The 57,671-nt window shown below is 37.9% G+C and carries 62 protein-coding genes (1 of these 62 running past the window's edge); 29 read left to right on the forward strand and 33 right to left on the reverse strand.

The window, feature by feature from the left end; all coding sequences use genetic code 11:
- Window positions 1-46: 46 nt before the first annotated feature.
- The 7 genes from pyrF to U5B17_RS06280 form a co-directional block, all read right to left on the reverse strand.
- A complete protein-coding gene (pyrF, locus tag U5B17_RS06250) occupies window positions 47-727 on the reverse strand; it encodes an orotidine-5'-phosphate decarboxylase (protein ID WP_430804495.1) in 681 nt (226 codons plus the stop codon).
- A complete protein-coding gene (gene nusB, locus U5B17_RS06255; protein ID WP_430804496.1) occupies window positions 727-1,119 on the reverse strand; it encodes a transcription antitermination factor NusB in 393 nt (130 codons plus the stop codon). The genes pyrF and nusB overlap by 1 nt, the downstream gene beginning before the upstream one ends.
- Before the next feature lies 1 nt (window position 1,120).
- On the reverse strand, window positions 1,121-1,591 hold the full coding sequence (ribH, locus tag U5B17_RS06260) for a 6,7-dimethyl-8-ribityllumazine synthase (protein ID WP_430804497.1): 471 nt from the start codon (window positions 1,589-1,591) through the stop codon (window positions 1,121-1,123).
- A 10-nt stretch (window positions 1,592-1,601) separates the two neighbouring features.
- A complete protein-coding gene (locus U5B17_RS06265; RefSeq protein ID WP_430804498.1) occupies window positions 1,602-2,120 on the reverse strand; it encodes a hypothetical protein in 519 nt (172 codons plus the stop codon).
- Window positions 2,117-2,923 carry a 3-deoxy-8-phosphooctulonate synthase gene (gene kdsA / locus U5B17_RS06270; protein ID WP_430804499.1) on the reverse strand — a complete coding sequence of 269 codons (807 nt, stop codon included), beginning with the start codon at window positions 2,921-2,923 and terminating at the stop codon, window positions 2,117-2,119. Before kdsA ends, U5B17_RS06265 begins: the two co-directional genes overlap by 4 nt.
- A complete protein-coding gene (locus tag U5B17_RS06275; RefSeq protein ID WP_430804500.1) occupies window positions 2,923-3,816 on the reverse strand; it encodes a DMT family transporter in 894 nt (297 codons plus the stop codon). The genes kdsA and U5B17_RS06275 overlap by 1 nt, the downstream gene beginning before the upstream one ends.
- A gap of 88 nt (window positions 3,817-3,904) precedes the next feature.
- Window positions 3,905-4,330, reverse strand: coding sequence for a desulfoferrodoxin family protein (locus tag U5B17_RS06280; protein WP_430804501.1), 426 nt, complete (start codon window positions 4,328-4,330; stop codon window positions 3,905-3,907).
- Window positions 4,331-4,475: 145 nt separating this feature from the next.
- On the opposite strand from U5B17_RS06280, the gene der reads away from it, so the two are divergent.
- Genes der through U5B17_RS06305 form a run of 5 tightly spaced genes read left to right on the forward strand, consistent with a single transcriptional unit; the run spans window position 4,476 to window position 10,978 of the window.
- Window positions 4,476-5,873 carry a ribosome biogenesis GTPase Der gene (der, locus tag U5B17_RS06285; protein WP_430804502.1) on the forward strand — a complete coding sequence of 466 codons (1,398 nt, stop codon included), beginning with the start codon at window positions 4,476-4,478 and terminating at the stop codon, window positions 5,871-5,873.
- Window positions 5,863-6,390: a shikimate kinase gene (locus U5B17_RS06290; protein WP_230057020.1), complete on the forward strand. Its 528-nt coding sequence runs from the start codon at window positions 5,863-5,865 to the stop codon at window positions 6,388-6,390. Before der ends, U5B17_RS06290 begins: the two co-directional genes overlap by 11 nt.
- Window positions 6,387-7,349, forward strand: coding sequence for a tryptophan--tRNA ligase (gene trpS / locus U5B17_RS06295; RefSeq protein WP_430804503.1), 963 nt, complete (start codon window positions 6,387-6,389; stop codon window positions 7,347-7,349). Before U5B17_RS06290 ends, trpS begins: the two co-directional genes overlap by 4 nt.
- 12 nt (window positions 7,350-7,361) lie before the next feature.
- Complete coding sequence (gene serS / locus U5B17_RS06300; protein ID WP_430804504.1) at window positions 7,362-8,606, forward strand: serine--tRNA ligase; 1,245 nt, start codon at window positions 7,362-7,364, stop codon at window positions 8,604-8,606.
- The gene (locus U5B17_RS06305; protein ID WP_430804505.1) at window positions 8,606-10,978 is read left to right on the forward strand and encodes a tetratricopeptide repeat protein; all 2,373 of its coding nucleotides are present in this window, start codon (window positions 8,606-8,608) and stop codon (window positions 10,976-10,978) included. Before serS ends, U5B17_RS06305 begins: the two co-directional genes overlap by 1 nt.
- A gap of 21 nt (window positions 10,979-10,999) precedes the next feature.
- On the opposite strand, the gene dnaE is transcribed toward U5B17_RS06305, so the two are convergent.
- From dnaE to U5B17_RS06335, 6 genes are all read right to left on the reverse strand, one after another.
- Window positions 11,000-14,617, reverse strand: coding sequence for a DNA polymerase III subunit alpha (gene dnaE / locus U5B17_RS06310; RefSeq protein ID WP_430804506.1), 3,618 nt, complete (start codon window positions 14,615-14,617; stop codon window positions 11,000-11,002).
- 53 nt (window positions 14,618-14,670) lie between these two features.
- Window positions 14,671-15,558 (reverse strand): DMT family transporter, encoded by an 888-nt coding sequence (locus tag U5B17_RS06315; protein ID WP_430804507.1) that lies wholly within the window; start codon window positions 15,556-15,558, stop codon window positions 14,671-14,673.
- A 78-nt stretch (window positions 15,559-15,636) separates the two neighbouring features.
- A complete protein-coding gene (locus U5B17_RS06320; RefSeq protein WP_430804508.1) occupies window positions 15,637-16,488 on the reverse strand; it encodes a glutamate--tRNA ligase family protein in 852 nt (283 codons plus the stop codon).
- Window positions 16,489-16,599: 111 nt separating this feature from the next.
- On the reverse strand, window positions 16,600-16,845 hold the full coding sequence (rbp, locus tag U5B17_RS06325) for an RNA-binding regulator (RefSeq protein WP_430804509.1): 246 nt from the start codon (window positions 16,843-16,845) through the stop codon (window positions 16,600-16,602).
- Window positions 16,846-17,075: 230 nt separating this feature from the next.
- Window positions 17,076-17,933, reverse strand: coding sequence for a phosphoribosylaminoimidazolesuccinocarboxamide synthase (locus U5B17_RS06330; RefSeq protein ID WP_430804510.1), 858 nt, complete (start codon window positions 17,931-17,933; stop codon window positions 17,076-17,078).
- A gap of 53 nt (window positions 17,934-17,986) precedes the next feature.
- A complete protein-coding gene (locus U5B17_RS06335) occupies window positions 17,987-18,544 on the reverse strand; it encodes a DJ-1 family glyoxalase III (RefSeq protein ID WP_430804511.1) in 558 nt (185 codons plus the stop codon).
- 94 nt (window positions 18,545-18,638) lie between these two features.
- Here U5B17_RS06335 and U5B17_RS06340 point away from each other — a divergent pair, with 94 nt between their 5' ends.
- Window positions 18,639-18,884, forward strand: coding sequence for a SelT/SelW/SelH family (seleno)protein (locus tag U5B17_RS06340; protein WP_430804512.1), 246 nt, complete (start codon window positions 18,639-18,641; stop codon window positions 18,882-18,884).
- A gap of 6 nt (window positions 18,885-18,890) precedes the next feature.
- Here the strand turns inward: U5B17_RS06340 and U5B17_RS06345 are convergent, their stop codons facing one another.
- On the reverse strand, window positions 18,891-20,735 hold the full coding sequence (locus U5B17_RS06345; protein WP_430804513.1) for a dynamin family protein: 1,845 nt from the start codon (window positions 20,733-20,735) through the stop codon (window positions 18,891-18,893).
- Window positions 20,728-22,833 carry a dynamin family protein gene (locus tag U5B17_RS06350; protein WP_430804514.1) on the reverse strand — a complete coding sequence of 702 codons (2,106 nt, stop codon included), beginning with the start codon at window positions 22,831-22,833 and terminating at the stop codon, window positions 20,728-20,730. Before U5B17_RS06350 ends, U5B17_RS06345 begins: the two co-directional genes overlap by 8 nt.
- Window positions 22,834-23,031: 198 nt before the next feature.
- Between U5B17_RS06350 and U5B17_RS06355 the strand changes: the two genes are divergently transcribed.
- Window positions 23,032-24,396: an OprD family outer membrane porin gene (locus tag U5B17_RS06355; protein ID WP_430804515.1), complete on the forward strand. Its 1,365-nt coding sequence runs from the start codon at window positions 23,032-23,034 to the stop codon at window positions 24,394-24,396.
- Between the two features lie 136 nt (window positions 24,397-24,532).
- Here U5B17_RS06355 and U5B17_RS06360 read toward each other — a convergent pair whose 3' ends face one another.
- The 7 genes from U5B17_RS06360 to U5B17_RS06390 all read right to left on the reverse strand — a co-directional run bounded on the left by U5B17_RS06360 (window position 24,533) and on the right by U5B17_RS06390 (window position 33,811).
- Window positions 24,533-25,252, reverse strand: a complete 720-nt coding sequence (locus U5B17_RS06360; protein WP_430804516.1) for a fumarate reductase iron-sulfur subunit — start codon at window positions 25,250-25,252, stop codon at window positions 24,533-24,535.
- Window positions 25,245-27,233, reverse strand: a complete 1,989-nt coding sequence (locus tag U5B17_RS06365) for a fumarate reductase flavoprotein subunit (RefSeq protein WP_230057034.1) — start codon at window positions 27,231-27,233, stop codon at window positions 25,245-25,247. The genes U5B17_RS06360 and U5B17_RS06365 overlap by 8 nt, the downstream gene beginning before the upstream one ends.
- 17 nt (window positions 27,234-27,250) lie before the next feature.
- Window positions 27,251-27,955 (reverse strand): fumarate reductase cytochrome b subunit, encoded by a 705-nt coding sequence (locus U5B17_RS06370; RefSeq protein WP_430804517.1) that lies wholly within the window; start codon window positions 27,953-27,955, stop codon window positions 27,251-27,253.
- A gap of 102 nt (window positions 27,956-28,057) precedes the next feature.
- A complete protein-coding gene (gene lgt / locus U5B17_RS06375) occupies window positions 28,058-29,026 on the reverse strand; it encodes a prolipoprotein diacylglyceryl transferase (protein ID WP_430804518.1) in 969 nt (322 codons plus the stop codon).
- Between the two features lie 48 nt (window positions 29,027-29,074).
- Entirely contained in the window at window positions 29,075-29,602 is a 528-nt protein-coding gene (locus U5B17_RS06380) for a restriction endonuclease subunit S (protein ID WP_430804647.1), read from the reverse strand.
- Window positions 29,565-33,140 carry an N-6 DNA methylase gene (locus U5B17_RS06385; protein ID WP_430804519.1) on the reverse strand — a complete coding sequence of 1,192 codons (3,576 nt, stop codon included), beginning with the start codon at window positions 33,138-33,140 and terminating at the stop codon, window positions 29,565-29,567. Before U5B17_RS06385 ends, U5B17_RS06380 begins: the two co-directional genes overlap by 38 nt.
- Window positions 33,141-33,181: 41 nt before the next feature.
- Window positions 33,182-33,811 carry an IMPACT family protein gene (locus U5B17_RS06390; protein WP_430804520.1) on the reverse strand — a complete coding sequence of 210 codons (630 nt, stop codon included), beginning with the start codon at window positions 33,809-33,811 and terminating at the stop codon, window positions 33,182-33,184.
- 89 nt (window positions 33,812-33,900) lie between these two features.
- Here U5B17_RS06390 and aroQ point away from each other — a divergent pair, with 89 nt between their 5' ends.
- The 21 genes from aroQ (at window position 33,901) to U5B17_RS06495 (ending at window position 49,220) form a co-directional block, all read left to right on the forward strand.
- Window positions 33,901-34,389 carry a type II 3-dehydroquinate dehydratase gene (gene aroQ / locus U5B17_RS06395; protein WP_230057038.1) on the forward strand — a complete coding sequence of 163 codons (489 nt, stop codon included), beginning with the start codon at window positions 33,901-33,903 and terminating at the stop codon, window positions 34,387-34,389.
- On the forward strand, window positions 34,382-35,410 hold the full coding sequence (locus U5B17_RS06400) for a M24 family metallopeptidase (protein WP_430804521.1): 1,029 nt from the start codon (window positions 34,382-34,384) through the stop codon (window positions 35,408-35,410). The genes aroQ and U5B17_RS06400 overlap by 8 nt, the downstream gene beginning before the upstream one ends.
- Window positions 35,407-35,889, forward strand: a complete 483-nt coding sequence (gene folK, locus U5B17_RS06405) for a 2-amino-4-hydroxy-6-hydroxymethyldihydropteridine diphosphokinase (protein ID WP_430804522.1) — start codon at window positions 35,407-35,409, stop codon at window positions 35,887-35,889. Before U5B17_RS06400 ends, folK begins: the two co-directional genes overlap by 4 nt.
- Window positions 35,889-37,199 (forward strand): flagellar biosynthesis GTPase FlhF, encoded by a 1,311-nt coding sequence (gene flhF, locus U5B17_RS06410; protein WP_430804523.1) that lies wholly within the window; start codon window positions 35,889-35,891, stop codon window positions 37,197-37,199. The genes folK and flhF overlap by 1 nt, the downstream gene beginning before the upstream one ends.
- Window positions 37,196-38,062 carry a P-loop NTPase gene (locus U5B17_RS06415; protein ID WP_430804524.1) on the forward strand — a complete coding sequence of 289 codons (867 nt, stop codon included), beginning with the start codon at window positions 37,196-37,198 and terminating at the stop codon, window positions 38,060-38,062. The genes flhF and U5B17_RS06415 overlap by 4 nt, the downstream gene beginning before the upstream one ends.
- Window positions 38,063-38,077: 15 nt before the next feature.
- On the forward strand, window positions 38,078-38,422 hold the full coding sequence (locus tag U5B17_RS06420) for a hypothetical protein (RefSeq protein WP_430804525.1): 345 nt from the start codon (window positions 38,078-38,080) through the stop codon (window positions 38,420-38,422).
- Window positions 38,394-39,098 carry an RNA polymerase sigma factor FliA gene (locus tag U5B17_RS06425; RefSeq protein WP_430804526.1) on the forward strand — a complete coding sequence of 235 codons (705 nt, stop codon included), beginning with the start codon at window positions 38,394-38,396 and terminating at the stop codon, window positions 39,096-39,098. The genes U5B17_RS06420 and U5B17_RS06425 overlap by 29 nt, the downstream gene beginning before the upstream one ends.
- Window positions 39,098-40,195, forward strand: coding sequence for a flagellar motor switch protein FliM (fliM, locus tag U5B17_RS06430; RefSeq protein WP_430804527.1), 1,098 nt, complete (start codon window positions 39,098-39,100; stop codon window positions 40,193-40,195). Before U5B17_RS06425 ends, fliM begins: the two co-directional genes overlap by 1 nt.
- Window positions 40,185-41,036, forward strand: coding sequence for a flagellar motor switch protein FliY (fliY, locus tag U5B17_RS06435; RefSeq protein WP_430804648.1), 852 nt, complete (start codon window positions 40,185-40,187; stop codon window positions 41,034-41,036). The genes fliM and fliY overlap by 11 nt, the downstream gene beginning before the upstream one ends.
- Window positions 41,037-41,039: 3 nt before the next feature.
- Window positions 41,040-41,624 carry an LOG family protein gene (locus U5B17_RS06440; protein WP_430804528.1) on the forward strand — a complete coding sequence of 195 codons (585 nt, stop codon included), beginning with the start codon at window positions 41,040-41,042 and terminating at the stop codon, window positions 41,622-41,624.
- A gap of 43 nt (window positions 41,625-41,667) precedes the next feature.
- Entirely contained in the window at window positions 41,668-42,687 is a 1,020-nt protein-coding gene (gene mnmA, locus U5B17_RS06445; RefSeq protein WP_430804529.1) for a tRNA 2-thiouridine(34) synthase MnmA, read from the forward strand.
- Between the two features lie 59 nt (window positions 42,688-42,746).
- A complete protein-coding gene (ypfJ, locus tag U5B17_RS06450) occupies window positions 42,747-43,619 on the forward strand; it encodes a KPN_02809 family neutral zinc metallopeptidase (protein WP_430804530.1) in 873 nt (290 codons plus the stop codon).
- 1 nt (window position 43,620) lies between these two features.
- A complete protein-coding gene (locus U5B17_RS06455) occupies window positions 43,621-44,298 on the forward strand; it encodes a response regulator transcription factor (protein WP_430804531.1) in 678 nt (225 codons plus the stop codon).
- The gene (locus tag U5B17_RS06460) at window positions 44,298-45,365 is read left to right on the forward strand and encodes a HAMP domain-containing sensor histidine kinase (RefSeq protein WP_430804533.1); all 1,068 of its coding nucleotides are present in this window, start codon (window positions 44,298-44,300) and stop codon (window positions 45,363-45,365) included. The genes U5B17_RS06455 and U5B17_RS06460 overlap by 1 nt, the downstream gene beginning before the upstream one ends.
- Before the next feature lie 146 nt (window positions 45,366-45,511).
- Window positions 45,512-45,685: a hypothetical protein gene (locus U5B17_RS06465; RefSeq protein ID WP_430804534.1), complete on the forward strand. Its 174-nt coding sequence runs from the start codon at window positions 45,512-45,514 to the stop codon at window positions 45,683-45,685.
- An 8-nt stretch (window positions 45,686-45,693) separates the two neighbouring features.
- The gene (locus tag U5B17_RS06470; protein ID WP_430804535.1) at window positions 45,694-46,239 is read left to right on the forward strand and encodes a glutathione peroxidase; all 546 of its coding nucleotides are present in this window, start codon (window positions 45,694-45,696) and stop codon (window positions 46,237-46,239) included.
- Between the two features lie 18 nt (window positions 46,240-46,257).
- Window positions 46,258-47,088, forward strand: a complete 831-nt coding sequence (locus tag U5B17_RS06475) for a ferritin-like domain-containing protein (protein ID WP_430804536.1) — start codon at window positions 46,258-46,260, stop codon at window positions 47,086-47,088.
- Between the two features lie 28 nt (window positions 47,089-47,116).
- Window positions 47,117-47,902: an HpcH/HpaI aldolase family protein gene (locus U5B17_RS06480; protein ID WP_430804537.1), complete on the forward strand. Its 786-nt coding sequence runs from the start codon at window positions 47,117-47,119 to the stop codon at window positions 47,900-47,902.
- A 75-nt stretch (window positions 47,903-47,977) separates the two neighbouring features.
- Window positions 47,978-48,232 (forward strand): nitroreductase family protein, encoded by a 255-nt coding sequence (locus U5B17_RS06485; protein ID WP_430804538.1) that lies wholly within the window; start codon window positions 47,978-47,980, stop codon window positions 48,230-48,232.
- A complete protein-coding gene (locus tag U5B17_RS06490) occupies window positions 48,229-48,546 on the forward strand; it encodes a nitroreductase family protein (protein ID WP_430804539.1) in 318 nt (105 codons plus the stop codon). The genes U5B17_RS06485 and U5B17_RS06490 overlap by 4 nt, the downstream gene beginning before the upstream one ends.
- A gap of 110 nt (window positions 48,547-48,656) precedes the next feature.
- Complete coding sequence (locus U5B17_RS06495) at window positions 48,657-49,220, forward strand: nitroreductase family protein (protein WP_430804540.1); 564 nt, start codon at window positions 48,657-48,659, stop codon at window positions 49,218-49,220.
- Between the two features lie 50 nt (window positions 49,221-49,270).
- Here the strand turns inward: U5B17_RS06495 and U5B17_RS06500 are convergent, their stop codons facing one another.
- The 8 genes from U5B17_RS06500 to exbB form a co-directional block, all read right to left on the reverse strand.
- The gene (locus tag U5B17_RS06500) at window positions 49,271-50,608 is read right to left on the reverse strand and encodes a PFL family protein (protein ID WP_430804541.1); all 1,338 of its coding nucleotides are present in this window, start codon (window positions 50,606-50,608) and stop codon (window positions 49,271-49,273) included.
- 9 nt (window positions 50,609-50,617) lie between these two features.
- Window positions 50,618-50,884, reverse strand: coding sequence for an ACT domain-containing protein (locus U5B17_RS06505; protein ID WP_430804542.1), 267 nt, complete (start codon window positions 50,882-50,884; stop codon window positions 50,618-50,620).
- A gap of 102 nt (window positions 50,885-50,986) precedes the next feature.
- Complete coding sequence (gene fldA / locus U5B17_RS06510) at window positions 50,987-51,478, reverse strand: flavodoxin FldA (protein WP_430804543.1); 492 nt, start codon at window positions 51,476-51,478, stop codon at window positions 50,987-50,989.
- A gap of 24 nt (window positions 51,479-51,502) precedes the next feature.
- Window positions 51,503-52,204, reverse strand: a complete 702-nt coding sequence (locus U5B17_RS06515) for a hypothetical protein (RefSeq protein ID WP_430804544.1) — start codon at window positions 52,202-52,204, stop codon at window positions 51,503-51,505.
- A 3-nt stretch (window positions 52,205-52,207) separates the two neighbouring features.
- Window positions 52,208-52,519 (reverse strand): DUF2325 domain-containing protein, encoded by a 312-nt coding sequence (locus tag U5B17_RS06520; RefSeq protein ID WP_430804545.1) that lies wholly within the window; start codon window positions 52,517-52,519, stop codon window positions 52,208-52,210.
- A 168-nt stretch (window positions 52,520-52,687) separates the two neighbouring features.
- Window positions 52,688-53,470: an energy transducer TonB gene (locus tag U5B17_RS06525; RefSeq protein WP_430804546.1), complete on the reverse strand. Its 783-nt coding sequence runs from the start codon at window positions 53,468-53,470 to the stop codon at window positions 52,688-52,690.
- Window positions 53,436-53,819 carry a TonB system transport protein ExbD gene (gene exbD / locus U5B17_RS06530; RefSeq protein WP_230057063.1) on the reverse strand — a complete coding sequence of 128 codons (384 nt, stop codon included), beginning with the start codon at window positions 53,817-53,819 and terminating at the stop codon, window positions 53,436-53,438. Before exbD ends, U5B17_RS06525 begins: the two co-directional genes overlap by 35 nt.
- Window positions 53,809-54,234 (reverse strand): TonB-system energizer ExbB, encoded by a 426-nt coding sequence (exbB, locus tag U5B17_RS06535; RefSeq protein ID WP_230057064.1) that lies wholly within the window; start codon window positions 54,232-54,234, stop codon window positions 53,809-53,811. The genes exbD and exbB overlap by 11 nt, the downstream gene beginning before the upstream one ends.
- Before the next feature lie 191 nt (window positions 54,235-54,425).
- Between exbB and U5B17_RS06540 the strand changes: the two genes are divergently transcribed.
- On the forward strand, window positions 54,426-56,459 hold the full coding sequence (locus U5B17_RS06540; RefSeq protein ID WP_430804547.1) for a TonB-dependent receptor domain-containing protein: 2,034 nt from the start codon (window positions 54,426-54,428) through the stop codon (window positions 56,457-56,459).
- Between the two features lie 25 nt (window positions 56,460-56,484).
- Here the strand turns inward: U5B17_RS06540 and U5B17_RS06545 are convergent, their stop codons facing one another.
- The 3 genes in view from U5B17_RS06545 to U5B17_RS06555 are tightly spaced (at most 18 nt apart) and all read right to left on the reverse strand, a layout consistent with a single transcriptional unit that may run on beyond the window.
- The gene (locus U5B17_RS06545; protein ID WP_430804548.1) at window positions 56,485-56,895 is read right to left on the reverse strand and encodes an Rrf2 family transcriptional regulator; all 411 of its coding nucleotides are present in this window, start codon (window positions 56,893-56,895) and stop codon (window positions 56,485-56,487) included.
- Between the two features lie 18 nt (window positions 56,896-56,913).
- A complete protein-coding gene (locus U5B17_RS06550; protein WP_430804549.1) occupies window positions 56,914-57,285 on the reverse strand; it encodes a cupin domain-containing protein in 372 nt (123 codons plus the stop codon).
- Between the two features lie 9 nt (window positions 57,286-57,294).
- Window positions 57,295-57,671, reverse strand: the 3' portion of a protein-coding gene (locus U5B17_RS06555; RefSeq protein WP_430804550.1) for an NAD(P)-dependent oxidoreductase. The gene runs 259 nt beyond the window's last position; only the last 377 of its 636 coding nucleotides appear in the window; its start codon lies off the right edge, out of view — the gene reads right to left on this strand; it ends in the stop codon at window positions 57,295-57,297.

Below are 57,671 nucleotides of genomic sequence, written 5' to 3' on the forward strand. Positions count from 1 at the left end.
TGAAGGTTTATAAGGATAAAATAGCGGAGTTTAGCCTAGAGATAGGCTAAATTTGCGCTAGAATTTTCTTGGCTACTTCGCGTGGATTTTGAGCTTCATATATCGGTCTGCCAATTACTATAAAGTCGCTATTTTCACGCTTTGCCACTGACAAATCAGCCACTCTACTTTGATCGTTTGCACTCTCTCCAAATGGACGAATGCCAGGCGTAAGAGTTAGGAAATCCTGCGAAGTAGCCATCTTTATCATCGCACTTTCAAACACTGAGCAGACCATACCATCAACACCAGCTTCATACGCTGCGGTGCTAAATTTTCGCACAGAATTTTCTAAGCTATCATTATAAACCACCCTAAACTCATCATCGCTAAAACTCGTAAGTGCCGATACTGCAAATACAAGCGGATGGTTTTGGCATTTTGAAAGTCTAGCCATAACTTCACTCATCGCACGCTTGCCAGCACTTGCGTGAAGTGTTATCATATCAACGCCAAGCCCAGCGATCACATCAGCAGCGTCGCTCATTGTGTTTGGTATGTCGTGCAGTTTTAGGTCTAAGAAAATTTTAAAGTCGCTAACCTGCCTGATCTCATCAATAAATTTTGCACCATCTCGCAAAAATGATCTAAGACCTACTTTAAGCCATAGATCAAGTCCATTTAGTTGCTTTACGAGAGCTAAATTCTCATCACGGCTTGGCATATCAAGCGCAACGCAAAGCTTCATTAATCAACCTTGATCGCGCCAAGAACGCCGTTTATAAAGCGCGGAGAACTATCACTAGCAAGCTCCCTGGCAAGCTCGACCGCTTCGTTGATGATAACAGCGCCATCGGCCTCGCCAAGCGTCATCTCATAGACACCAAGACGCAAGATGTTGCGCTCCACTACACCTACTTTTTCGATATCGCCGTCTTTTAAATATTGTTTTATTTTGCGGTCTATGGCATCTTTTTTGGCTAAAATTTCATTAAATGAGCGCACGACCTCTTCCCTGCGCTCATTTCGTATCTTTTTCTCGTCTAAAAATTCCTCTAAAAACGCCTCGCTAATGCCACTCATCTCGTGCGAATAAAGCAATGAAACTACGGCTTGGCGTGCTTGATGTCTAGTCGCCATCTTACGCCTTTAAATTTCTATAAAGACTTAGCATTTCTATAACGCCAGTCATCGCTTCAAAGCCCTTATTTCCAGCCTTTGAGCCTGCTCGCTCTATCGCTTGCTCGATACTATCGACCGTTAGTACGCCAAATGTTACTGGCTTGCCGTATTTTAGGGTTACATTTGCTATGCCTTTTGTGGTTTCAGCCGATACATAGTCAAAATGCGGAGTTGAGCCACGGATGACCGCTCCCACACAACAAACTGCGTCAAATTTTCCACTTTCAAGCACTTTTTCGAGCGCCATCGGTATCTCAAACGCTCCCGGCACTAAAATAAGGCTTAAATTTTTCTCGTCGCCACCATGGCGTAAAAACGCATCTTTTGCACCCTCTACCAAGCGATCTGTGATGATGTGATTAAACCTAGCGTTTATGATTGCGATCTTTTCCTTGCCGTTTAGGGCTAAATTTCCCTCAATTATGTTCATTTTTTATCCTTTAAAATTTTTCTTTAATTATTTTTATAATATGATGTGCCATAGCCGATATAGCATCATTTTCTAGCTTGTCATCTGTATTTTGCATCGCTATTGTTTTTAAATTACCAAAAAATCCCGGATCGTAGCGCTCTCTTGATGATGTATAATTTCTTAAAACCTCACCATTTCTGATAATTTGTATATTGTAATAAAGCCAGATATTTCCCATTCTGTCACTTTTTAAAGGTGTTGCCTCACCACCAAATTCTCTTTGATGTTTTATTGAAATTTTAAGCTCATCTGTCGAGTTTTGATCTAGTAAATTGTTATTTTGTAATGCATCTAAAATTTGCTCGTTATATTTTTTTTCAACATCTTGTGGGCTTTGATATGTAAATTTTGTAGGCTGATGATATTGGATATGAGTATAGTCTATCTTATCAAATTTAAAAGCGCTTGCAGTTGGCACTTTTGGCTGGTTTTGTCCGCAACCAACTAAAAATATTGTAGCAAAGATAAATGTTATAATATTTTTCATTTTGCTTCCTTTAAAATTTCTTCTATTTTTAGTGTCTGCTCGACTACTTTTTCAAGCTCATCAAGATTTAGCATATTTGGTCCATCGCACATCGCTTCGCAAGGATTTATATGCGTTTCGTAAAAAAATCCATCCACGCCCACGCTTGCTGCTGCTCTAGCAAGATATGGCACAAATCTAGCGTCTCCGCCACTTTTTTCGCCTAAAGCCGATGGCATTTGCACGCTGTGAGTTGCGTCAAAAATCACAGGTGCAAACTCACGCATAAGTACCAAGTTTCTCATATCCACGACTAAATTTCCATACCCAAATGTGCTTCCTCTTTCACACAGCCAAACGCCATTTTGCTTAGCCACATCATAGCCCTCATCGCTAACACCACGCGTTTCAAGCACTTTTTTTACGCTATGCTTCATAGCCGATGCTGCTAAAAACTGCCCTTTTTTGATATTAACCACTGCCTTTGTTTTTGCAGCTGCTACTAGAAGATCAGTCTGGCGGCACAAAAATGCTGGGATTTGCAACACATCAGCCACCTGTGCGACTGGCTCAGCCTGATAGCTTTCGTGTATATCGGTTAAAATTTTAAAGCCAAATTTTTCCTTCACACGAGCTAAAATTTCACAACCCTTTTCAAGTCCCGGACCGCGAAACGAGCTAATGCTTGTGCGATTTGCTTTATCAAAACTGCTCTTAAAATAAAAATCTATCCTGCTATCTTCATTAAATTTTTTAAGTCTTTTGGCCACCGCCATCACAAGCTCTTCGCTTTCGATCACGCACGGTCCAGATATTAGTATCATTATTTTTCCCTTACTACGATTATTCCGCTTAAAATGACTAGCATTATACCAAAAAATGCAACTAAATTTGGCAAACTATCGCCCAACATTACGCCGACAATGATCGTAAATACAACATCCAAATAGCTTACAGCCGCGACCACGCCTGCTTTTTTAGCAACTGCATAGGACTTTGTAAGATAAATTTGAAAGTAATATCCAGCAACACCCATACAAGCGATCAAAAGCCATGATTGCAGACTCGGAGCTACAAATTTTGATAGCAAAAAATCAAGTGGCTCATATTGGATAAATTCCGCCATTATCATAAATGCCACAGGCATCGCCGAACCCCATGCCATAAAGCTTAGCACGATAGTTTTTGCATCATAACTGCGGTTAAGCTCTCTAACACTAGTATAAGCAAGTGCTGCGCCAAGACCACTCCAAATGCCTATGATGTCAGTTTTGCTGATGCCAAGACTAGGCTGAATGATAAATAAAATTCCCACAAATCCAAGCGCGATCGCACCCCAGCCTTTGTAGCTTAGCACCTCTTTAAAAACGATCGCTGAGATCACGGCCGTCCAGATCGGACTAGTTTTAGAAAATGTAAAAGCTGCACCAAGGCTGATGTGAGCGATATTGTAAAAAAAAGCAAAAAGTGCCATCGTGCCGATAAATCCTCGAAACATCAGCAGCCAAAATTTCCCACCTTTATTTTGCGGTCTGTGCTTAATCAGCAAAAAACCAACCAGCAAAAGCCCAATCAAATTTCTAAAAAACACAACCTCGATACTTGGCATATTTGCGCTTAAAATTTTTGCAAATGCACCAGTTGTAGCAAATAAAATCGATGCAATAATCATGTAATAAACACCCAAATGGTGCAAAATAAATTGTCGAAGTTGCAAATTTAGCCTTTATTTAAAATCCAAATTATACTAAAAAAGGCTTAATAAAAGTGAAATTTTAAAAAAGCGGGGCAGGACGCCCCACATTTTATAGTGTTATAGTGTGTGTAAAGTTACCATGTAGGTTACAGCGAGCGATGGCTTTTAGTGTTTTTACATCTTTTAGATTAACTCTTGCACTTAAGAAACCACGAGAAATTTCAGGCTCAAGTGAAGCTTTGCCTACAAGTTTATCATCAGCAAAAAGTTCTATCTCATATATCCAGTGTTTTGCTTCACTTGGATGGATAATCTCTTTTTGTCCGACTGTAACTTCAACAAGAGTAAAGCCCTTTGCATCAGCATCTTTTACCATTATGTCAGGCAGGTGCTTAGCTTCAAATTCTGTTAAATTTTGTGGGTCTTTTGGTGTTATGTCATTTTTGTTTGTAATGAGCTTCTCATCATACGCACTAACTGAACCAACTGCTACACCAGCAACAACTATAGCCTTTAACGCATCTCTTCTTTTCATGATTTCTCCTTTTGTGAAAAGTTTCGTAATTATTATAATCTAAGTTTTTTGATAATTGGCTGAAAAAATTGCTTTTAAATTTAAGTAAATTTTGCCAAATTTTAGCCTTTTAATGTATAATACGCACAATAAACAAGGAAAAATCGTGCAAAAAGTTATATTAGTTGGAAAACCAAATGTGGGGAAAAGCTCGCTTTTTAACCGCTTGGCTCGTCAGCGTATCGCCATCACAAGCGACATAGCAGGAACTACTCGTGATACAAATAAAGCCGTTATAAATTTGGACGGACGAGAGTTTTTGCTTATTGATAGTGGCGGGCTTGATGATAGTAGTGAACTTTTTCGTAATGTCAAGGCTAAGACATTAAATGAAGTTAAAAACTCAGACATCATTATCTATATGGTTGATGGCAAGATGTTGCCAGATGATGAAGATAGAGCGCTGTTTTACGAGCTTTTGAAGCTTAAAAAGCCAACCGCCCTTGTTATAAATAAAGTTGATAGCAAAAAAGATGAGCAACGAGCGTGGGAATTTACTCAGTTTGGTGCAAAGGTCGTGTTTTCAATCTCTGTAAGTCATGCTACAGGGGTTGATGAGCTGACGCAGTGGATCGAAAAATTTCTACAAGCTCCTAAGATCGTAGCCGATGAGAGTGAGGATTTTGATGAGTTTTTGCAGGAATTTAACGATGAGGGCGAGCTAGATCTTGACAAAAAAGAGATAGATTACGAAAATAAAAACATAAAAGTTGGTATCATCGGACGCGTAAATGTCGGCAAGTCAAGCCTTTTAAACGCGCTTGTAAAAGACGCTAGAGCCGTAGTGAGTAGCGTGGCTGGCACCACAATCGATCCAGTTAATGAAATTTACGAGCATGAGGGCAGAGTGTATGAGTTTGTCGATACCGCGGGTATTCGCCGTCGTGGCAAGATAGAAGGCATCGAGCGATACGCACTAAATCGCACGGAGAAAATTTTAGAAAATGCCGATGTAGCCCTGCTCGTGCTTGATAGCTCTGAACCACTAAATGAGCTAGATGAGCGTATCGGTGGGCTTGCAAGTAAATTTGAGCTAGCTACGATAATCGTGCTAAATAAGTGGGACAAAAGCGAATGGGAGTTTGACAAGCTAGTTTTTGAGATAAGGGATAGGTTTAAATTCCTGGCTTATGCACCAGTTATAAGTGTTAGCGCACTTGGTGGCAAAAGGGTGCATAAAATTTATAGTCTTATTAATGAAGTATATGCAAATTTTACTCAAAAACTACAAACTTCAAAGCTAAATGATGTCATCGGTGAAGCGACTAAAATCCACCCGATACCGCGTGATAAGGGCAAAGTGGTTAAAATTTACTACGCCGTGCAGTTTGGCTTTGCCCCACCTAAAATTGCCCTTGTGATGAATAAACCAAAGTGCTTGCATTTTAGTTACAAACGCTACTTAAATAACAAACTTCGCGAAGCATTTAAGCTAGAGGGAAGCCCTGTGGTGCTAATCCCTCGCGGGCGAAATTCGCAACAGGAGAGCGAAAATGAAGAGTAGCCACAATATCGTACTTATAGGATTTATGGGTGCTGGCAAGGGTAGCGTAGCTCGTGAGCTAGCGCAAAATTTAGATAGGTTTAATGTTGATACTGATGATATGATAGAAAGCTCACTAAATATGAAGATTAGGGAAATTTTCAGTGAGTTTGGTGAGACGCATTTTAGGGCATTGGAGAAGAATTTGGCCAAATTTTTAGCTAAAAATTTAAAAAATGCTATCATTTCAACTGGTGGTGGCTTTGCGATGGTTAAAGGGCTAAATAAGATAGGTAAAGTCATATATTTAAAGGCTAGCTTTGACTGCATTATAGAGCGCATGAGAAACAGCGAAAATGCTGAGAAAAAATTTGCTAAAAGACCGCTTTTAAACGACTTAGACAAGGCTAGAGAGCTACATAAAAGTCGTGAAAAAATTTACGAAAAAAAGGCTGACATCATCATAAATGTCGAAAATAAAACGATAAAACAAATCGCAAAAGAGATCAAAAAAATATTAAACAAGGAAAAAGATTGAGAGTATTAACAGGGCTTCAGCCAAGCGGGAAATTGCACTTAGGAAACTATTTTGCATCGATTAAACAGATGGTAGATGCACAAAATGAAAGCGAGATGTTTATCTTTATCGCAAACTATCACGCGATGACCTCGGTAAGTGAGGCAAAAATTTTACGCCAAAATACGCTTGAAGCAGCGGCTGCGTTTTTAGCACTAGGCATTGATCCTGAAAAATCGACATTTTGGGTGCAAAGTGATGTAAAAGAGGTGCTTGAACTTTACTGGGTGCTAAGCCAATACACCCCGATGGGACTGCTTGAACGCGCTCACAGCTACAAGGACAAAACCGCAAAAGGCATAAGTGCAAATCACGGGCTTTTTAGCTATCCTGTGCTGATGGCGGCTGATATTTTGCTATTTGGTGCTGATGTCGTGCCAGTTGGCAAGGATCAGATCCAGCATGTTGAGATTGCAAGGGATATAGCGATAAAGTTTAATAACGAACACGGCGAGATCTTAAACCTACCATCTCACAAGGTCGCAGAAAATGTTGCCACGGTGCCGGGAACCGATGGTGCTAAGATGAGCAAAAGCTATGGCAATACTATAGATATTTTTGCCGACGCAAAAACCCTAAAAAAGCAAATCTCATCTATCGTAACTGACGCGACACCGCTTGAAGAGCCAAAGCAGTGGCAAAACTGCAATGTCTATAACATCGCAAAGCTATTTTTGGACGAGAGCGGACAGCGTGACTTGCAAGAGCGATACGAGCGAGGTGGCGAAGGGCATGGGCATTTTAAAATGTATCTAAATGAGCTTGTTTGGGAGTATTTTAAGGACGCAAGAGAGAAATTTGAGTACTACTGCCAAAATTTAGCCCAAGTGGAGCAAATTTTAGCCGATGGTGCGGTCAAGGCAAAAGCTGTTGCAGAGCCAATAATATCGAGTGTGCGAGCAGCAACTGGGATTTATTAAAAAGGGGCAAAAATGATAAACTTAAAACTACTTGAAAGCAACTATGATGAATTTGTCGCAAAACTGCGTGGCAAGAAGATAAATGAAGAAATTTTGGCAAATTTGCTAAACACATTTAACGCCTTAAAAAAACAGCGTCAAGAGCTTGAAGTCTTGCAATCAGTGCAAAATGCAAAGAGTAAGGAACTTGGAAATTTAGCTAGAAGTGGTGGCGATGTGAGTGCGCTAAAAGATGAGCTAAGTGCGAACAAAGAGCTTGTCGCAAAGGCTAACGAGGTGGTGCGAGAGCTAGAAGCTAAGCTTGATAACATCGCTTCAAATGTCCCAAATATTACAGATGATGATGTGCCAGCTGGGGCTGATGAAGAGGATAATATTTGCTTAAAAACGATTCTAGAGCCGACGAAATTTAACTTCACACCAAAGGAGCATTTCGAGCTTGGCCAGAGTTTGGGTTGGCTTGATTTTGAGCGAGGGGCAAAAATTTCAGGCTCACGATTTACCATTTTGCGTGGCGAGGGAGCAAGACTGAGCCGAGCTTTAGTTAATTACATGATCGATTTTAACAGTGCGCGTGGCTTTGAGCTTGTAAATGTGCCATTTTTGGTAAGCTCAAACACGCTTTATGGCACAGGTCAGCTACCAAAATTTGAAGAGGATCTTTACAAAGTGCGCGATGAGGATCTCTATCTTATACCAACGAGTGAAGTTCCTGTAACAAACATCTACAACGACGAGATCATCGATGCCCAGAAACTTCCGATAAAGATGACTTGCTACTCAGCGTGTTTTCGTCAAGAGGCTGGATCTGCAGGGCGTGATACGCGTGGCATGATCCGTCAGCATCAGTTTGAAAAAGTTGAGCTTGTGGCAATCACAAAACCAAGCCAAAGTGCAGATATGCTTGATGAGATGGTGGCGTGTGCGAGTGATTTGCTTATGAGCTTGGGGCTACCGCACCGACATATGCTACTTTGCAGTGGTGATTTAGGATTTAGCGCAGCAAAGACCATTGATCTTGAAGTTTGGTTACCAGGACAGGGCAAATACCGCGAAATAAGTTCTGTTTCAAACACTCGTGATTTTCAAGCTAGAAGGGCTAAAATTCGCTTCAAAGAAGACAAGAAAAACGCCCTAGTTCATACGCTAAATGGCTCAAGCTTAGCCGTTGGTAGGACACTTATAGCCATAATGGAGAACTATCAAAAAGCTGATGGAACGATCGAAATTCCAGAGGTTCTTAAAAGGTATATGTAGTGGCTGATGAGAACAACGAAGAGGTCTTAGTTCTTCGTCCTCCTGGTGAGGCGTTAGATGATGATGGCGCAAAGCCTGAAGAGATAGTGTCACTAGATGAGCTTACTGAACAACAAGAAGAGCAGCCTGAAGATCAGGTCGTTATCGAGCCACCCAAAAAGGGACTTGATAAGAAAAAAATTATGATTTTTGGCGGTATAGGCTTGCTTGTGCTTTTGATTATTGTCATTTTACTTGTGGTTTTACTAAAAAAAGATAAGTCAAAAGATGGCGTTGGTGAGCTTATACAGCGCATTGAAGAGCGCCCAAAAACACAAGACTTTGGAGCTTCCAAGATAGATGATATGATAAATAAGGCAAATTTGCTTTATGAAAAGGGCGATAAATTTGAAGCACTAAAAATTTATGAAAGTATCGCAGCTTATAATCAAGCTCTTTCAAACTATAATCTCGGTGTCTCTCAGATGAAGCAAGAAAATTTCAAAGACGCTGTAAGCTCATTTGCTAAAGCAATAGCTAATCGCGAAAACACAAGCGTTAGCGCCATAAATGCGGCTGTTTGCTCGCTAGAGCTAGGCGATGAGCAGCAATTTAACTACTACATAGACCTTGCGCACTCATTTTTGCAAAATGAGACATCATCTCCGCTTTATCACTACTACTACGCGCTCATTCACTACTATAAAGGCAACTATATAGAGGCTTTGCATGCTTTAAAGCACCCTAGTAGTGAGTATTATAAAGACAGATATGACTATCTTGCGGCAAAAATTTTAACTGCTCTTGGTAGAAATGAAGATGCTATAAAGCGTCTTGAAAAGCAAGACAGCCTAAACTCAAACATCACTCTAGCACAGCTTTATGCAAATGAAGCAAAATTTGACAAAGCTAGGGATTATTTAGCAAAGGCTGTTAAAAACACAACTCAGCCAGATCTTATCAAGATGACAGCAGCGATAATAGACCTAAAAACCGGCTTTTACGCAGATGCTGCAAATTTTATAGGAGAGGTTAAGGATGTAAATGTAAGCCTGCCAAGCTCGATTTATAGGATAAAAGCCAGACTAAGTCCAGAGCTTTTTGATGTAAATATGGCGCAAGCACATTTTAAAGATGATATGTTTTTTAACAAAACTCGCCGATACGAGACGCTATTTTATTTTGCGCCTTATAAGGTTTTTGACGCCAAACAGACTATGAATCAGATACGAAAGGGGGGAGTGAGTCTCTTTTTGGATGATACAAATGGAGCGAGCGGATATTTACAAAACAGCCTAAATGTCTCAGAGGTAAATTCAAAACTTTCAAGCGCTATAGCAAAAGCCCTAAACTACGAGCTAAAAGCAGCAAATGCTGAATTTAGTATCTTGGCTCAAACCTACCCAGAGCACTCTATACTTCAGTATAATCTAGCCCTCACTTATGCTCAGCTTGGAAACTTTAGCCTTGCCGCAAAACACTTTTTAACAAGCTATCATCTAGATCAAAATAACTACTTAGCAGGCATCTTTCATATCATCTCAACTGATATAACTAACTCGCTAAATCCAAAATTTATAGAAGCCATAAGTGAAAATTTAGAGTCTCAAAACAATATCCCAAATGAGAATTTGTATACCGCGCTTTTAGCTTTAGTCAATTCAAACCAAGCTTCGATGATACGATATTTAGAGGAGCAAAAAGAGGACACTACACTAAATTTAGCTTTTGATATTATCATTGCTAAGATAGCTGGATTTGATGAGATAATGCAGCAAAAAACGGCAAAACTCACACAAATTTTACCAAAAGATATGGTTGCTCATATCTTAAATTTTATTGCAAATAATAAAGATAATGGTGACATAAAGTCCTATGCGCAGGCTATACAGCTATATTTTAAGAGTAAAGAGCTTGATGAGAGTGCGTTTTATCACGGAGTTAGCATTATTAAAAAGCAATACATAAATTTACTGCAAATTTCGGGCTTGCTTTTTTATGAACGCGATAAGATAAAAGAGCGACTAAAAAGCGCTCCTATGAATGCAAATTTGCTTACAACGCTTGCTTATTTGCAAATTTTTACTAACGAATTTGATGAGAGTTTTAAAATTTACAATAGACTAATTGATGAATTTAAGCAAGATGACGCAGTAACTTTATTTCTGGCTTCGGTTGCGGCAACTGGTGCAAATAGTCCAAATAACGCTATTGCGCTATTAGAACTTACAAATTTAACCGATCCAAGCGCGATAGAAAACCGTGTAGCACTTGGCTTTTTATATCAGCAGATAGACAACTTAGACGCTGCTATCATACAGTATAAAAAGGTTGGCAACACAAGTCATAAGAACGAATTTTATGATTTTGAGATTATAAATGAGCCTAGATGATATTTTCTAGGCTCATATGTTTTAGCTTGCTAGGCTTTGTGCTTTAGCGATAAAATCGTCATTTACGATAAAATTTGTATCGTAAATGTATGTTTGCTCGCTCTTTTTTATCTTTATGACAAGGCGCTTAGTGTTTTGTTCATTGCTCTCTTTTTGACTTAGCAAATAAAGTTGTGTGATGATGTCGCGACTAAGTGTTTCAAGGTTTAAAACAAGCTCCAAGACCGCATATTCGCTAATGGCTTTTTTAGCTACTTCTTGCTGTTTTTTCTCAAATTTTGAGTAGTTTTTATGTTTTATCTCTTTTGCTTTAAAGTCAGAGTCTGCTGCCTCTTCAAGGCTCATAAATGAACGCAGGCTAATGCTTGAAAACTGATCATCTCGGCGTAAATTTACTATAAAAGCATAAGGAAGTTCTCGCTTTGCGCTATCTTTAAGTATTTCTTCAACTCCATCTAGTTCGCTTGAAAAGACAGCTATTTCGATATTTCCATGAAAGTCAAGCAAATTTATAGTCCCCATCTTTTTGCCACTTTTTGTAATGCGGGTACTAAAGTCCTCTATCTTGCCAACGACCATGATTTCAGAGCTTTGAGCAAGATTTTCAAACTCTGAACTTTGGGTGTAGTTTATCTTTGAAATTTGCTCTTTATAATCATCAAGTGGATGCCCAGAAAGATAGATGCCAACAATTTCTTGCTCAAATTTTAGTATCTCTTTTTTGCTAAACTCAGCAGTGGTTGGTATTAGATTTACTTTTACATCGCTCATGTTTTCATCTTCGCCAAATAGGCTTTCCTTTGCATTTTTGCGAAGTGTGGATGCGTTTTTGCAAGCCTCTAAGATATTTTCTATGTTGTTTATCAGGCTCATTCTAGTAAGTTCAAAAACATCAAAAGCACCTGATTTTATAAGGCTTTCAACCACTTTTTTATTTACTTTAAATGGATCAACTCTTGATACAAAGTCATCTAAATTTTTAAATGCTCCAGCTGTTTTTATTTCACTTCTTATGTTCTCTATCGCAGCCCCACCAACACCTTTTATAGCTCCAAATCCAAAGACTATTTTGGCTTTGTTGTCTATATTAACAACACTAAATTCTTTTGCTGAGTGATTTATATGAGGGGCTAAAACATCTATTTTAAGGCGCTTGCTTTCATCTATGTAGCGTACGATTTTATCAGTGTTATTTTCTTCGCTAGTTAAAAGAGCTGCCATAAATTCAGCCGGATAGTAGGCTTTTAAATAAGCTGTTTGAAATGTCACATATGCGTATGCGGCGGAGTGAGATTTGTTAAAGCCATATCCTGCAAATTTTAAGATAAGGTCAAAAAGTTCACCCGCTTTTTGTGCGTTAAAGCCCATTTTTACTGAGCCTTGGACAAATAAATCCTTTTGTTGCTTAAGTAGTTCAGGGTCTTTTTTACCCATGGCGCGGCGCACAAGATCTGCTCCGCCAAGACTGAAACCGCCTATTGTTTGTACTATTTGCATAACTTGTTCTTGATATACTATGACGCCATAAGTTGGACTAAGGATAGGCTCAAGCTCTGCAAATGCGTATGTTATCGGTGCTCGTCCATGTTTTCTAGCGACAAAGTCATCAAGCATACCGCTCTCCATAGGTCCTGGGCGATAAAGCGCTAACATCGCAACAATATCTTCAAAGCAGTCCGGCTTTAGGCTAGTTCCTAGCTTTCGCATACCTTCACTTTCTATCTGAAATATACCGATGGCATCGCCACTTTGTATCATCTTGTATACGCCAGTGTCGTTTTTATCGATATTTTCCCAGATTATATCTTTTCCTGTGCGAGCCTTTATAAGTCTTATGGCGTTATCAATAACAGTTAGCGTCTTTAGTCCCAAAAAGTCAAATTTTATCAGATCAACATCTTCAAGATATTTTAGACTATACTGTGTTACATAGTGATCTTCTGGGCTGTTTGGCTGGCGAAATAGTGGGGTTTTGTGCCATAGCTCTTCATTTGAGATAACCACTCCAGCTGCGTGCTGACCAGCATTACGGTTAAGTCCTTCAAGATCAAGCGCAAATTTCCAAACTCTAGAGGCATTTGAGTCGCGCGATATAAGTTCATTTATCTTTGGCTCTTTTTCAAAAGCATCTTTTAGCGTTATGCCAAGCTCATCTGGTATGAGTTTTGCCATAGCATCGGCCTCAGCATAAGGCATACCACAAACCCTTGCAACATCTCTTATAACACCTTTTGCTAGTAATTTACCAAATGTTATAACGCCAGCGACATTAAATTTCCCATACTTTTCGGTAACATAGTCGATTATTTCGCCTCGTCTAGTCTGACAAAAATCCACATCAATATCTGGCATGCTTACGCGTTCTGGGTTTAGAAATCTTTCAAAAAGCAGGTTGTAAGGTATGGGGTCTAAGTCTGTTATCCTAAGCGAGTAGGCAACAAGAGAGCCAGCCGCAGAGCCTCTGCCCGGACCCACTGGCACTCCGCGTTTTTTAGCTTCATTTATAAAGTCCCAAACGATTATCATATAGCCTGGGAAATTCATCTTATTTATGATCTTTATCTCGGTTTCAAGGCGTTTTTTATACTCTTCATGATGTTGCGTAGGAACAAATTTTAGTCGCTCTTCAAGACCTTTTTTGCATTCAAATTCAAAAAGTGTAGCATCGTTTTTAAAGCTGTATCGGTTATTTGGCTCAGGAAGTTCAAGCCCACGCTCTTTTGCGTATTCGATAGTAAATTTAAAATTTGGTGGAGTAGGGTTACCAAGCTTGAGCGTGAGATTGCACTTATTTGCAATCTCTTGAGTGTTTTCTATGGCTTCTGGTATGTCTAAAAATAGCTTATTCATCTGCTCTTTTGTTTTAACATAAAACTCATGGACGCTGTGTTTAAGCCTATTTGGGTCATCAAGGTTGTTGTTCATCGCGATACACATAAAAACTTCGTGCGCATCGGCTCTCTCTTTAAAAGTATAGTGTGTATCGTTTGTTGCGATGACTTTAATTCCAGTCTCTTTTGCTATACGAAGTATATCATCATCTATATTTCGCTGATCTCCTATGCCGTGACGCATGATCTCAAGATAGAAGTCATCGCCAAAAATTTCTTTATACTCAAGTGCAACTTCAAGTGCTTTTGTATAGCCACCAGCGCCTTCTTTTTTTACTTTTTGTTTTGTTTTTCTATCAAATCTAGTCAAATTTAGATGCCAGCTCACTTCGCCTTGTAGGCATGCAGCCGTGCAAACTATACCTTCACTATGCTCTTTTAGTAGTTTTTTATTTATGCGTGGATAGTAGTAAAAGCCGTCGATATAGCTTTGTGAGCTTAAATACATTAAATTTTTATAGCCCACCTCATTTTTAGCAAGAAGTATAAGGTGAAAGCGTTGTTTTGTACTTTTATCGCTTATCTCATCGCCGTTATGGATATATGCTTCAATACCAATGATGGGCTTTATGCCCTCTTTTTTCATTGTTTGATAAAAGTCAATAGCCCCAAACATATTTCCATGATCGGTTATCGCAACACTTTTTACATCTTGAGCTTTTAGTGTTTTTGCAAGCTCTTTTATCTTGTTTGCGCCATCTAGCAAAGAGTACTCTGTGTGCAGATGCAGATGTGTAAATTCGCTCATTTTATTCCTTTTTTAATGACAAAATCTTAGCAAATTTTCTCTTTTAAGGCGCTTTATTTTTTATGCTGGCTATTTTTTGCCTTTAAAAATGAGCCTATCTCGCTTACTAAAACACCAAGCAAGATAAAGCCAGCACCCAAAATTTGATAGCTGCTTAGATGTTCTGCTCCGACAAAATACCCCATAACTCCAGCTGTAACTGGCTCAAGGGTAAAAAATATCGCTGTTTTTATAGGGGTTGTAAATTTTTGCATTAAAGCTTGTGCAAAAAAAGCAAATGCTGTACCTAAAACACCAACTATAAGCATACAAATGATAAAGTTTTTATCTATATTTGGCACAAAATTTTCCCCATCAAAAAAGCCTATGGCAACCGCACAAAGAAAAACTAATGTTAAAATTTCAAAATATACCATGTTTACGAGATTGCAGTTTTGCACGAAGCGATTTGTAAGCACGATGTGAAAAGAGTAGGCTGTGGCACACACAAGTGCAAGCGCTTCGCCAAGCCCAAAGCCTACTTGTGTGTTTCCAATAAGATAAAGACCAATGATCGCAAGTATGATCCCTATGTAGGCGTAGGAGTAAATTTTATGCTTAAAAAGCGCACTTGCTATAAATGGCACAAGAGCTACATTAAGTCCTATAATAAAGGCTACTGAAGAGCTTGCTGCGTGCCTAAATGCAAATGTTTGGCTTACAAAGCCGACAAATAAAAATAGCCCTAAAATAATGCCAAATTTAATATCATCTATGCTTGCGGTTTTTAGTGTTTTTAAAAATATTGCTCCAGCGATTAGTGTTGCTAGTAAAAAACGCCAAAAAAGCACAGAAAATACCCCATTTGTGGCTATTGCCCACGATGTTGGTAGATAGCCAAGCCCAAAGGCGATGGCAACAAATATCATACCTATGTCTGCTTTGTTTTCGCTCATTTTCATTTTTTTTCCTTATTTTTATTAAAAGGTGGTATTATATAAATTTTTTCTTATTTTAGACTAAAGTGCGTGAAATACGCATTACAAAAGATTAAAATTTATTATAAATTCGTTTAGTAGGTTTTCTAAACTATTGGCACAGGTTTGTTTTAAGCCAAGACTTTTTGCTGTAAGTAGATAGTAAAGTTGCGGCTTTTGGCATAAATTTATAGCTGGTGCAGCGTGACTTTTTGAGAGCTTTTTGCCATTTTGAATAATTAACTCATGATGTATGAAATTTGCATTTTCAAAGGCTAAATTTAGCCTTTTTGCTATGTAAAGTTGCGCATTAGAGCACTTTTTTAGATCGGCGCCACGAACGAGCAAATTTACGCCTAAAAGCTCATCATCAATGACACTAGCAAAATTATATGAAGGCGTGTCGTCTTTTTTCCAAAGTATAAGATCGCCCATCTGGCTTGCCACTACTGCGCCAAGCTTGCTTGTCTTATCTGTGCAAATTCTAATAGCTGTTTTATCTTTTGTAAAGCTTAAATTTTTGTCTTTGCAAATTTTTGTATATATGCCGTTTTTATAGGCATTTGCAGTATTTCTTGAACATTGGCAGGCGTAGGTTTCATGATTTAGACTTTTTAGGGCTGTTTTGTAGCTTTGCATACGATGAGTAAAGCTAAATTTTTGCCAAAATTCACTCACACTCTTTGCTCCAAAGTCATAGTTTATCCCTAAAAACTCGAGCGTATCAAAGATGTTTTGTATATACTCATCTTTACATCTTTGTGTATCATAATCATCAATACGAAGGTGTAAAATGCCATTTTGTGCTTTTGTGTATAGATATGTTAGTATGAAATTTAGGGCATTTCCAGCGTGCAAGTAGCCACTTGGAGTAGGTGCTATCCTTGAAATGATTTTGGAGTTTTGTTTTATCATAAAAAGCCTAAAATACAAAAAAGAAAAAGGAGAAAATTTCTCAGATAAGTCTTTATAATTTATCAAAAACTTATCTCAAAAAAAGCAAAGCCGTCCTAAGACGGCAGGGAATTAGTCTCTTGGGCGAGCCTCATTTACTCTTAGAGCGCGACCGCCAACATCTTGACCATTTAACGCATCTATGGCTTTTTGAGCCGCTGCGTCATCGTCCATCTCAACAAAACCAAAGCCTTTTGAGCGGTTCGTTTCACGATCCATAACAATCTTAGCGCGTTTTATCTCGCCAAATGGCGCAAACGCCTCCCTAAGCTCTGCGTCTGTCATGCGGTATGACAAATTCCCAACATAAATATTCACAAGAAATCCTTAAAAAATTTTCCGAAAAATCGGTTGCCTTAATGATAGCTAAATTTTTGTAAAAAAAGGCAAAATTTTAGATAAATTCTTAAATTTTTTACAAATTACCCAGTTTTAGTGCTTTTGTCAGGTTAAATTTTTAAGATATTTATTGCAAAATTTTGAAAAAATATGCATAACTGAAGTGGCTAGCCATTTTGTTAAAGATGCAAAACGGCTAGTTCGGTAAATTATTTTGTAAGTAGATCAAGTGCCTCTTGATATTTTGCGGCTGTTTTTGCGATGATTTCATCTGGGATTTTTGGTGCTGGAGCTTGCTTATTCCAGCCACTAGCCTCAAGCCAGTCGCGGATAAATTGCTTATCAAATGATGGAGGATTGGTTCCCACTTTGTATGTGCTAACAGACCAAAAACGACTAGAGTCAGGTGTTAAAACCTCATCCATTAGTGTTAGTGTGCCATTTTCATCAAGTCCAAACTCAAATTTTGTATCACAGATAATTATATCACGGCTTAGTGCGTACTGTGCAGCTTCTTTATATAGCTTAAGAGATACCTCACGCACTTTTGCTGCCATATCAGCGCCTATAAGCTTCTCGCACTGTTCATAAGTGATATTTTCATCATGCTCTCCGACCTCTGCCTTGCTTGATGGCGTAAATATCGGCTCAGGCAGCTTGCTAGCTTCAACAAGTCCATCTTCTAACTTAATGCCACAGACCATACCAGTTTTTTTATAATCTTTTAATCCACTGCCAGTTAGGTAACCACGCACGATAGACTCGATCTTTAGTGGTGTTAGGCGTTTTACGACTACAGCTCTATCTTTCATAGCATCTGCTTGCTCTTTTGGTAATACATCATACACGCTCTCACCAGTGAAGTGGTTTGGCATTATATGTGATAGTTTTTTAAACCAAAAATTTGAAATTTGAGTTAAAATCTCGCCCTTTTTTGGGATTGGATCATCAAGGATAACATCAAATGCCGACAAGCGGTCGCTTGCTACCATTAGCATACGCTTTTCATCGATCTCATAAAGATCTCGAACCTTTCCTGAGTAAATTTTTTTAAGAGCAAATTGCATCGTTTTATCCCCTTTTTGCGTGATTTTGTAGGCTGATTATAGCATTTATTTGCTTAGTTTTTAAAAAGTAAGTCACTTTTTAGACTCTTAAACTTCTCATCACCACAAAGCTCTTTTACTAAAAATAGAGCAAATTCCATAGCCGTAGCTGGACCGCAAGATGTGATAATGTTAGCATCTTTTACGACATTTGCTTCAGCTGTATAGCTTGTATTTTCGCATTTTATGTTGCTCTCAAAGCCAGGATAGCAAGTAAATTTTGTCTTTAAAACTCCTGCTTCTGCTAAGACCATAGGTGCGGCACAGATAGCTGCTATCATCTTATTAGCTTTATCAAATTCTCTTAAAACTTCAAGTAATCTCGTGTTTTTAGCTAGATTAAAAGCACCAGGAAGCCCACCAGGAAGGATGATAACATCAAATTCGTTTGGATTAAACTGGCTAAAACTTAACTCACTTTTAACATAAATATCATGTGCCCCTCGCACTAGTTCGCTATCATCAAGCGATACGCAAACGATTGAAATTTCGGCTCTACGCAAAATATCAACGACACTTAAGGCCTCGATTTCTTCAAAACCATCAGCTAAAAATAGCACAACTTTTTTCATCATCGCTCCTTTTGTAGATTTGTTCTAGTATTATAGAATTATTTATTAAATTTTGGATAAAATATACCTGCTATAAAAGCAGAAAGGATGCAAGATGCAAGTAAAAATCACTTACTGCAACTCTTGAAACTATCGTCCTGTAGCTTCTCGGGTAGAAGATGAACTTGTTAAAAATTTCGATGGTGTCAAGGTTGAGAAGGTCATTGGTGACGGTGGAAATTTCATCGTTGAGGTTGATGGAGAGATTGTCTTTTCTAAAAAAGACCTTATAGGAACTAGTGAGCCTCGTTTCCCACATGGTGATGAGATAACTCGCCTTATTAAGGCAAAAGTCGCTTAATAAAGCTTATTTTGGGGCATTTGCCCCAAATTTGAATTCTATCTTTAAAAACTCATCTTTTAACTTCTCGTGTCTTAGTTTTAGCTCTTTTATCTCTTTTAGTTTTTGCTTGCAAATATCATGGTATTCACCTTGTAGCTCGGCTAAAGCCTTGTTTAAAAAAGAGCTTTGAGAGAGCATCTCGTTTTCAAACTCATACAAATTTAGCGATGTTAAAACTCGCTCATAAGTCTCATTTACACTAGGGATAAAAAGAGCAAAATGCAAAGGATCTTTTTCGTGCGAAATACGCGCATTTTCTATCTTCTCCTTGAAAAAATAGACGGCTATTTTTATCGCATTTTCATAATTTGCGACGACTTTTAAATTCAACTTTTCAAAAAACATTGATAGTTTTTGGATTTTGGCTATTTTTGCAAGCTCAAACTCACGCAAATACAGCTCATAAACTTGCCCAGACTGTGTTCTAAGTGTTGCAAATTCTATATCTGAGTGTATATTAGCACTTTTTCTTATGTTTTCAAATTCAGATTTATACACCATAAATTCATACAAAAGCTTATCGTATAGCTCATCTATTTTTTTCTTTAGTTCTGCTTCAAGTAATGCGATTTCGCGCTTATAGCTTCGTAAAAATTTAGCAAATTTCACATCATTATAAATCAGCTTTGAAAAAATTTCATCACTATCAAGAGTTAAAAATTCATATTTAAGAGGGGTTATTTTTTTGGAGTTTAGTAGAGTTTTTTGGCTTTGAAACCGCGTCATGGTTTTTGGTTTTAGACTTGACAGAATTTCGTCCGTAACCTCTTTTGCAACCTCTTTTATCTCTTTAAAAGCAAGTTCTACTTTTGGCAAAAACTCACCCTTTATGTCTTGAAGGTTTGCTTTTAAGTTTTCATCAAATTTATTTAAAATTTGTGCTGCTTTGTCATGTATGCTTGCTATCTCGTCGTGCTGGCTAGCACAAAGTGCGCTTAGCTCTTGGCATTTTTTAAGAACAAAATTTTGCTTTAGCTCATCATTTTGAAAATTTATCTTTATTTGTTTTAAAACTTCATTGAAATTTGAGTGCTCTAAAAGTGCTTGATCGTTTGATAAGATGGCGCTTATAGCTTGCTTTGCTGATAGCGGGATAATGGTGACAAAGCTGTTGTTATAAGTTATTTTTGCATGTGATAAAACACGCTTTATCTCAGTCTTGTTGAGTTTATCCATCTGATTTAGCACGCAAATTGCGCTTTTATCTTTTAAAAGCCTTAACTCATCTAGCTCACTTGCCCTTGCCGCATTATCGATAAGGCTTAGCCAAATGACAGCACAAACGCTATTTAAAACACCTTTTGTAACTTCTGTATCATCTTTTGAAAGCGAGTTTAACCCAGGAGTGTCTATGAAATTTACATGCTTTAAAATCTCGCTTGGCGCATAGATACAAAGCTCGTCTATATCAGCATTAAATACACGCTGATCGACAAAATTTGCTATCTCACTTATATTGTTTAGCGTTTGGCTTCCATTTTTATAGCAAACTCTTAAAATAGGCTGCGCGCCATATCTTATGTGCGTTATTTTTGCGGTAACTGGCGTTGCACCAGTCGGCAAAATTTCTGCTCCAAGAAGGGCGTTTATAAAAGTTGATTTTCCGCTTGAAAACTGTCCTATGATGGCTATACTCACTTGATTTTGTATAAAAGCATCAAGGCGCTTTAACTCACTTTTAAGCTCAGAACTGGGGTGGAATTTAGGCTCTAAAAGAGCGTTTTCAAAGCGCTTAAATTGACCATAAAAGTCATTAGAAAATAGCTTAAAATACTCTCTTTTATAAGCATCTACAAAGCTTTTAAGCATCTTTTAACTCCTTTAAAATGTCGCTAAATTTTACCTTTTTTGCATTTAGTTCATCGCTTAATTGTAAAATTTCATTATTTTGTCTAGCAAGTAGGCTTGAACACTCATTTAGCTCATGAAGCTTTTGCCTTTGTCTAGTAAGCTCTTCGGCTAGTTTAGTAGTTAAATTTGCTCTAAATTTCTCTTTTTCAAGATTTGCTAGATTTGATACAAAATGACTTAGTTTTTCATTTTCTAAAAATTCACTTAATGCCACACTTAGTGTATTTTCAAGTTCCTTTGTGTTTAGGTTTTTTGCTATTTTTTCAAACAACTTTGCATAATCAAGCTTGATGTTTTGTGCAGTCATATATTCGCCTATGTTAAAAATGACGCTTTGGTTTTGCAAATTTAGTTCGGTAAAATTTAACATCAGAGTTTGAGTGCATGAGTTTATGAGGGCCAGTATCTCGTTGCGTTTTTGACGAGCAAGAGATAAAATGCCGTCATTTAGTGTAGTTTGTAGTATGTAGTTTGCTCTTTTTGTGTCCATCTTGCTGATTTTTTTAGCATAGGCAACTTCATTTAAAAGTTTGTCTTTGGCATTTGTGCCAAGCTGTATTAAGGCAGTTTTAAAACTAGTGTCAAGTGCGTTAATATCAAGCTTTGCAAGTTCTGTTTTTGCTAGTTCATCTATGTTTTTACTACGGTTTTCAAGCTGGTTTAAAAGTTTACTTGAGTGCAGAATTTTCTCTTTTACTTCGTTGCTTGAGCTAAGTAAGATTAGCAGTTTTTCCTCGATTTTAGCTAGCTCAAAGGTGCAAATTTGGATTAATTCGTTTTGATATGCTTTTATTGCTAGGCTTGCTTTTTGGTTATTTTCTCCAAAAAATGTCTCATATAAAAATGCCTTAAATTCCTGTACGCCACTATTGTTTTTGCCTTCTTCAAATCTTTTTGAGCTCACAACAAAGATGTTTAAGCTCTTTGAAATTTCGTCAAGATTAGCATCGTTTAATGCCTTATAAATGCTTTTTATAGTATAGTTTGCCACTTCGTTTAGCTCTTTTTCTGCAAGCATATCAGAGTGGGTTAGAACTATGCAAAGGCGAGCGATGTGAGAGTTTTTGATAGAGTGCAGTAAAAACTCAATATCTTTTTTGCTTGCACTTTGGCTTGCATTCATAAGATGTACCATCATGTCGCACTCGCTCATATATTCACGCACGAGTTGCTCTCTTAAAAACACAGCATCATCAATGCCAGGCGTATCAACGATATGGATATTATCTCGCACAAGATCAAGATCTTCGTATAAGGTTACGCATTTTACAAGTTCGCTTAGATTATTTTTAGCTGAAGTATAGTTTTTTAACTCGTTGGTATCAATGCAAATTTCGGCTTGTTTGTGGCTAATTTTTGGGATTATACCAAGCTCGTTTAGCTCGCTCTCGCTCCAAAAACTGACTTTGGCAAATGGCTTATATGAGTGCGTTAGGATAGTTAAATTTACAGTTTCTGGAACATTTGAAGTGCCTAGTATCTTTTTGCCTAAAAGAGCATTTAGTAGGCTTGATTTACCAGCGTTTATGACCCCAGTAACCACGACTGTAAATTTTAACTCATCTATCTTTTGTTTTTGCTCTTTTAGCCTTTCTTGGCAATGACTCGCACTGTTTAGCAGCTGCATATAAAGGCTATCTAATCTTTCTTTTTTATCATGAAAAAAATCTGTATTTTTTGTATCTTGTGTGCTGGTTTTTTCGTTTTGGTCTGAAATTTGCATTATAAGCTCTTTTAGATATAAAAAATCCTCACTCTTTAAAATAAGCTCTTTTTCTAAAATTTCAAGTGATTTTATAATTTTTGTTGCAGAAATTTTACCTTGCTTTAAGTAGTTTAAAGACGATATTTGCGCACTTTGCACACTAAAAGTATCAGCTTTTAGCCCAAGCTTTTGTAAAATTTGCCTAAATTCCTTTAATGCTATAAATCTATCAAAATTTTCCTCATTTGTTGCTAATACAACAGCCAAAAGCTTTTCATCAAAACTTAAAGACTTATTTTTGTCTAAAACCAACTTTGAATGCTGCCAAAACCTATCTAAAAACTCACGCATTTCTCACTCTTAACTTTAATTTAGCTTCGATTTTACAGCATTTTGGCTTAAAAAGCATATATAAATCGAAAATATTATGAAATTATCAAAAATTTTGTAAAAAATCAAAAATCATATGATATAATGCAATTTACAAAAAATTATAAGATTAATTTTTATATCTTAGAAATTTTTAATATTTTTCTCAAAGGAGTTTTAATGAAACTAGGTAAACTTAGTTTGGTTGCTGCGCTAACTCTTGGCAGTTTAGGCGTTGCAAATGCGGCGGATACGCTTGCTGAAGCGTTTACAAAAGGTAAGCTAACTGGTACAGTTCAAGCTCACTATACTGATTATACGGATGAGAGAAGTCCGTATTATAACGAAAATTTGTTAGGCTTTGGTTTGGAGCTTGGCTATGTAACTGATCCACTTTATGGATTTAGAGTTGGTTTAACTGGTCAGGGCTGGGGAAGTTTAGATTCTGATGACAATGCAAAAGTTATGTCAAACAAAGAGTGGTACGCAAATGGTTTTGTGCTTAGCGAAGCGTATCTTGGCTATACTCTCGGTAAGACTGATATAAAAGCTGGTCGCCAGTATGTAGGCAGTCCAGTTGTCGCTGGAAATCCAACAAGAGCGTTTAAAGAGGCTTTTGAGGGCGTTAGTATCACAAATAAAGATATACCAAATACTGAGCTTTTTGCTGGTTGGTTTTATAAATTTCAAGGCAGAAGTAAAGTTGCAACTGGCTCAAACGATACTGGCGCACCGCTATTTAGAGATAGGGTAATACTTGGTGGTCTTGGACCAGTGGCATTTGAGTTTGATGACATCTTTACAGCGGCAGTTGCAAACAAGTCTATCGAAGGACTAAAGCTTACAGCTGCTTATGGCTTGGTAACAGATGTTGATCCGACAAAGGGTATGTTGCCAGCAAAGGATTTTGCTAATCATGGAAAAAGCGATGTAAATTTAATCTTTGCAGAGGCTAGCTATACTGTGCCTGTATCAAATTTCAAGCTTGGGTTTGATGTAAATTATAAGGGCTCAAGAGTTGATGGCTGGATGGATAAGGCAAATTTAGATGGCGATATGCTAGGTCTTCGCGTAAGACTTGCAGATCTTTATGGATTTAGCGCATCTTATGCCTATACAAGAATGGGCAATGACGACTTAGTTTTTGGTGCAGGAAATGGGGCAGTATCTTATACTATGCTACCTATTTTTGGACCATATCAATGGACTGGCTATGCTAACATGGACACGCACAAAGTTCAGCTTGGCTACAACTTCGGTGCGGTTGGCGCAAAAGGGCTAAGCTTGGATCTGCACCTTATGAAGGGCAAGCAAGGCACTCAGTCAAAAGCTACATATTTAACAAAAGCTAACGAAAAAATGGACATCAAGGGCTACTCAGTCCAGCTAGGTTATAACGCAAGCGAGTTTGTTAAAGGTCTAAGCACAAATGTAACTTACACATCTGCAACCAGAGAGAACTACTCTGCAACAGGCGCTAAGACAGAAAAAGATACACAAGAGTTATGGGTAAAAGTAGCTTACAAATTTAGCCTACTTAACTAAATCCACTGAGAGACTTCGGTCTCTCTTTTTTTTACTGCAAAATTTATCCATAAAAATTTAAAATTTATCGATGTTTGTGAAAATTTACTGAAGGGTAGGAATTTAAAAAGGAGAGCCAAAAGCTCCCCTTATGAAGTTATTTTTGAGCTGCCATCTTGCGACGCATATAGGCTATGCGGCTTTGAAGCGGTAGGTGTTTAGGGCAGTTATCCTCGCACGCTAACAAACTCATACAGCCAAACACGCCATCATCATCGCCGATAAGCTCATAAAAGTCTTCGTCAGTGCGCTTATCAAGTGCGTCGATTTTAAATCTAGCCACACGATTAAGCCCCACAGCGCCGATAAAATCAGGTCGCATAATAGCCGTTCCGCATGCAGCCACGCAAATTCCACACTCAATGCAGCGATCAAGCTCAAAGACTTCTTGTGCCACTTCTGGCTCAACTTTTTCCTCTAGTTTTGATATCTCAGGCTCATGATCTGTGTGTATCCAGCTTTCTACACGCTTACTCATGGCATTCATCCAGTTTCCAGTATCAACACTTAAATCTTTAAGTAGCTTAAATACAGGAAGTGGCATAAGCTCGATAACACCACTATCATAATCCTTCGTAAGCGTTCTACACGCCAACTTTGGCGTGCCATTTACGAGCATTCCACAGCTACCGCAAATCCCTGCGCGACAAACAAAGTCAAAGCTTAGATCTGGATCAAATTTCTCTCTTATCATATTTAATGCGATAAAAAGCGACATCCCTGGTGTTTCTTCAAGCTCATAAGTGGCAAAATGTGGCTTTGAAATTTTACTAAGCGGATTGTATTTAAACGCTCTAATTGTTATTTTTCTACTCATATCCTATACCTGCTCTTTCGTTTGGTGCTTTGTATTTTTCTTGAAGCTCGTAAGGCATAAGGGCATTTTGGATCTCATATCTGCCTTTACCTTCGGCTTCCATTTTTGCACGAATTTCATCAACTTGTGCTTGGCGAACAGCACTATCTGGGTGCTCTATGATATTTCCTTTTGCACCATATCCACGAAATGCTGGTGGAATTTCCATCTTCATTATATCAAGTGGCTCATAAGTGATAGTAGGCATAGTATCGCCATCTTTCCAGCTTGTAAGCGTTCTGTTTAGCCAGTTTAAATCATCGCGTTTTGTATAATCCTCGCGGTAATGTGCCCCACGACTCTCTGTCCTATCAAGCGCACCTTTTGCGATACAAAGTGCTAGTTTTAGCATTTTTGGAACGCGGTAAGCTTCTTCAAGCTCTGGATTGCCAAATAGTGTTTTGTTTGTGATCTTAACATCAAGCGAGTGTTTATATAGCTCTTCAAGCTCTCTAACAGCAGTTGCAAGACCTTCACCGGTCCTAAATATCGCAACATGCTCCCACATAATATCTTTCATCTTATTTTTTATCTCAAAGACATTAAATTTGCCATCTTTATTTACTAGCTCGCTCATATAATCAAGCTCTTTATCGACAAATTTTTTGATACTATCAGTTTTTATCTCAACCTCGTGAGTAGCACAATACTCAGCAAAATAATCCCCTACAATCATGCCCGCAACAACGGTTTCAGAAACAGAGTTTCCGCCAAGACGGTTAAATCCATGCATATCCCAGCACGCTGCTTCGCCAGCACTGAAAAGTCCAGCAAGTGTCGGGCTTTCGCCATTTGGTTTTGTCTTTATGCCGCCCATTGAATAGTGTTGCATAGGAAGTATCGGTGCCCATCCTTTTGGACCTTCATCTGCTGGATCGATACCGTTAAAAATTTGACAAATTTCTTGAACATCGCGTAGGTTTTTTTCTATATGCTCTCTGCCAAGGATCGAAATATCAAGCCAAACATGCTCACCATAAGGGCTTTTTACTCCTTTACCATTTCTTATATGCTCCATTATACGACGACTTACGACATCGCGACTTGCAAGCTCTTTTTTCTCAGGCTCATAATCAGGCATAAAGCGATAACCATCTACATCGCGAAGTATTCCGCCATCCCCACGACATCCCTCTGTTAGTAAAATTCCGCTTGGAACGATAGGCGTTGGGTGAAACTGCACTGCTTCCATATTGCCAAGCTGAGCTATACCAGTTTCAAGCGCGATCGCTGCACCGATACCCTCACAAACAACAGCATTTGTAGTGTGCTTATACACCCTACCATATCCGCCAGTGGCTATTAGCGTTCCCTTTGATACATAGGCTGTTATCTCGCCATTTACTAAATCACGCACGATAGCACCATAACAGCGGTTATTTTCATGAATAAGTGCAATAGCCTCTTTGCGGTCGTGAATTTCAACATTATGCTTTAACGCCTCGTTTGCCACAGCAAAAAGCATAGTGTGTCCAGTAGCGTCAGCTGTATAGCAAGTTCTCCACTTTTTAGTACCACCAAAGTCACGCGAGTGGATAAGTCCATGAACCTCTTCTTTTTCAACAATGGTTGTTTTTTGTGCATTTATGATAGCACTTCTCTCGCCTTTTGTTATACGCGTCCAAGGCACTCCCCAAGCTGCAAGCTCGCGGATAGCTTTTGGTGCAGTTTGGCAAAACATTCTAGCAACTTCTTGATCGCAACCCCAGTCGCTACCTTTTACAGTATCTGCAAAATGCACATCTTCATTATCGCCCTCACTCATCTTTGAGTTACCCAAAGAGGCTTGCATGCCGCCTTGTGCGGCTGCTGAGTGGCTTCTTTTTACTGGTATCAGACTTAAAACGATAGTGCTTAGACCCTTTTCGCCAGCAGCAACTGCCGCCCTAAGCCCAGCAAGACCGCCTCCAATAACCAATGCATCACAATATTTTACATTCATCTTTTAGCTCCTATCCATCAATGACTAAGGCCGATCCAGACGAAATCAGCTATTAATGCGATTACAGCTAGCGTCCCAAATACGGCAAAAATTATAAATTTTGCTTTTTTTCTCTTCTCAAACATCTCATGCTTGCTTATGCCATCAATACTTATCCATTTTACATACAAACGATACATACCTATGCCTGCATGAACTACCATAAATACAAGTAACGCAAGGTAAAAAATTTCAAGTGTAGCAAAATTTTCAGCCGAGCTATCAGCCGTAATATGTCCACCAAAAACTATATCCACAAGGTGAGCGCTTGCACTGAAAAATAGTGCAAAACCAGTTAAAAACTGAAACCACCAAAGTGTTGTATCGGCGTGCTTTATGCGATCTTTATGACCTTTAAACATCTTGTATTGTCTATAGTTTGCAGGGAATTTTCTCATCGCCAAAAATGCATGCGTGATGAAAATAACAAATATAACAGCAGCTATGACATTAGTGATCCACCATGTAGCTTCGCCAAATAAAAATTTTGCCTCAGCAAAACCGACAACGGCGTTAAATGCGTCCTTGCCAAGTAATATAGTTGAAGTAAAAACCATATGGCACAAGATAAAACAGGCTAAAATCAAACCCGTGATACTTTGCCATCTGTCCCAAAGTGCAGGCAGGCGACTCTTTTTCGTGTCGACCCTCTTGCCTAAAAAGCCTTCTATAAGCTCACTCATGAGCCCTCCTTAGTTGATTTGTTTAGATGAAACTTATTTATATATTAAGTTAAAAATCTAAATTTGTAAAGTAATTTTACATCAGATATACTTTAATAATAATTAAATACGCTTTTTTAATGCAATATAAACAAAAGTCCCCATTAAGAACATCAAAATAGATAAAATTTGCCCCATAGAAAGGTTAAAAAATATAAATCCAAGCCCAAAGTCAGGCTCTCTGTAAAACTCGCATACAAAGCGAGCTAGCGTATAAAGCATCGCATAAAGACAGATAAGCTCGCCATCAAATTTTTTAAATTTTCGGTAAAAAAACAGTACCAAAAATACCACAGCTCCTTCAAGTATCGCTTCATAAAGCTGGCTTGGATGTCTCATAACGCCAAGCACTTTTATCCCCCAAGGCACATCTGTAACGCGACCAAAAAGCTCTTGGTTTAAGAAATTTCCAATACGACCAAAAAAGTATCCTAATGGGATAGCAAGAGCGCAAAGATCAAGCAACTGCCATAAATTTACACCCTCTTTTTGGGTTGAAATTTTAGCTTTTTTGGTAGTTGTTTTTGCTTCGTTTTTGGTAGTTGTTGTAGCTAAAATTTCTGAATTTATAGCATTGTGATTTGTGATTTGTGATTTGCTTTGGTCTGTAATTTTATTTTGTAAGTTTGCTTCGTTTTTGGCTGGATACTTTTTGCAAAATAAAATAGTCGCCACTAAAAATCCAACAACCGCACCATGGTAGCTCATACCGCGAATTCCTACAAATTCGCCGTTAGTAAATGGGTTAAAAATTTGCCACGGCTGGGTTAAATACCACATCGCTTCGCCTGAATACACAAGCACCCAGCCAAGCCTAGCACCTAGTATAACGCCCGCTTCGACCCAAAAAAAGTAGTTATCTAAAAGCTTATCGCTGATAGCATAGCTATCGCGTTTTGCAAAAAATTTTGCCATAGCCAACGCGATTAGCAACGCTAAAACATACATTATGCCATACCAATGCATGTTAAATCCGCCCACGCTAAACGCGACGGGATCAAAGTGGTTGTAGATGTTGTTCCAAATTTCCATTTATCTGCCTTAAATTTTTATGGGATTTTACAGATAAATGGCTTAAATTTATAAATGTCGCTCTAAAATTTGTGCGTATGCACCTTGCAGGTTTGCCAGTCTTTGCTCGCGTTTTGAAATTTCACTCTCTAAATTTTTAAACTCGGCGACGATTTTTTGTTGGGTTTGAAGCGGTGGGAGTGGGATTTTTATATTTTTTACCATTGGCACGGTTAATTGTGGTATATTTGCGCCGTTTCCATTAATATGTTTTTCCTTTAAGGCATAATATAAATAGTTAATTGAAATTGTAGGTTTTGGTGTTATAACTATTAATCTAACAATTGGAAAAAATGGTTCATTCCTTAAACTTACATAACCTATTGTCCCACGAGCCGATATTGTTATGCTAGGCTTTTGAACTCTTGCTTGATTGGTCCAGCCATACAAACCATCATCTTTTTCGGCATTGGCATAGATTGCAACATTGCAAATTTCTGTTTTTTGCTCTGAAAAAACTTGCGGTTTATCTCCACCGGCAAAAATTTCATTACAAATCTCACTTATTAGTATTAGCTCGTACCCCCCCCCCCTCATTTGTCTCAAAACTTATGCCAAACTTAGCAAAAATTTCACTCATTTTGGTTTTTAACTCATCGATTTCCATTCGGATTGTCTTAAATTCATTATCAACTTTTTCGCATTCGGCTACGATTTTAGTGGCAGCTTTTTGATCAAATGGAATTTTGATATTTTTTAAATTTGTAGAATTTAAGCCACCTTGTGCTGCACCTGTGATATTTTGCTTTAAAATTTGCTGACCTAACGGAGAATATAAAAAGTAAAAAACATATTTTTGTATATTTAAATCAGTTGTTCGAAGTATAAAAATATGTTCGTTAATCATTGCTTTTTTGTTATTTAATTCATCTCTTAAAAGTGCAATTTTACCAGTTAAAGCTCCGTCTTTGCATAGTAAAATATCATTTTGTTTTAATCTGCCTTTTGGATTTGCTTCGTAATATTCAACGCTTACAAATTTTGAATTTACTAGATTTATTACGCCATTTGTATTGTGTATATGTTCGCCACCAAGACTTAATGCACCATCATTTAAATTTCCAACACCACCAACTGGACGTGAGCCAGTCTCGATAGTTTTTATTAAAGTTTCAAGCTTCACAAGCGGAAATTTACTAACTATCTCCACCTTGCTTTTGGTACTTAAATTTATCACTTTGTCAAAACTGGCATTTTCAAAATCTATCAAATTTATTAAGCTAGTTTTTGAGATAGTGTAGGAATTTGGGTTGTTTGAGTCTAGGCTTTTTAGTAGCGCGTTTGATAAATTATTATTAAAAAAACTTTTTATAGCATAGCAAATTTTACTCTTGTCATCTTTGTTTTGCGGATTGTAAAGTGGTGTTTGGATAAATTTTACAGAGTTTATGTTGCGCAGAGCTTCCTTTTCTTTTTTCTCATCGTCGCTGTCATCTTTATTTTCTTTAAATTCGCCTTCATCTGCTACATTTGTGATGTATTTTATGCCTTCATCACCTTTGCGATTGCTCCAATCATAGCCTAAGAATTTAACTATCTCATCTTTGTTGGTTTTTGATTTTCCTCCGCTTGTGTCTTGTTTTTTGTCCTCTGGGCTTTTTATGAGTAAAAGCTCATTGTTTTGTGTGAATATGTAAAATTTTAGCTTTTGTAACTCTATGATTTTACATTTTTTTATAAATTGCTCTTGGTAAAAGTCTTGCTCTAAGCTGCCAAATTCATCACTTGCTAAAAATTCGTTAAATTTTTCCTTTTCCTTTGTTTTGCTTAGATTTTTGCTAAAAAATGATGAATTTTCAAAAAGTTGCTCTTGCTTTGTTTTTGTCATTGGCTCTTTTTTAAATTCTTTACTTTTTGAGCTTGTGTTTTCAAATTCTGCTTTGTAGTTTGCAAATGTTTGTGTTTTTGCTAGTTCTTGGCTTAGGTTTTCATCTTTTAAGAATTTAACAAAATCTTTATAATCGTAATTTTTAAATTCGCAATATTTGTGAATAATAGCATGGTTTTCAAATTCGTTTGATGTTTGAAATTTGTCATCTAAAAAGCAACTAATTAAGTCATTAGCGTTTTTCTCGCGTTTTTTAGCAAATATGATGACGGTTTGTGTGCCTGTTGAACCAAATGTGCGTGAGTTTAGTCCGACGATACTTAAAATATCGAAATTTTGTAGTAAAATTTCCCTTGTTTTTTCATAAATTCCGCCTTTATTTAGTATTGAGCTTGGCAGGACAAGGGCGAAATAACCGCCATTTTTTAGTAGCTGTGCGGTTCGCTCGATAAAAAAGCACTCAATGGCGTTGTTTTTATCAAAACTTGTTTCATCTACACTGCTTAAAAGTGTAAAATTTTTTCTATCTTGTTGCAAAAGCGTTTCTAAAAAACCTTTTACAGAGTAGGGTGGATTTGAGATGATTAGATCAAAAGTGTCGTTTTTAAAGTATTTTGCATAGTCTTTTGTGTTATCACACGTGCTTAAAGCATCTTGAAATACGATCTTAGCCTCATTTTTGTTGTCATAAAAGACGGTGGCGATTTTAGCGACCATAGATAAGTTTTTATTTTTCTCAATGCCATAAATTTTGCAATTTTCATTATGCTGGATAAATTCCGTTAAAAAGTGTCCAGCTCCACAAGCGTAGTCTAAAATTTTTGAACCAGCGTTAAATTCTGGAAGTGAGTTTATAATAAAATTTGTGATAGGCGTTGGCGTGAAGAATCTACCTTCTGTTTGATGAATTGAGCGGTTTAAAAAGCCTTCAAAAAGATCTCCTAGAAATTGATTGTTTTCACTTTTGGTTATGTAAATATCTTGGATAAGACTTGCAATGTGAAGTAGGACTTTGAAATTTAGGTCAAATTCTTGCTTGTTCTCAACCTCAATGAAGTTAAATTTCTTGATATTATAAAATTTTTGTTCTTTAAAAAGTCTGTCTATTTCATCGTGTAATTCTCCTTTGTAGCGTTGCTTGGTGTTGAAAATTTCATCTATTTTGCCTTTGCTTATATTTACGACATCAACTTCAAAAAGCTCTTTTTTGCCTTGTGCATAAAGCTCTAATAATCGGTCGCAGTAATCAAGAGGATTATCGTATCCAAAACCTTTCCAGTAAAATTTTAACTCATCACTTTTGCCATTTTGCATATTTTTTTCATCAATTATCTTACATAAAAATAGATCGACTAATATATAAAATGTATTTTCGTAGTTTCCTATGGCGTTGTTTCGTAAAATAGTTGCAAATTCGTTGTAAATCGCGCGAATATTTGAGTATGGGACTTTGTTTAGATCATTTAGCGTATATTTTTCTTTACCGATTTTATATGCTGCGATGTCAGACTCAAAAAGACCTCTTGTATTCATCGCCATTTGATAGCTTTCATTCCAAACTTTAAAATACTCGCTTTTGTTTTTAGCGTCTTTAAAATATGGCTTTTTATCTTTGTCTTGTTTAATGTTTGCGTTTTGTGTTTTTAGATACTCTTCGTTATCTTTAAGCGTGATAAGGTGGCAGTTGTAAATGATCTCGTCGTGGTCAAAGTCAGCCGCATAAAGGCAGACATACTCAAAACTTCCAAGTGAAGGTAGATACGAAAATAGCTGTCCTCCGTCTTTTTGCATATTGTTCCATTCTTTGCTAAATTCGCTTCCGTAAGTTTTATTTTCTATTAATACAAGCCGTTCATAGTTTTCGTTATATACCATTATATCGCCGTATGACGGCTTATTGACGTGCCCTACTTCTACTGCTGGTTCAATGATAATGTGCTGTGGCTTATAGCCTTTTGCAAGAAGATTATCCATACAAATAAGGCAGACAAAATTTTCTTTTGCATTGAAATTTGTTGTTGTATTTCTGTGAATAATTATGCCGTTGCTTGGCTTTGTTAAGCTTGGGAATTCTTTTTCTTTAAAGCTATTGTCTATCGGAGAGTATATAATTTTTGAGTTTTTAAAATCAACTTCTATAAAGATTTTATCACTATCTTGATAATGTTTTTTAAATTTTGTTTCATTTGAATTTGGCTTGAAATTCAGTTTTTTCAATACATCTTTTAAATTTTCTTTTGTTATCATGACTATGCCTTAAAATTTTTGATAATTTTATAATAAATTTGCTAAAAATTGCGATTAAAACAAGCCTTTGCACTAAGTGGCAATGTAAGAAAACTAAAATTTTCTTGCTCAAAAATGTGAGCGAAGTCATAAAATTTCATAAGCTCGGCTTGGTTAAATTTAGCCTGCCATACTGCGCCGTTTTCGTTAAATTCGCGTGTAAATTCGCTTAAATTTTGGCTAGTAAAATAATGCTCAAAACGGCTCATAAGCGAAAAAGGCGTAAAAAACACACACTCATCTTTTATCTCAAATTTTATTAAATTTGCTTCATTTATAGCTAGATTTACAGCACCACCATAAGCCCTTACAAGACCACCAGTGCCAAGCTTTATACCCCCAAAATATCGCACTATAAAAACGCCAACATTTATAAGCTCCGCCCCACGCAAAGCAGCAAGGCTTGGCTGTCCACTTGTGCCTTTTGGTTCGCCATCATCGCTTTGGTTTTCAACGATTTGAGAATATTTATTAAGCTCTCTATAAGCCCAAACTATATGAACAGCTTTTGGATGCTCGCTCTTTAAGTATTCGTGAAGTGCTTTAAAATCGCTAATCGGACATAAAAATGCCAAAAAATTTGACTTTTTTATCTCGGTTTGAATTTTATAAATTTTATCTATCGTTTTCAAAAAAATACCTTAAATTTTCTGCAATTGTAGCAAATTTTTAGAAAAGACAATGTATAATTAAGTTTTAATCGAAAATTTAAGGAGAAAAAATGGACAAAAAACTAAAAGTAATGGTCATACAAGGTCCAAATATAAATATGCTAGGCACAAGGGAAGTTCAAATTTATGGTGCCATGAGCATGGAAGATATTCATAAGCAAATGAAGCTAGTGGCTGATCAAAACGATGTTGAGATCGAGTTTTTTCAGAGTAACTTTGAGGGTGAGATAGTTGATAAAATTCAAGAGTGCCTAGGCGATGCAGACGGTATTATCATTAACCCAGCTGCTTACACACATACATCCATTGCTATCCGTGACGCATTAACAGCTGTTGCTTTGCCAAGCATTGAAGTGCATATTAGCAACATTCATCGCCGCGAAGAGTTTCGTCAAAAAAGCCTTATAGCCCCTGTGGTTCAGGGTCAAATAGTTGGTTTTGGACCATTTGGATACCATCTTGCGATGATTTCTATGTTGCAAAATTTTGAGCAGATAAAAGCATACAAAGCTGCGCAGGCGCAAGGACAAAATGACTAATTATATCCTAAGGGACGAAAATGCACTCTATTTTGAGTGCGGATATAGTTGTGATAATGCGATATTTTTGTCTGTAAATGGTAAGAAATTTTTCTTAACTGATGCACGATATGCTTTAGAGGCAAAAGAGTGCGTTTATGCTGATGTGAGCGTGATAGAGTTATCTCGCTCACTTGTGGCTGAGACCAGGCTTTTACTTAGAAAGCTAAAGCCAAAAAGCCTAGTTTATGACCCTTGTGATTTTAGCGTGGCAACATTTGATATGCTAAGTCAAAAGCTTGGTATAAATTTTAAGCCAAAAGCAAATTTTTTGCAACTAAAACGAATCATAAAAAACCCTGAAGAGATTAAAATTTTAAAGCAGGCAAGCGATTTTGGAGCTGCTTGTTTTGATGAATTTGCTGATTTTGTCAGACAAAAGGGCGAAGGTATGAGTGAACAAGAGTTGCATTATAATGCAGAGCTCATTTTTAGACAAAAAAATAGGCTAGGACTTAGCTTTAGCCCTATCGTAGCCATAAACGAAAATGCAGCAAAGGCTCATGCGTTACCTAGTGAAAAGAGGCTAAAAAAGGGAGATTTGTTGCTTTTGGATGCTGGCGTAAGATATAAAAACTATTGCTCAGATAGAACAAGAACGGCTTGTTTTAATGAGAGTTTTAACTTTTTAAAAGAACAAAATTTTACAAGTTCTTGCCAACAAGAAATTTATAAAGTCGTTTTAAATGCACAAAAAGCAGCACTTGAGGCTATAAAACCTGGCATAATGGCATTTGAAGTAGACAAAGCTGCAAGAGATGTGATAAAAAAAGCTGGCTATGAAAAAGAGTTTATCCACTCAACTGGTCATGGTGTAGGCATAGATATACACGAACTTCCAGTTGTAAACTCAAAGAGTAAGACTATCTTGAAAGAAGGTATGGTTTTTAGTGTTGAGCCAGGTATCTACATCCCAAATGAGTTTGGGGTGCGTATAGAGGATGTTGTTGTTGTAAGGGAAAATGGAGCTGAAATTTTATGAAGCTAGTTGGGGCAAGAAGGCTTATAAGAAGTAAGCTTTGTCCTAGTTTTTTTGGTTTTAAAAATGAGTTTAAAAACTTAGCCATCATAGGACTTGGCGGTAATATAGGAGATAGTGCGGCTAGGTTTGATAAATTTTTAAGGATGTTTAAAAAAGATAGGCGTATTTGGCTTGTTGAAAGCTCGCCGATACTTATAAATGCAGCGTTTGGATACGAAGAGCAAGATGATTTTAGCAATGCTGTTATAAGCTTACAAACTAGCATGGGTGCTAGCAAGCTTTTAAGAGTATTGCAGTATTATGAGATAAAGTTTAAGCGTGAGCGTAGTTTTAAAAACGCTCCTAGAACGCTTGATCTTGATATTTTGTATATGGATAAAAAGGTGCGAAGGAGCAAGCGACTTTGTGTTCCGCATAGCGGAGCAAGCAAGCGACTTAGCGTGATAGTTCCGATGGGGCTTTTAAGGAGTATTGGCTGATGGCAACAAAGATGTATGCATTTACTGGCGAGAGCGCTATGGAAGCGCTTAAAAAAGCGCGTGAGCAGTGTGGAGAGCGAGCTACACTTGTAACGACAAAGCAAATTCAGGCAAGAAGCATAAATAAAAAGCCGATATTTGAAATTTTAGTTAGTGTTGATGAGCCTGATGAAGCACCAAAGCCTGCTCCAAACCCAAAAATACGCGAATATGAGACATATTCAAAGCCAAAGCAGAAAAAATTTAACATTACAGAAGCACCAGCAAAAAATCAAAAAGATGAAAATGAAGATGTGCTTTTAAATTTCTCAAAAGCTGCGAAGCAGATGAGTGAAATTTCAACCACACCAGTTGTTGCTGAGCCAAAAATAAGCGATCAAGCAGCAGGGGTAAATCGCAAGATAGATGATGTAGCAAAGCAGGTAAATGCCCTAAATGACAAGCTTAGCCTTATAACAGATATGATGTGGGACGAAAGGTCAAGTAGCCGTAACAACCTAGCCATACCGCCTGAGTTTGCAAGTATCTATAAAGCAGCAGCTGCTAGTGGTATGAAAAGTGAACACCTTGAAGCTATTATGACAACGACTATGCAAAATTTACCAGCAGCTATGAAAGCAAATCCAAGTGCGGTAAAGCGATATTTTTACTCACTTTTGCGAAATATGCTGCCTTGTAGAAAAGAACAAGATGGCAGAAAACAACGCATTATGATGCTCGTGGGTCCTACTGGTGTTGGCAAGACGACTACACTTGCAAAACTTGCTGCACGCTTTGCATATAGTGGTGAAAAGCGCTATAAAGTAGGTATTATAACGCTTGATACTTATCGTATAGGTGCGGTTGAGCAACTCTTTCAATACGCAAAGATGATGAAGCTGCCTATACTTGATGTTATAGAGGTCGATGAGTTTAAAAATGCGATAAAAACATTAAGTCACTGCGACATCATACTTGTTGATACGACGGGAAATTCACAATACGATAAAGAAAAACTAAATAGACTTGATGGCTTTTTGCGTAATAGCGGAGCGCAGATAGATGTAAATTTAGTCCTTTCGGCTGGCTCAAAAGTTGAAGATCTGATAGAAATTTATAATGGATTTAGTTTTCTTGATATAGACACTCTAATCATAACAAAATTTGATGAAACCAAAATTTTTGGCAATGTCTTTTCTTTGATCTATGAGACTAATACTCCAGTTAGCTACTTTTGCATAGGACAAGAAGTGCCTGATGACTTGGTTGAGGCAAAGAGTGAATTTTTAGTAGAGTGTGTGCTTGATGGCTATAAAAGGGGCGAGCGATGATAACACAAGCTAGCAAACTTAAAAATTTAGTCACAAATACTCATGGGCAAAAGCATACCCATTTTATCGCTATTACGAGTGGAAAAGGTGGCGTTGGCAAAAGTACGATAAGCGCAAATTTGGCAAATCTACTAGCAAAAGATGGCTATAAGGTTGCGCTTCTTGATGCAGACATCGGGCTTGCGAATTTAGATGTTATATTAAATGTAAAAATGGGCAAAAATCTACTTCATGTCTTAAAAGGTGAGTGTGCATTAAAGGACATTTTGATAGAAGTTAGTCAGAATTTAACGCTTATACCTGGTGAAAGTGGCGATGAGATACTAAAGTTTAATAATCAATTTTTATATGAGCGTTTTTTGCAAGAGGCTAGTACACTTGATGAGCTTGACTTTATGATAATAGACACAGGTGCTGGTATAGGTGGCAGTACACAGATGTTTTTAGAGGCTGCTGATGAGGTTGTAGTGGTTACCGTACCAGATCCAGCCAGTATAACCGATGCTTACGCGGTCATAAAGATAGTTTCTAGATTTAAACAAAATCCTCTAATGCTTTTTAATATGGTAAAAAATGGTGCAGAGGCGACTAGAATTTTTGAGAATATCAAGCGTGTTGCCGCTGCAAATATTGGGGGTGGGCTAAGTCTTGAAATGATAGGCTATTTAAGCGCAACGACGGCTATTCAAAAAAGCATAAAACAAAGAACTTTATTTACAAATGACGCGCCATACAGCACTCAAACAAACGAGCTTAGAGAGATTGCCTCTAGTTTGCTGTATAGATTGGAACGAAAAGTGCTTACAAATAATCACAATGGCAGTTTTACTGGATTTTTCAAGCGATTGATTGAGAATTTTTAGGTAATTGGAGAAATTTTGAGAGCAGAAAACTATATCGCATTTTTCACTGTTTGCGGCTTTTTTGTAGGGCTTGTATTTACTGTGCTTAGGGCGCATGATCCCATTGATATGATGCTTTATACCATATTTATAACATTTTTCTTCTACCTTGTGATTCATATTATTATAATGAATTATGTTGATATTCGTCAGCATATCAAGCTATTTTTTGATAAGGATAGGCACGAGGATGTGGCTGATTATCTTTTAACAGAGCTTGCTATACGAGAAAAGCGCATGGAAAATTTGATTATCAAAGCGACTGAGAAAAAGTCCGAAAAGTCAGGTAAAGATGCACGAGTTAAAGCAAAAGCAGCTTAAAGCCTACCAAAGTGCTATAAAAAAAGAGCAAGACGATGTTGTAGTGGCATATCTGCCAGCTGTTCGTGCTATGGCTTATAGATTAAAAGAGCGCTTGCCATCTTCTGTTGATGCAAATGACCTTATAGGGTGTGGCGTTGAAGAGATGATAAAGCTGTCTAGGAAATACGACAAAGAGCAAAATGACTCATTTTGGGGTTATGCAAACAAAAGAGTTTATGGTGCGATGCTTGATTTTTTACGCTCTCTTGATGTTATGAGTAGAGCAAATAGAACGCTGATAAAAAATATAAATTCTGAGATAGATATTTATTTTAACGAATTTGAAGAAGAGCCAGAAGATGAGTATCTGGCAGCAAAACTTGGTGAGGATGTGGATAAAATTCGTGATGCAAGAAGTGCTGGCGCCATTATAAATGTCTTACCGCTTGATGATCAGATGGCAGCATATGAAGATGAAAGCACGGAAGATAAGATAGAGCAAGAGGATCTTCTAGATAAGATAGAGGAAATTTTACAAAGTTTTGAGAAGCGTCACCAACTCGTGATACAGTTATATTATTATGAAGAGTTAAGTTTGAAAGAGATAAGTGAGATAATGCAAATTAGTGAGAGTAGAATTTCTCAAATTCATAAGCGTCTTTTGGGTCGTCTTCGAGATAGGTTGGGTGCTTAATGGCAGATATTTTATCGCAAGAAGAGATAGATGCGTTACTTGAGGTTGTAGATGAGGGCAGCGATACTGATGACATAAGTTTGCCTGAGCGCGAACAAAAGGATGAGCGTCAGATAATAATCTATGATTTTAAGCGCCCAAACCGCGTTAGTAAAGAGCAGCTTCGTGCCATAAAAGGCATACATGATAAGCTCGCACGAAACCTTGCCTCTCAAATTTCAAGTGTTATGAGAAGTATCGTTGAAATTCGCTTGCATTCAGTCGATCAGATGACTTATGGCGAGTTTTTGATGAGCCTTCCAAGCCCAACTAGCTTTAATGTCTTTTCTATAAAACCACTTGATGGAAACTGTGTTTTGGAGATAAACCCAAGTATCGCATTTCCTATGATAGATCGTTTGCTTGGTGGAACGGGTGAAAATTTTGAGACAAGTAGAGAGCTAACTGACATTGAGGTAAATTTGCTTGATGCTGTGCTTAGGATGATAATGCAGCGTCTAAAAGATAGCTGGAATACAGTAACTGATATGTATCCAAATGTCGAAGCCAAAGAGAGTAGCCCAAATGTCGTTCAGATAGTTAGCCAAAACGAGATCGTGATAATGGTCGTTATGGAGATTATCGTTGGCAATTCAAGTGGCATGATAAACATTTGCTACCCAGTTATCTATCTTGAGCCGATTTTAAGCCGTCTTGCAAATCGCGACATTATGCTTGGCGAAACTAGTGCAAAAAAGAGCCGCAATAAAGAGCTAAAAACGCTTATTGGACGAGCGGAAATTTTATACGAAGCCATACTTGGCAAGGCTGTGATAAGTGTAAATGAGTTTTTAAATTTAAAAGAGGGTGACATCTTGCGACTAGATCGTGGTGCAGACGATAAAGCGATAGTTTCCATAGATAAAAAAGAGGTCTTTTTGGCTGAAGTTGGACTTCACAGATTTAGAAAATCTATAAAAATAGAACAGCTCATTAAGTCTGATAAAGATGAGATAAAACACATATTAGAGCGCTACGAAGAGGAGCGTAAGGCAAAACTCGTAGCCTATGAGCACGAAGAACAAATGCAAGAAGAGAGTGATGAATATGATGAATAATTTTTTTAATATCTTTGTTAGTGAGCTTAAAGCTACTATCGAGGGTCTTACAGGTAGAGCTCCTGAAGTTAGCGAGCGAAACGACTATGAGGCTGGCGCACAAGAGGGTATAAAACCACCAGTTGTTGTGGCAAATGTCGCTATAAAAGGTGATGTGAATGCCAAGGCATTGCTTGTTGTTACCCCTGTTTTAGTGAGTGCGGTTAGCGAGTGGATGATGGGTGAAGAGGAAATTTCGCATAATGAAAATTTGGGTACTGATGAGCTTGATGCGGCAAAAGAGATATTTTCAAATTTACTTGGTGCTTTTAACACATCTTTAGGCGCACAAAAAGATCTACCAAAAATGAGCTTTGAAGTAGTTGGTGTGAGCTTTCTTGGCGCCGACTCTTCGCTAGATCTTAGCTCGTATGAGAAGCTATTTTTATTTAATGTCTCTCTTGATAGCATTAGTGAAAGTATCGCATTTGTAGCTGAGCGGACTTTTCTTTCTGCTTTTAAGTCAAAACAAGAAGGCTTAGACTCATCAAAAGAGAGCGTGCAAACTAGCACAAAGAGCGAATTTAGTGCTGAAGAGATGCGAAATATAAATCTCATAATGGATGTTAGGCTACCTATACGCGTTCGCATCGGTTCAAAAAGAATGCTTTTAAAAGATGTTTTGACTATGGATATAGGATCTGTTATCGAGCTAAACCAGCTTGCAAACGATCCGCTTGAAATTTTGATAGGCGATAAGGTCATAGCTGTTGGTGAAGTGGTTATCGTTGATGGAAATTTTGGCATACAAATAACTCAGATCGGCTCAAAAAGAGAGCGATTAGAGCAGTTAAAGGGCTAAAATTTGCAGTTTTTGGAGGAATTTAGAAGTTTTAGACAGGCTGCAAATTTTGAAAATAAAGCTGTAACACTTTTTGGTTCAGCTAGACTTGAGCTTGATAGTTTTCACTGTCAAAAGGCTCGTGAAGTTGCAAAAAAGCTTAGTGAAAACGGCATAGCGGTGCTTACTGGCGGAGGAGATGGTGTAATGGGTGCGGCAAATATGGGCGCAAGCGAAGGCGGTGCACCAAGTGTGGCTTTTAATATACGGCTACCATTTGAGCAAGCCACAAATCCTTATGCGACTCACTCGTTTTTATTTACAAATTTTTCTCCAAGAAAATTTGCACTTATAGAGCGCTCAGTGGCTTTTGTTGTTTTTGCTGGAGGTTTTGGCACTCTTGATGAGCTTTTTGAGGTGCTAGTACTTGTGCAAACTGGCATGAAAGATGCAAAAATTTTTCTTGTTGGCGAGCAGTTTTGGAAGCCATTAGATGAGTTTATCAAAACTACTTTAATAGATGAAAAATTGATTAGCAAAGATGATGTGAAATTTTATACCATCACCGATGATGTCGAGTTTATCGTGAGTGAAATTTTGCGTATTTAAAATTTAAAGATATAATTTGTCCTTTTTTTACGAAGGATTTACAATGAAGATAATGGTAGCATTAAGTGGCGGTGTTGATAGCACTATGAGCGCAAAAATTTTACAAGAGCAAGGGCATGAGATAGAGGGTTGCTATATGAAGCTACACTCAAAGCCGGGCTATCACGAAGAAAATATACGCAAAGTAAAAAAGGTCGGCGAATATCTTGGGATAAAAGTTCATATCCTTGATTTGCAAGATAAATTTAATGAATTTGTATATGACCCATTTGTAAAATTTTATAAAGAGGGCATCACTCCAAACCCATGTGCGCTTTGTAATCGCTTTATAAAGCTTGGAGCGCTTTTAAATTTTGCTAAAGAGCAGGGTTGTCAAAAGCTTGCTACTGGCCACTATGTACAAATAATCGATGGTTTTATAACATCTGCTGTTGACCCTAGTAAAGATCAAAGCTACTTTTTGGCGCAGGTCCCAAAAGATGTCTTAAATGATATGATATTTCCGCTTGGTGATAAATTTAAAAAAGACATTAAAGAGATGGCAAAGGCTATACCTGTGCTAAGTGAGTTTGGTACCCAAGCTGAAAGTAGCGAAATTTGCTTTGTTGAAGATACCTATATACAAGTTTTACAAAAGCATTATGATACAAATTTGCCAGGAAATGTTGTGGATAAAAACGGTAATGTCATAGGGCGTCATCAAGGATATATGCACTATACTATAGGTAAGCGCCGTGGTTTTGATGTTTTTGGAGCGCACGATCCACACTTTGTTTTAAAGATAGATGCAGCAAAAAATGAGATCGTAGTGGGCTCAAAAGATGACTTAAGTCAGCGCGAAGTTAAGTTAAAAGATGTAAATATGTTCATAGATGATCCCCAGTTTGAATGTGAGGCTAAAATTCGCTATCGAAGTCCAAAAACAGGTGCTAGTGTAAAAGTTAATAAGTCGGATAATACGGCGGTTTTAACACTTTACACAGCAGTTTTTGGTGTTGCGGCAGGGCAAATGTGTGTGATGTATGATGGCGATCGAGTTATAGCCAGCGGATTTATAGTATAGCTTAAGCTTAAAATTTTTATAAAATCGCTAAAATGCTTTAAATTTTAAGGAGTAAAGCGATGAGATGGCAAGATAGCAGACGAAGCTCAAATGTTGAAGATAGGCGTGCTGGTGGTGGTTTTAGTAGGATGAGTATGGGACGCATCGGCTCACTTTTGCCAATCATCCGTTTTTTGCTAGGCTCAAATATCGGTCGTGTTGTGCTTGGTTTGGGTGTAGTAGCATATTTTATGGGGTATAATCCACTTGCACTTTTAGATCTTGACATGTCACAGACTTCCTCGAAAGCCCAGATCGCTCAAAATGAACAAGAAAATGAGAGATTTGCCTTTGTTTCGGCGGTCTTAGCTCAAACAGAAGATGTGTGGAGTAAAATTTTTAAAGATCATGGAGCGACTTATTTAGAGCCAAATTTGGTTGTTTTTAGGGATCAAGTTAGAAGTGCTTGTGGATTTGCAAGCTCTCAGAGTGGTCCATTTTACTGCCCAGCAGATCATAAGGTGTATCTAGATCTTAGCTTTTTTGATGAGCTTGCTAAGGTGCATAAGGCTGATGGTGACTTTGCGCAAGCTTATGTCATCGCTCATGAGATAGGTCACCATGTGCAAAATTTAAGCGGTACTTTGGATAGGATTAATAAACTTAAAGCACGCTCTAATAACGCTATCGAGCAAAATGCTCTTCAGGTTCGTGTTGAGCTTCAGGCTGATTGCTATGCTGGAATTTGGGCTAAGCATGTAAATTCTCGGCTTGAGGATGGCGATATCAATGAGGCCTTAAATGCCGCGAGTGCCATAGGTGATGATACTTTACAACGAAAATTCCAAGGTCATGTAGTGCCTGACTCTTTTACTCATGGTAGTTCAAAACAACGCATGGAGTGGTTTAAAAAGGGCTTTTTAAGCGGTAAGATCGAGGCTTGTGCGTTTTAAGATGTTTAGTATTTTACTTGTTGAAGATGATGAAATTTTAAGCACGATTATACGCGACAAACTGCGTCTTGAAGGCTTTAATGTAAGTGTCGCAAACAACGGCAAAAACGCGCTTACCGCACTTGAAAGCTCTCATTTTGACCTAGTCATAACTGATGTGATGATGCCACAAATGGATGGCTTTGAGCTTAGCCGCCAGATACGAAAATATGAAAAAAATAAGCCGATTTTAATGATCACTGCAAAAAGCGAGATAGAGGATATGCAAACTGGCTTTGGTAGCGGTGCTGATGATTATATGAGTAAGCCTATAAATTTAAAAGAGCTGGTTTTAAGGGTAAATGCCTTGCTAAGAAGGGCAAAAATCGCAAATGAAAAAGAGCTTAACATAGGCAACACAAAGCTTGATTTTAGCGCACTTAGTGTGAGCGAAAATGGCGTAAAAATCGAGCTTGCACCAAAGGAGTTTTATCTTTTGTTTTTACTGCTTTCAAACGAGGGTAAAATTTTCACTCGCCTTGAGATAATGCAAGAAATTTGGGGCTTTGAAAGTGATAGCGATGAGCGAGTAGTCGATACTCACATCAAAAAACTTCGCGCAAAATTTGAAAAAAACAGCGACTTTGAGATAGCAACGGTGCGTGGGCTTGGCTATAAAGCGGTAAAAAAAGAGGCGTGATGAGAAAGTATTATGTAAGCTTAAAAACATATGTGGCGGCGTTTAGCTCGCTTGCTTTTGGCTTTTTTAGTGTGATCTCTTGCCTTATAATTTGGGGAATTTTTTATCATATTTTTGGTAAGGATTTGAGCTTTTATAGCGCACTTTTACTTAGCGTTTTGAGCTGTATTTTGGCGGTTGGGCTAAATTTTACTCTGCTTTATTTTGGTATGAAATTTCTAATTAGACCCATAAAACGCATAAAAGATACGATAGATGCCGTGGCAAACGGTGATTTTAGCGCAAGGGCTGAGCGAAAAGTGCATAAAAATCTAAGCGACTATGTCTATATGCACGAGCTAGACGAGGTCATCGTAAATTTAAACAAGATGGCACAGCACCTAGAGCTTAATCAAAACTTACAAAAAGAGTTCATCTCAAATGTCTCGCACGAGATCAAAACGCCGATTTTTAGCATCGCTGGACTTAGTGAGCTAATGCTTGAAAACCCCGCACAAAACGCCCACTACTCCGCTCTTATAAACAAAGAGGCAAACCGCTTAAACCGCCTTTGCGATGACTTACTAAAACTAGCAAGACTTGATAACTCAAGCATCGTAAAGCTCGATGAGGTGGTGCAAGTTGATGAACAGCTAAGATCTAGCGTGATACTTCTAACGCAAAAGTATCCAAACCGTGAGTTCGTTTTAAATTTAAATAAAGCAAACACGCTAAGCAACGCACCGCTTTTAGCACAAATTTGGCAAAATTTGATAGAAAACGCCATAAAATACTCGCCTGATAACAAGCCCATAGAGATATCTTGCAAGGTAGAAAAAAGCGAGATAGAGGTTGTGATAAAAGACCATGGTATAGGCATCGAGGCTAAGAAAATTGATAAAATTTTTGATAGATTTTATCAGTGTGAGGAGTCACACTCTGAACTTGGAAGCGGACTAGGGCTTAGCATAGTGGCTAAAATTTCACAGCTTTTAAGCGTAAAAATAGATGTAAAAAGTAAGCAAAATTTTGGCACTCAATTTATCTTAAAAATACCAAAAAAGACACATTCAGGACACAAAAGCTAGATATAATTTGCCTATAAAACAAAAAAGGATATGAGATGTTAGATCTGATTTCGAAAATTGCGTATTCGTTGATGGCGGTTTTGTGGGCTTCAGTAGCAGCTGCACTTTTAACATACTAATCTATAATTACTTTAAAAGGATAAAAAATGAACACACTTCTTATTGTACTATTTGTAAGCTATCTTGTTACTTGGCTAAGCGGTATATGGATGTCAAGGCAAAAAAGCATGGAGCATAACAAAGCAAGGGCGATACATTTTAGTTGTACGCTAGTTACTTGTGTGCTTTTGACAACTTACGCTACTTTGGTATTATTTTAGGAGAGAAAATGAGTATTTATGATATAAATGTTTTGACAAATAAGGGCGAGTGTAAGAGCCTTAGCGAGTACCGCGGCAAGGTGCTTTTGGTGGCAAATACTGCTAGTAAATGTGGCTTTACGGACCAATATACGCAGCTTGAAGAGTTAAATCAAGAGTTTAAAGACGCTGGGCTTTGTGTGCTTGGCTTTCCGAGCGATAACTTTGCAAATCAAGAGCCAGATGATGATGAAAATATCGCTAAAAACTGCCAGTTAAATTTTGGTGTAACATTTGAGCTGTTTAAAAAGGGCGATGTGAGAGGCGAAAATGCCATAGAGCTTTTTAAGTATTTAACACAAAAGCAAGGATTTAAGGGCTTTGATAAGGCTCATCCACTCTCACAAAAGCTTGAGGCTTCTTTGGCTGAAAATTTCCCTGAGATCTTGCAAGGCGATGGCGTGAAGTGGAACTTTACAAAATTTATTGTGGATAGAAACGGTGAAGTCGTGGCTAGATTTGAGCCGACGGCTGATTTTGCAAAGATTAAAGAGTGTATAAATAGCTTGATTTGATAAATTTAAGGGTGTGTAATGGCAAATGAGAATTTTGATTTTCCGGATTTTGTTAAAAAAGTAAAAGGCGTGGATTATGGTATAGATGGGCTTTTTGTGCATAGGGAGCATACGCCAAGCGGAACGATTTATTTTGTTAAAGCACAAAAAGAAGTAAAATTTCCTCGCCATAGTCATAAAGCACAATTTACAAGCGTTTTGTCAGGCTCTTGCACACTTGAGATAAATGGCGAGTGCAAAACCTATAAAAAGGGCGATACATACATAATCCCGGCTGATACCCTTCATCAGATCACACTTCACGCGGGATATGCCGAGATGGATTATGTAGATGATCCAAATGACGGCGAATGTAGCTGTGAGTGTCAAAGCGATGATAAAATTAAAGGAGATAAAGTGAAAAATGAAGTTATAAAAACATTGCAGTTTTTTGTAACAAAACTATCAAGAGGTGCTATGGCACATGAGGTTCAAGCTAGAATTTTTGCAGCCCAAGGCTTTAGTAAATTTGCTAATAAATTTAACGAACACGCAAAAGAAGAGCGTGAGTTTGTGGTTAAATTTATAGATAGGATAATAGACTTAGGCGGTGAAGTAAAGCTAGAAGCCGTGGAAGTACAAGAGTTAAAAACCGATATAGTCGAGTTTTTAAAATGCGAACTTAAAACCCAAGAAGACGGCGTAAGGATGTTGAGCGAATGCTTAAAGCAGAGTTTTTGGGATATAGGCACATACGAGATTATGAAAGAGTATTATTTAGATGAAGAAGAGGATCTTTTCTGGTTACAAGCACAATGTGAGATGATAGATAAAATCGGACTTCAAAACTATTTGTATAGTCAAATTTAAGATAGTTTTAAATAGCAAGGATATATTAATGGCGATAATAAAGGATTATTTAAAAAATAATTTCAAAGAAAATATTAAATTAGGCAAATTACAATTTGGTGTAGCACAAGAGATCCCGTCACCAGAAGTGGCTGAAATTTTAGCAACATCAAATTATGATTGGTTGTTTATCGATGGTGAGCATGGAGCACACGATATAAACTCTATCACTCAGATAGCTAGAACAATCGCTGCTTATGATATGACACCAGTTGTGCGTGTTGCAGAGGCCAGTAGTGGTGTATTTAAGCAACTACTTGATCAAGGCATACAAAACATAATCATACCTAAGGTTGAAAGTGGCGAGGAAGCAAGACAGATTATGTATTGGGCTTCATATCCTCCAAAAGGCAATAGGGGCATGGGTGCTGGTGCTGTAAGGGCGGCAAGATATGGCAGATACTACGATTATTTAGATAGAATTGAAAGTGAGCTATGTATCTTGCCTCAAATTGAGAGTAAAAAGGGTATCGAGAATTTAGATGCTATTGCCACTACTGCAGGTATAGGCGGTATCTTTTTAGGGCCTATTGATCTAGCTGTTGATATGGGATATGGGCTTGATATATTTCATCCTGAAGTGGTTAAAGCTATGCACTATGCTATAACAAGAATTAAGGAGCTAGGTGTCTCTGTAGGTACGATAGCCGTTACACCCGAGCAGGCAAAAGAGTATGCTAATATGGGTGTTAGCTTTTTGGGAGTAGGTGCGGATAGCTTATTTTTGGCAAATTCTGCAGATAAAACACTTGAGACTTTTAAAGCCAAATTATAAATTTTACTTTTTAAAAGCAAAATACAGATGCTTTAGATGGCTTTGTATAAAATTAATTTAACAAAAGGAAGGAAAATGAAGCTACTAGAGGCTATGCAAAAACGCATAAGTTTGCGTGATTTTACAGACTATGTGCCAAGCAAGGAGGAGATTGATGCGATTTTGGAAGCGATTTATTACGCTCCAGTCGTGTTTATCAGCAAAAATACGCACATTAGCGTTATTACTGATAAGGTAGTCTTAAAACAGCTTGATGAGCTTGGTGTGAGTCGTTATGGAAAACCACTAAATATCAGTAGTGTTTTATACAATGCACAGTTTACATCGTGATCTCAGCACCACTTGTAAGCGAAGTGCCAGAGGCGTTTAGGGACGCGATCGATCTTGATTTTTGCAACCGAAGCTTGGCTTGGACGATAGGCACGATGGTACAAAATATCCAGCTTAGAGCGACCGATCTTGGACTTGCGAGTTGCCCTGTAAATGGAACTGTCGCAGGACTTATACACGATAAAGAGCTATCGCAAAAGATAGGCATACCGCAGGGCTACACACCGCTAACATCTGTCGTGATCGGCAAGAGCAAGACGCCTTATGAGGTTCGTGAAGCACGAAAAGATAACTATATAGTAAGCTTTGTTTAAGCATAAATTTGTCTTTATGGTAAGGCATGATGGTTATGGCTAGAAGTTAAAATTTTAAGTAAAGAAAAATTTAAATTACACTACAATACTAAAATTTAAAAGGAGAGAAAATGAAGCTACTAGAAGCTATGCAAAAACGCCAAAGTGTGCGTAAATTTAGCGATGAGATGCCAAGCTCTGAAGAGATAGAGGCGGTTTTGGAGGCTGGATATCTTGCACCTGCACTTTTTACCACGAAAGACGCTCACATTAGTGTTATTACAAACAAGGAGCTTTTAGCCGAGCTTGACGCGGCGGCATCTCGAAAATTTGGAGCTACGCTTGATATGCTTGGCGTGAAAAACACGCTTTATGACGCACCTGTTTATATACTCATTTCAGGAAAATTAGTAGATGAGTTGCCAAAGGGATTTGAGTTTTTAAAGCTTGAAAATATCCATAGAAATGTTTATTGGGCGATGGGTTCTGTCATGCAAAATATGCAGCTTCATGCCGCGTCTTTAGGGCTTAGCTCATGCCTTATAAACACAGTCGTGGTTATGCTTTTTGATGAGCCAGAGCTTGCTAAAAAAGCTGGTATCCCTGATGGCTACTCGCCACTTTGCTCTATCGTGCTTGGCAAGAGCGACGCTGAGTTTAACCACGCACGCCTAAAAAAGAGCATTATCAAATAAGCTATATTTAGTAAAACAAGGCGTGCAAATCTCACGCCTTTTGTTAAAATTCAGTTTTTAAAGCTATGAATAGGTGCTGGAATTTGTCCGCCACGAGCGATGAAATTAGCCGATGAGTTTTTATTTACGCTCATTACAGGTGCCGTGCCTAAAAGTCCGCCAAACTCGATCATATCGCCCTCTTTGCCAAGTGGGATGATTCGTACGGCGGTTGTTTTTTGATTTATCACGCCAATCGCTGCTTCGTCTGCGATGATAGCTGATATCGTCGCTTCTGGCGTATCAGCCGGTATGGCGATCATATCAAGCCCAACCGAGCAAATCGCAGTCATGGCTTCAAGCTTTTCTAAATTTAGCGACCCGCTTTGCACCGCGGCTATCATGCCTTCATCTTCTGAAACTGGTATAAACGCACCGCTTAGACCGCCGACTTGATTACACGCCATCACGCCGCCCTTTTTGACCGCGTCATTTAGCAGTGCAAGAGCTGCCGTCGTGCCGTGAGTGCCGACCGCTTCAAGTCCCATCTCTTCAAGCACACGAGCGACTGAGTCGCCCACGGCTGGGGTTGGAGCTAGGCTAAGATCGACTATGCCAAATTTCACACCAAGTCGCTCAGACGCCATTTGACCCACTAGCTGACCGATACGAGTTATCTTAAATGCCGTTTTTTTAACCGTTTCAGCCACGACATCAAAGCTCTCGCCCCGCACCTTCTCAAGCGCGCGTTTTACCACACCAGGTCCTGAAACTCCGACATTTATCACGACATCAGCCTCGCCCACGCCGTGAAATGCACCTGCCATGAAAGGATTATCCTCGACTGCATTTGCAAAGACCACAAGCTTTGCTGCACCTAAGTCTGAAGCCTGAGCTGTTTGCTTTATCACTCGCCCCATATCACGCACGGCTGTCATATTTATGCCAGTTTTTGTGGAGCCGACATTTACCGAGGCACAGACTTTGCTAGTTTGGGCTAGGGCGGCTGGAATGGAGTTTATTAAAATTTCATCGCCCTTTGCATAGCCTTTTTGCACCAAAGCCGAAAAGCCACCAATGAAATCAACACCCACATCGTGTGCTGCTTTATCAAGCGTTTTGGCAAATTTGATGTAGTCTTTCTCATTTGTTGCTGCGGCAATGATAGCGATAGGGGTTACAGATATGCGTTTATTTACGATAGGTATGCCAAGCTCGGCTGAAATTTCATCGCCAACACGAACTAAATCTTTGGCACACTGCGTGATCTTTTTGTAAATTTTCTCACACGCTTTGTTGCTGTCACTATCGATACAATCAAGCAACGAAATGCCCATGGTTATGGTTCTTATATCAAAATTTTGCTCCTCAATCATTGCGATCGTTTCGGTTACTTGTCTTATGTTCATTTTCGCACCTTAAATGTTGTGCATAGCATCAAAAATTGCAGCACTTTGGATATTTATCTTGACATTTAACTTTGCTCCATGTGCTTCAAGTTCATTGCGAAGCACTGTAAAATCGAGCTTTGTGTCAGATGAGACCACTGCCATCATCGTAAAATATCCATCGAGCACAGTTTGGCTAATATCATCGATATTTAGTTCTAACTCAGCTAGTTTTGTAGCTACTCCTGCTACTATGCCCGTGGCATCTTTGCCTATGACAGTTACGATTGCTTTCATGTTTGCTCCTATTGTAAATTTTAAAGATTGTATCATAGTTTTGTTTAAGGGAGTTTGTGTTGTTAAGAAATTTAGAAAAATAGGGGCTTTAGCCCCTTAAATTTACGCAAAAAGTGGTTTTATCTGCTCTATCCAGTTTGTTATGCGCTCTTCTGTCTTTTCACTTTCATTGTCTGCATCAAGCGCAAGACCCACAAATTTACCGTCTCTTACGCTATCTGAGCTATCAAAGTTGTAACCATCAGTTGAAACACTACCAACTACTTTCGCACCAGCTTTTATAACTACATCATATAGTTTTGCCATGCCATTACAATACTCATCAGAGTAGCTCTGGCTGTCGCCCATTCCAAAAACCGCAACCGTCTTGCCACTTAAATTTAGTGCCTCAAAGTCAAAAGCATCCCAATCATCTTGCAAGTCTCCACTGCCCCAGGTTGATGTGCCAAGAATTAGCTTGTCGTAACTATTGATTTTTGCTGGTGTTACATCGCAAACATTTAAAACTTCATTTTCTAGACCTAAATTTTCGCCTAAAAACTGAGCAGCCTCTTCAGTGTTTCCCATACTGCTGCCAAAGATAATACCTATCATTTTTATCCTTTTAATATTATATTATTAATCGTAATAAGGCACAAGTTTTATGCACTTTTTGCATTGACTATGCCTAACCTCGATATGTCTGCAAAACTCGCTATGGCGAGGTAATACAACATATAAACTCTTACATTCGCTACTTTGTAAAAAGCTGGCCGCACGAGAAATTTCAGGTGCTAGCTTTTGGCTATTTTCGGGGCTAAATTCTTTAAAACTGGGCAACACGCTAAGGTATTTTTTGCCGTTGTTTTCGATAGTTATTATGCCATCTTGAAAATAGAGATTTTTATCAAAATGCTTTCGAGTAATTTTACCATAAACAAACTGAGAAAACATAAAATCAGCATCAAAAATTAGCTCAAATTCACCATTTTTGTATAGCATTTGGATAAATTTTGCAGCTGGATGTTTTGGGTTAGAAACTATTTTATTTATATTTGTGAAATTTTTGCTTTTGTAGCAGTCAATCAGCGCATTTGAAGCCAAACAAAGAATAGCTGGTTTTGTATTTTTAAGTAAATTTATCTCTAAAAGCTGATTTAGCCTAGTTAAAAAAGCACTTTTTATAGAGCCAAATTTTGAAAAAGAGAGCGGAATTTGCATGCTCTCATCAACACAACTGTTGTATAAAACTAAAAAGTTGTAAGTTTTTTTAACTGGACTAAGTTTTTTGAAAATATTTGGAGTTATTTCGCCAATATCTAATGAGTGTCCATAGTTCATCTGTTAAGCTTTGCATCCAAATTCCTTGTCTAGTCCAAAGACTTTACAATACTCGCAAAACACGCAACTAACGCTTCTTTTGGCGCAAACTATGGGTATGTTACGCTTTTTGGCTTGTGTTTTTATGGTTTTCATCGTATTGTGGTTTAAAAAACTTGTTAGCATCACGACGCACTCTGTATCTTGTGGGATCGGCTTGCGATTTACACGGTTTTCATTTCGTGCATCCCAGTGCTCTATCTTTTGTGCTCCTAGATCGTGCAAAACTGCTTTTATCGGTGTGATCTCATCTGCGCCTATAACTAATACTGACATCTTGTTCTCCTGATTGTGTTTATTATTTTGATATTTGTTATTATAGAATAATAAAGCTAAATTTTTACTTAGTTATGATAGTTATTATCATAAAAATAAAAATTTTGTGTATTGTTTTTATTAAAATTTTTAAAAATGCATAGCAAAACTAGCCAAAAATTTGGCTAGTTAATTTAATTTAAATGTGATAGGAATTTTTACTCTTACATCGTTTGGAAGCTTTGGAAAGTCAACTGATGCGTGCTTTACAGTCTGTATGGCTGACTCATCAAGTATTTGTGTGCCAGATGAGCTTATAACCTCTATATTTGTAACATCTCCGTTTGATTTAAGCACAAAACGCACTTCACAAATGCCTTGTTTTCGCATTTTTATAGCATTCTTAGGGTATTTGTGGTGTTTTATAAGCGCACGACGGATTTGTTCAAAATTTTTATCTCCAGCAGAACTTTGCATATTATATTCGCCTATTGTTGGTGCAGCTGCTACATTTGTAGTGGTAGCAGGTGTAGCGGATGTCGTAGTTGGTGTTGATGCAACTATTGGTTGAGTTGGCGCTGGTGGGGCTTGAACTACTTTTTCTGGCTCAGCTGGCTTTGGTGTAGGTTTGGGCTTTTGTTTGGGTTTAGGCTTTGGCTTAGGTTCTGCCTTAGGTATAGGAGGTGGCGTAGGCTCTGGTGGTTTTATTACTGGAGGCTTTGGTGGGGTTGGTTCTGGTGGAGGCGGAGCTGGCGGTGCAATGACTGGCTCTGGCGCAAAAACCGGTGCTGTGATAGGCTTGAATGTGTTTAAATTTATTTTAAAAATTTTATCATCTGAGGGCTTTATCTCTAAAAATGGAGGTGCGTAAAATAGTGCTACCAAAAGTCCAGAGTGCAACAAAAATGAAACTATAAAACCGCTGCTGCTTGATACTTTAGTCAGTGACTGTTGTGATCGCAAAATTTTCATGTCCTTTTTCTTTGAGAATATCTATAACTTTGACAAAACTTTGAAATTTACTCTCTTTATCGCTCTTAAGTTCTATGAGTGTTGTTTTGTCGATATTTAAAAGTTGTGTTTTTAGTTCTTCATCTGCTACGATAGCATCATCGATAAAAATTTTATTATCTTTGTCGATGATGATTACGACTTTTTTCTCGTCTTTTTGCTCTTTTGAAGCGGAGTCAGCACTTGGCAGATCGACTTGAATTTTGCCCTGTGCGATAAATGTAGAGATGGATAGGACTATCGCTAGCAAAACAAGCATAATATCGATAAAAGGAACGACATTTAATCCATCTTTTTTATCAACTTTCATGAGTGGCCTTGTATCTGTTTAAAAGCACTTCTGCCTTTCTTGAGAGTCCGTTGTATATCATTAGGGTTGGGATAGCAACAAGAAGACCAAAAGCCGTTGCTTTAAGTGCAAGCGATAATCCAAGCATGATACTTTTTGTATCTATACCGCCGCTCATACCCATGTCATAAAATGTTATCATAATTCCAGCAACTGTGCCTAAAAGTCCGATATATGGGGCATTTGAGTATATTATGTATAGTGTGGTTAAATTTTTGGTGAGCGCCTCGTGTAAGGATTCGATATTTTTAAATGCGTTTATATCGACTTTTGAGTAGTATATAGCCCGCTCTATCGCATACCAAACAACTAAAAAACTCATAAGCCCAAGAATGGCTATGATGATGTAATCAACATTGTGTTTAAGAAATTCCATAAGTATCCTTAGAATTTTAAAATTTTGCGCCATTATATCTTATAATGATAATAGAAGTCAATAAAATATTTGTAAAATTTCTAAAAATATTAAAAATTTGTTAAAATTTAATAATTTAAGATGAAAATAATAATCAAATAGATATAATTCAGCCATTATTTAATAATAATTTTCATTTTTAAGGAGTTCAAGTGGGTTTTAAGACTGTTAAAATTTCACTCATTGCTACACTTTTTACAAGTGTTGCTTTTGGTGCGAACGATGTTTCGCTAGATAGTATAGAAATTACATCTACAGGGGGGGGATATGAGAATGTTGATGAAGCTAAAATCACAACTCGAAATGCTACACTTTTAAAAGATGTTTTTCGTGATATTCCAGGAGCTTATGTAGGTGGCACAAATGGTATGCACCAAAAAATTTATATGCGTGGCGTGAGTGACCGCGGTTTAAATATCACGATAGATGGTGCAAAACAAAATGGCTACAACTTTCACCACCATGCTGACTTGTTAATAGATCCTGAGCTTATGAAAGCAATTGAGGTAGAAGTTGGAGCACATTCTGTGGTAAATGGCACTGGTGCACTTGGTGGCTCGGTGGCGTTTAAAACAGTGGATGCAAGTGACCTTCTTGAAGATGGACAAGATATCGGTGCAAAGCTAAAAATGGGATATACTAGTAATAACGAAGGCTTTTCTCAATCAGCTATGGTATATGGTCGCGCATTTGATAGTCTAGATTTGCTTGCAGCATTTAAGCACTACGGATATGATTTTGGGAGATCTGGTAAAAAACATAAAATAGGTGGCGATGGAAACGATATAAACTACTTGTTTAAGGTTGGTTATAGCTTCCTAGATGCACATAAAATTTCCATTTCAAAAGAGCATATGCAATACAAGGGTATCTATCCATTCCGTGCGAATTTTGGGGTAGCAGGAAGCAACCCTACAGACAGCAAGTACGAGCGCGATACACATACTTTAAATTACAGTTTCGAGCCAGGCGATGATTTTAAGCTAGATACCACTATATATCATACAGATCATGCTTTAAGTACAAAAATAGGCGATATAGCGCAAATTGGGTCAAAAACTGTTGGCTCAAAAATAGGTGCAAGAAATAAATTTCAAACTGGAGATTTTTCTCATACTTTAAGATATGGCTTTGATTATTATAAAACAAAGAGTTATGCAAAGCCAGTAAATGGCACGCCAGAACAAGCAAATAACTACTCTGTTTATCTTGAAGATGCTATAAAATATGGTAACTTAACAGTAACGCCAGGTGTAAGATATGAAAGACATGAGCTAAAAAGCTATAATGGCTCTGGCGCTACTTTAAGCAAATATAAATATAAATTTGATAAAGTTAGTCCAGCTCTTGCGCTTGATTATAACATAGGTTGGGGCTTTAGTGCGTTTGCAAGTTATGCAAAAGTCTTTAAAGGACCGGATGTTATGGAGGGTATGTTTGCCTCAGGAACACATGTTTCAGGACGTGGAACAGTTGCTGCAAGCTATGTAGGAAACGATAACTTAAAGGCTACAACTGGAAATGCTTATGAGATCGGCGGTCGTTATAAAAACGAATTTGGCGAAAATTCATCTTTTAGTATCGTTGCAAAATACTTTAAAACAGAGTATAAAAATTTAATAAACGATGCAAATGCACAGCGTGGAGCTATCTCGACAAGTATCACTAGAACAAATGTAGGAGATGCCGATATAGACGGTGTTGAAATTTTTACGAAACTAAATGTTGATAATCTAGGGCTAACGGCTGGCTATACTCACCAAAGTGTAAAATATAAAAACAGAGTAGAAACAGTATCAAGAGGTAATAAAGCATATCTTAGCTCAACACTACTAGGTAAAAGAGACCAAGGTGATAAATACACATTTAATGCTGAATATGCTATACCGCAAGCTGATTTATTGTTGGGGTATAATTTATTATTTTTTAAATCAAAAAATACTGTTGCAGCCGATGACATTAAAGCTACAAATATAGCACTACCAAGCTATGCAGTAAGCGATATTTACGCTACATATATGCCAAGCAGTGGTCGATTTAAAGGACTTGAAGTGAATGCTGGAGTTTATAATTTATTTAATAAAACCTACGCTTCACACTCACAAGCTTCAAATGATCTTAACTCACTAATGACCGACTGGGAACCAGGCAGAAACTTTAAAATAAATGTTTCTTATAAATTTTAATCACTCGGGCGTATTTTACGCCCTATCACTCTAGCTCGCTAAGCAAATTTTGTAAGCTTATAGAGCCAAGATGAGCAAAAAGGGCATTTGAAGCACTGCTAAAATGCCCTCTTAAAAGTCCTTCTATCTGAGCGCCAAGCGGACAGGCAGAGGGTGAGTTTTCATGTATTTTAAATAAATTTTCACTACCATTTACAGCCTTAAAAATATCTAGCAAAGAGATCTCTCTCGCACTTCTAGCTAGGCTTATGCCGCCCACACCGGCTCGAGTGATGATAAGACCAGCTGATTTTAAAAGTGCGATGATTTGGCGCACTATCACGGGATTTGTCCCCACGGTATCAGCTAAAAACTCGCTCGTATTTTTCTCATCTTTAAAATACTGTGCACTCAAAAGTATATGAACAGCTATGCTAAATTTCTGTCCGACTTGCATTATTTTCCTAGTTTTAAATTACAACCAGCTTGGTTTTACTTCATCTATTATACCATCACTCATTGTAAATTGCTCTAAACTGCCAGTTTTTGCCTGAACGCAAAGAAATTTTATACCATCATTTGATGCCTTAAAGCACCTTTGTCCTTGCGGATCTATACGCACTGTATCGCCCTTTTTTAGCTCTATCTCATCGCCATCTATATAAAGCAACCCACTTCCTTCAAGCACGACATAAACCTCTTCATTTTGCTTGTGCGAATGCACAAATGGCACACTCGCATTTGCTGCTAGCTCATTTATAGAAATTTCACAGCCACTTAGGCCAAGGAGCTCTTTTAGCTCCACTCTTGGCTGGTTTTTGATATTTGCTATCTTGTAGTTTGACATTTTTGCTCCTTATTTTGAATTTACGCTAAAACGCTTTTGTATAAATTTCTCATTTTTTATCTCATCTATCATGGCTATTGCGTAGTCTGCATAGCTTATCACGCTCTTGCCGCACGAGTTTAGGCTAAATACCTCACCGCCAAGCACGTACTCCCCCGTGCGAGGCAGATCAGGCTCAAACTCAGCCGCAGGAGATAGATAGCTCCACTTCACATCGCTTCTCTTTCTAAGCTCGCTAAGCCCCTTTGCCATCGCGCCAGCTGTTGGTTTATACTCATCTGGAAACTCAGGCGTATCGATAAGCCGTGTCGTAAGGCTTTCATCAGTATATAAACTGCCCGCACCGCCCACAACTAAAAGACGAGTAGGCGTGCCACTTAGCAAGT

Source organism: Campylobacter australis (assembly GCF_050586305.1).
Lineage (GTDB): Bacteria > Campylobacterota > Campylobacteria > Campylobacterales > Campylobacteraceae > Campylobacter_A.

Coding starts and splice junctions, on each gene's coding strand:
- pyrF (WP_430804495.1), bottom strand. CDS start 727: ATGAAGCTTTGCGTTGCGCTTGATATGCCAAGCCGTGATGAGAATTTA.
- nusB (WP_430804496.1), bottom strand. CDS start 1,119: ATGGCGACTAGACATCAAGCACGCCAAGCCGTAGTTTCATTGCTTTAT.
- ribH (WP_430804497.1), bottom strand. CDS start 1,591: ATGAACATAATTGAGGGAAATTTAGCCCTAAACGGCAAGGAAAAGATC.
- U5B17_RS06265 (WP_430804498.1), bottom strand. CDS start 2,120: ATGAAAAATATTATAACATTTATCTTTGCTACAATATTTTTAGTTGGT.
- kdsA (WP_430804499.1), bottom strand. CDS start 2,923: ATGATACTAATATCTGGACCGTGCGTGATCGAAAGCGAAGAGCTTGTG.
- U5B17_RS06280 (WP_430804501.1), bottom strand. CDS start 4,330: ATGAAAAGAAGAGATGCGTTAAAGGCTATAGTTGTTGCTGGTGTAGCA.
- U5B17_RS06290 (WP_230057020.1), top strand. CDS start 5,863: ATGAAGAGTAGCCACAATATCGTACTTATAGGATTTATGGGTGCTGGC.
- serS (WP_430804504.1), top strand. CDS start 7,362: ATGATAAACTTAAAACTACTTGAAAGCAACTATGATGAATTTGTCGCA.
- dnaE (WP_430804506.1), bottom strand. CDS start 14,617: ATGAGCGAATTTACACATCTGCATCTGCACACAGAGTACTCTTTGCTA.
- U5B17_RS06315 (WP_430804507.1), bottom strand. CDS start 15,558: ATGAAAATGAGCGAAAACAAAGCAGACATAGGTATGATATTTGTTGCC.
- U5B17_RS06320 (WP_430804508.1), bottom strand. CDS start 16,488: ATGATAAAACAAAACTCCAAAATCATTTCAAGGATAGCACCTACTCCA.
- U5B17_RS06330 (WP_430804510.1), bottom strand. CDS start 17,933: ATGCAATTTGCTCTTAAAAAAATTTACTCAGGAAAGGTTCGAGATCTT.
- U5B17_RS06335 (WP_430804511.1), bottom strand. CDS start 18,544: ATGAAAAAAGTTGTGCTATTTTTAGCTGATGGTTTTGAAGAAATCGAG.
- U5B17_RS06345 (WP_430804513.1), bottom strand. CDS start 20,735: ATGCTTAAAAGCTTTGTAGATGCTTATAAAAGAGAGTATTTTAAGCTA.
- U5B17_RS06350 (WP_430804514.1), bottom strand. CDS start 22,833: ATGCGTGAGTTTTTAGATAGGTTTTGGCAGCATTCAAAGTTGGTTTTA.
- U5B17_RS06355 (WP_430804515.1), top strand. CDS start 23,032: ATGAAACTAGGTAAACTTAGTTTGGTTGCTGCGCTAACTCTTGGCAGT.
- U5B17_RS06360 (WP_430804516.1), bottom strand. CDS start 25,252: ATGAGTAGAAAAATAACAATTAGAGCGTTTAAATACAATCCGCTTAGT.
- U5B17_RS06365 (WP_230057034.1), bottom strand. CDS start 27,233: ATGAATGTAAAATATTGTGATGCATTGGTTATTGGAGGCGGTCTTGCT.
- U5B17_RS06370 (WP_430804517.1), bottom strand. CDS start 27,955: ATGAGTGAGCTTATAGAAGGCTTTTTAGGCAAGAGGGTCGACACGAAA.
- lgt (WP_430804518.1), bottom strand. CDS start 29,026: ATGGAAATTTGGAACAACATCTACAACCACTTTGATCCCGTCGCGTTT.
- U5B17_RS06380 (WP_430804647.1), bottom strand. CDS start 29,602: ATGAGGGGGGGGGGGTACGAGCTAATACTAATAAGTGAGATTTGTAAT.
- U5B17_RS06385 (WP_430804519.1), bottom strand. CDS start 33,140: ATGATAACAAAAGAAAATTTAAAAGATGTATTGAAAAAACTGAATTTC.
- aroQ (WP_230057038.1), top strand. CDS start 33,901: ATGGACAAAAAACTAAAAGTAATGGTCATACAAGGTCCAAATATAAAT.
- U5B17_RS06400 (WP_430804521.1), top strand. CDS start 34,382: ATGACTAATTATATCCTAAGGGACGAAAATGCACTCTATTTTGAGTGC.
- folK (WP_430804522.1), top strand. CDS start 35,407: ATGAAGCTAGTTGGGGCAAGAAGGCTTATAAGAAGTAAGCTTTGTCCT.
- flhF (WP_430804523.1), top strand. CDS start 35,889: ATGGCAACAAAGATGTATGCATTTACTGGCGAGAGCGCTATGGAAGCG.
- U5B17_RS06415 (WP_430804524.1), top strand. CDS start 37,196: ATGATAACACAAGCTAGCAAACTTAAAAATTTAGTCACAAATACTCAT.
- U5B17_RS06425 (WP_430804526.1), top strand. CDS start 38,394: ATGCACGAGTTAAAGCAAAAGCAGCTTAAAGCCTACCAAAGTGCTATA.
- fliM (WP_430804527.1), top strand. CDS start 39,098: ATGGCAGATATTTTATCGCAAGAAGAGATAGATGCGTTACTTGAGGTT.
- fliY (WP_430804648.1), top strand. CDS start 40,185: ATGATGAATAATTTTTTTAATATCTTTGTTAGTGAGCTTAAAGCTACT.
- mnmA (WP_430804529.1), top strand. CDS start 41,668: ATGAAGATAATGGTAGCATTAAGTGGCGGTGTTGATAGCACTATGAGC.
- ypfJ (WP_430804530.1), top strand. CDS start 42,747: ATGAGATGGCAAGATAGCAGACGAAGCTCAAATGTTGAAGATAGGCGT.
- U5B17_RS06455 (WP_430804531.1), top strand. CDS start 43,621: ATGTTTAGTATTTTACTTGTTGAAGATGATGAAATTTTAAGCACGATT.
- U5B17_RS06460 (WP_430804533.1), top strand. CDS start 44,298: ATGAGAAAGTATTATGTAAGCTTAAAAACATATGTGGCGGCGTTTAGC.
- U5B17_RS06465 (WP_430804534.1), top strand. CDS start 45,512: ATGAACACACTTCTTATTGTACTATTTGTAAGCTATCTTGTTACTTGG.
- U5B17_RS06470 (WP_430804535.1), top strand. CDS start 45,694: ATGAGTATTTATGATATAAATGTTTTGACAAATAAGGGCGAGTGTAAG.
- U5B17_RS06475 (WP_430804536.1), top strand. CDS start 46,258: ATGGCAAATGAGAATTTTGATTTTCCGGATTTTGTTAAAAAAGTAAAA.
- U5B17_RS06480 (WP_430804537.1), top strand. CDS start 47,117: ATGGCGATAATAAAGGATTATTTAAAAAATAATTTCAAAGAAAATATT.
- U5B17_RS06485 (WP_430804538.1), top strand. CDS start 47,978: ATGAAGCTACTAGAGGCTATGCAAAAACGCATAAGTTTGCGTGATTTT.
- U5B17_RS06495 (WP_430804540.1), top strand. CDS start 48,657: ATGAAGCTACTAGAAGCTATGCAAAAACGCCAAAGTGTGCGTAAATTT.
- U5B17_RS06500 (WP_430804541.1), bottom strand. CDS start 50,608: ATGAACATAAGACAAGTAACCGAAACGATCGCAATGATTGAGGAGCAA.
- U5B17_RS06505 (WP_430804542.1), bottom strand. CDS start 50,884: ATGAAAGCAATCGTAACTGTCATAGGCAAAGATGCCACGGGCATAGTA.
- fldA (WP_430804543.1), bottom strand. CDS start 51,478: ATGATAGGTATTATCTTTGGCAGCAGTATGGGAAACACTGAAGAGGCT.
- U5B17_RS06515 (WP_430804544.1), bottom strand. CDS start 52,204: ATGAACTATGGACACTCATTAGATATTGGCGAAATAACTCCAAATATT.
- U5B17_RS06520 (WP_430804545.1), bottom strand. CDS start 52,519: ATGTCAGTATTAGTTATAGGCGCAGATGAGATCACACCGATAAAAGCA.
- U5B17_RS06525 (WP_430804546.1), bottom strand. CDS start 53,470: ATGAAAATTTTGCGATCACAACAGTCACTGACTAAAGTATCAAGCAGC.
- exbD (WP_230057063.1), bottom strand. CDS start 53,819: ATGAAAGTTGATAAAAAAGATGGATTAAATGTCGTTCCTTTTATCGAT.
- exbB (WP_230057064.1), bottom strand. CDS start 54,234: ATGGAATTTCTTAAACACAATGTTGATTACATCATCATAGCCATTCTT.
- U5B17_RS06545 (WP_430804548.1), bottom strand. CDS start 56,895: ATGCAAGTCGGACAGAAATTTAGCATAGCTGTTCATATACTTTTGAGT.
- U5B17_RS06550 (WP_430804549.1), bottom strand. CDS start 57,285: ATGTCAAACTACAAGATAGCAAATATCAAAAACCAGCCAAGAGTGGAG.